The following is a 57,671-nucleotide window of genomic DNA, read 5'->3' on the forward strand; positions in this document are numbered from 1 at the left end:
TGAGAATTTATATTAAAAACTTTTGTATGTTCTGATCTACAGCGAACATGGTTGAATAAAACCATTACTCTAGCAGCTGCCTGATAGCGGTCATTTTTCCATAGATAAAAATAAGTGGGTTTGATGTAAATAACCCAATCGATTTTAAGCTCATTGACTGGCAAAAACATCGCCTGTTGCATAGTGCAAGCTTATGATTTATTTTACCTATTCGGGTCTATAATCAAGATTCTATCGATTGCTCTTAATAACGCCTAATAACAAAGTAATATCTTGCTGGAGATTTATATGAAAATTCTTTTATCCATCGCCTTTTTAGTTGCACTATCGTCCCTCACTTTACATGCTGCTGAAAAAGACCAAGACGGTCTAATGAACGATAAATTGTTTGCAAGCATGAAATTGCGCAACATTGGCCCTGCTTATATGTCAGGGCGTATTGCAGATATTGAAGTGGACTCAGAAAATCCATCCACTTGGTATGTAGCAGTAGGATCTGGTGGGGTATGGAAGACAGACAACGGCGGTATTACTTTCAAACCAATATTTGACTCTGAAGCTGTTTATTCAACCGGCGATGTCACCATAGACCCAAGTAACTCAAATATTATTTGGGTGGGTACGGGTGAAAATAATGGTGGTAGACACTTGAGCTTTGGCGATGGTGTTTATCGTTCCCTTGATGCCGGTAAAACATGGAAAAACATGGGTTTGAAAGAGTCTGAGCATATTTCTGATATTATTATTCACCCAACCGACTCCAATACTGTTTGGGTGTCTTCCCAAGGGCCCTTATGGTCTAAGGGCGGTCAGCGAGGGCTATTTAAAACGACTAACGGCGGTCAGACATGGGAAAATGTGTTAAAAATAGACGAATGGACAGGTGTCACTTCTTTAGTCATTGATTCAAGTAATCCAGACAAACTTTATGCAGCCACTTGGCAACGTCAAAGAACCTTACCAGCTTTTGTTGGCACGGGCAAAGGCTCAGCCATTCATACCACTGACGATGGCGGTAAAACATGGCGCAAGCTAAGTGAGGGGTTACCCACTACTGATATCGGTAAAATTGGTTTGGCTATTTCAGCCATTAATCCTGATGTTGTGTACGCAGGCATTGAATTAAATCAACGCAAAGGCGGTTTCTATCGCTCAGCCGACCAAGGTGCAAGTTGGACAAAAATGTCTGATGCCGTAGCAGGCGGAACAGGCCCCCATTATTACCAAGAAATTTTTGCTGACCCCCATCGTTTCGATCGTGTCTACATGGCGAGCAATTATACTCAATACAGTGACAATGGCGGCAAAACGTGGACGCCTATGAATGTTAAGAACAAACATGTTGATGATCATGCTATCGCATTTCATCCTACCAACAAAGACTTCCTGTTAGTAGGCAGCGACGGCGGTATTTATGAGACTCAAGACGGTATGGACAAATGGCGTTTTCTAGCCAATATGCCAATAACACAGTTTTATAAAATAGCGGTGGATGATAGCAAGCCGTTTTACTACGTATATGGCGGTACTCAAGATAATTCTTCACAGGGCGGGCCATCGCGCACAACAAAAACTCATGGAATAAAAAATAATGACTGGTTTTTAATTCTTGATTGGGATGGACATCAACCGGCAACTGAGCCAGGAAACCCAGACGTTGTTTACGGTCAGCGTCAGCAAGGTAACCTAGCGCGTTTTCATCGAAAAACAGGTGAGTATGTGTCTATTCAACCTCAAGAAAAACCGGGTGAACCAGCCGAACGCTATAACTGGGATGCGCCCATTTTAGTATCTAGTCACAATCCTCAACGTTTATATCATGCTTCTCAACGAGTATGGCGTTCTGATGATCGCGGAAATAGTTGGCAGGCTATTTCGGGTGATTTAACTAAAAATCAAAACAGAATGCATATGCCAGTGATGGATCGAACTTGGTCGGTTAACTCTGGCCTTGATTTATTAGCCATGTCTAACTTTAATACCATCGCCAACATTGCTGAGTCACCCCTAGATGAAAACATTTTGTATGCAGGCACTGACGACGGCTTGATTCAAGTAACCTCTGATGGCGGTAAAAAATGGACGACTTATGAAATTGACGATATACGAGGTATACCATCAACCGCTTATATAAATGATATCCGTGCTGATTTATTTGACAAAGATACCGTGTATGCAGCACTTGATAATCATAAGTTCGGTGACTATAAGCCTTACTTGATCAAAAGCACTAATCGCGGAAAATCCTGGAAATCAATCGCTTCAAACTTACCTGATAAGCACTTGGTTTGGCGCATAGTTCAAGATCATGTGAATAAAGATTTACTCTTCATTGGCACCGAGTTTGGTTTGTTTTTTACTGTTGATGGCGGTAACCAATGGATTGAACTAACAGGAGACGTGCCCACCATATCATTTAGAGATGTGCAAATTCAGCGCAGGGAAAATGATCTTGTGGCAGGTAGTTTCGGTCGCGGAATTTATATACTAGATGACTACTCTCCACTGCGAACAATTAGCAAAAAGAGTTTACAAAAAGAAGCGTTATTATTTACCTCTCGTGACGCGCTTTGGTACATTCCAGAAAGTTTGCATACCGACTCACATGGCGATTTTGAATATCGTGCTGAAAACCCAGAATTTGGCGCTACATTCACTTACTACCTGCGCGATGGTATTAAATCGTTAAAAGAACTTAGAGAAGAAAAAGAGGAACAGGCACAAGAAAAAGACAAGTTCCCCCTTTATCCTGCATGGGAAACTGTTGAAATTGAATTAAGAGAATCTGAACCCAGTGTGTATGTGATCATAAAAGATGCTAAGGGGAAAATTGTACGGAAGGTACATGCGGAAGCTAAAAAAGGACTTCATAGAGTAACTTGGGACTTACGGATGCCGTCAGCTAATGCGCTTGGCACTGGCCCTAGCTTCTTCGGTGATGTTGGGCCACTAGTCGCCCCAGGTACGTATACGGCGTTTTTATATACCACAGCAAATGGCACAACACGCGAATTGGCAGAATCAGTCAACTTTAATGTCAAACCACTGTTTGATGAAACAGTACCTGGCGGCGTTTCACCGCAGCAGCGCACGGCCTCATTGCTAGAGGTTGAGAGCCTTAGGCGCAAAGTATCAATGGCAAGAGGACAAGTCGATGACTTAAAATCTAAGTTAGGGTCGTTCCGGATAGCCCTCGACCGTTCCTTTGCGCCTACTACTGAACTAGAAACAAGCTATGAAGAACTTCGACAAGCGGTGTTTGCCGCGCAAGAAGCTCTTAATGGAAAAACAGCAAGTAGTGGTATGGGGGCAACACCAGCGACAATTTCGAGTAGGTTATTTATGATTGAACTTGCCCGAGCAAACACATGGGGCCTTACAGCAACTCAAAAAGAACAGATGCTTATTGTGCAAGATGCGCTTAATGTATTGTTGCCAAGATTAAACAATCTACGGGAACAAACATTTCCTGCTTTCAAGCAATCTTTACTTGATGCCGGTGCGCCTTGGATGCCAGAAGGCTTAATGAAAGAAATGTCAGATGAGCCTGTTGAAATAGACTAATCGACATGTTCGAGTAGTGTGAATAAGAAAAATAATTAGAATGAGTACGCAAATGCTGTTTAGGAAGGTTACCACTGGGGTGCCTTCTTAATTGCCCTTCCTTTGATTATCATGATAGGTACGGGCGTTTTGTTAATGCTTAAAAAGGAAGTTGAATGGATTCAACCTTCCAGTCAAAAAGGCGTTGAGCAAAACATTTTACCGATGGCCTCTATGGGGGGGACGGCCGCATTAAACGTTGAGTAAGCAGGCTTCAAAAGGTCTGGTACTTTGCAGCCGGTTACGGCTATATTAAAACAGATCCTGAAACAAGTTATTGAAGTTGTTTTACTCTAGTCAAAGCACGCTACTTAATAATTTTGATGATCTGCTTAAATTCTTTACTTTCGGCATCACCAATAAGCTCAAATAGAGCCATTTCAGTGCTGCTGAGTGTTAGCCCTTTGCTTTGCATTTTTAACAACGCGATTTGTTTGTTTGATTGTGTTCTTGAAGAAACGGCATCAGAAATTATTTCTACCTCAAAATTTTGCTGATGCAAATCCATTGCCGTTTGGTATACACAAACATGTGATTCAATCCCTGCAACTAATACTTGTTTTCTATCAGTCTTTTTTAGAGCCGTCATAAATTCATCATTTTTAGCGGCACTGAAAGTCGTTTTACTAATTGGTGTTAGATTAGTAAGTAAACTGGATATTTGGACAATAGTTTCGCCAATAGCACTAGGTGTTTGCTCCACCCAAATTATAGGTACATTAAGTATCTGCAGACTTTTTATAAGCTTTTGCATGTTGCTAAATAACGCTTGTTTATCATGAACTAAGCCGGCAAGGTTACCTTGCACATCAACTAATACAAATACTGTATCTTCTTTATTTAGCATACAAATTTATTCTTATTATTTTTTATTGGGTATTTAATCTATTACTTTTTTGACAATTGTTCAAATTTTGCCAGTTGTTCAGCAGTTGCAGGAAGTTGATGTTTATCTTTCCATTCGCTGTAAGGCATGCCGTACACTTGTTCTCTAGCTGTATCAATATCTATTGTTTCACCTAGTTTTTCAGCCTCAGTAACAGTCCATTTTGAAAAGCAATTGCGACAAAACCCGGCAAGATTCATTAGTTCTATATTTTGCACATCTTTGCGTGAATCTAAATGGGCTAATAAACGGCGAAATACCGCGGCTTCAATTTGCGTTTGTTTATCTATTGACATAAATTTTATACTTCTATTAGTTAAATGGTTAATGATGCATGCAAGCTTTCAGTTCCTAGTTCCTATCACTATTAATGTCTAATTCTTCAGAATCGATCACTTCTTTTGGTGCATCTTCATCGATCACATCTGGTTTTTCATGACGGCGAATTTGTACAATCATTCCCATATAAGGATGATCAAAATAATGAATTTCACCGCTGATCACCCTGCGGTTTTGTTTAAACGGGACCAATGCCTCAATAACTTTTTCATTATTATTTTTAGATTTGGCAATGACATTAAACTGGCTATTTATATATAGATAGTGATCTAAATGTACATTAAAGAAGCCATCAATTTGCCAATTTTGTTGGTGTTGTTTGGTATTGTTTTCTGCTGTCGTTAAACTTTCAACATCGAATAATGGTTGTATTTGCTGATTTTTAATCTGTTCAGTTAAAACATCTATTTGAATATCGTTTTGTTCAATATCGTTGATAATTTGTGCTAAGTGCTTTGTAACAATATCTTGTTTTTCTGCATCACTTAATTGTAAGTTTTCATCAAGTTCAATCACTTCAGTATTTTTTACTTTAGTTAATGCTTGGTTTTCTCCGGCCAAAAGCCGAACTGCTTTGGCAGCACGTCTATCTAACACTGCCTGGCGCCAGCCCATGTGCAATACCGGTTTAAAATGTTTAGAGTTACTGAGTGATTTTTTTATATGAGTCAGTTTTAAGCTGTTTTTGTTAAGTAGATAAGGCACATTGGCATACAAATCTTCATTAGCTGAAATAGTTTTTGGTATTTGATAAAACTCTTTGTCGATAGCATTTTCAAAAATATTAACGTCATTTTTTTTACACGCTAATGAAAGGTTTGCTAACTTTTTCTCAACTTCAGCTAAAGTTGTTTTGTTTTTTGTTTGCTCTGTAGCTTGGAAGCCTTCTTGCTCGAGATTATCAATGCTGTTGTTAACCGCAATAGTTTTAGGCGTGTTACACACATCTAACTGTTGCTCAAAATTTACTATGTTTTGTAAATAGTTGTTGAGTAAAGAAACATTGTTAGACGCTTTATCATTATTCAAGGCAACTTGCTGTTTAAAGTCTTCTTTATAAGATGATTTGTCGATAAGTTGCTCTAATAAAATTACCTCTATTTCGAACCATCGCTCAGCAGGCTTTTCAGTAGCATCAGTGTTTTTTAACTCTTTTGCTGGTTGTGCTATTGCATTATGACCGACTAAGCTGAACAACATTGAACTTAGCAATGCCAACTTGGCCAGTTTTGTAAATTTATGCTTTGTGATGCTGCTGTTTGTTCTAACTGTTGTCATTGCATTGTTTACTTGCATATTGGTCATTATTCCTTAGGCAATACTTTTGTTTAAACTGTCTATCATCTTGCTGATTAAGGTAAAGCGCGCTTGATTGTCTTCTGTTTTGATCGCAAATTTTAGTTTATTAGCGCCATCCATTTTGTATATTGATGGTTGTTGTTGGATCAAGCCTATTATAAGCATAGGATCAATTTTAGTGTTGCTATTAAATTCTATCGAACCACCATTTATACCTGCATCGACTCTAGCGATACCAATATCTTCTGCGCTTAAACGAAGTTTCGCAATGAAAAAAATGTGTTTGGTAGCTTGTGGTAACAGTCCAAAACGATCAATTAACTCAATTTGAATTTCATCTAATTCATGATTGTCCTTACAACTGGCTATACGTTTATAAAACGATAAACGCATACTGACATCATAGATGTAATCATCTGGGATTAATGCAGGCACTCGCAACTCAATTTCAGTCTGCTTAGCGGTTAAATCTTCTAATGATGGCTGTTTGCCTTCTTTTAACGCCGCAACTGCTTGATCTAGCATCTCCATGTATAAGCTAAAGCCAATACTTGCCATTTGCCCTGATTGATCTTCACCTAAAAGTTCACCTGCGCCACGAATTTCTAAATCATGGGTCGCTAACGCAAAACCTGCGCCTAAATCTTCTAACTGTGAAATAGCATCCAGTCGCTTAGCAGCATCTTTAGTCATGCGTTTAGGATGTGGTGTTAGTAAATAAGCATAAGCCTGATGGTGCGATCGACCTACACGGCCGCGTAATTGATGTAATTGCGCCAAACCTAAATGATCGGCTCTATCCATTATTATGGTGTTTGCTGTTGGAATATCTATACCGGTTTCAATAATGGTAGTACACACTAAAACATTATATCGTTGGTGATAGAAATCACTCATGATGCGCTCTAATTCACGTTCTCGCATTTGACCATGGGCAACAATAATTTTAGCTTCTGGCAGCAAGTCTTGAAGTTCTTGCGCCGTTTTTTCAATAGTTTGTACATTATTATGCAAGAAGTAAACTTGACCACCACGTAAAACTTCACGTAAAACTGATTCTCTGATCAATGCACTTTCACGTTCACGTACAAAGGTTTTAACAGCTAACCGTTTTGCTGGAGGTGTAGCAATTATTGATAAATCGCGCATTCCACCCATGGCCATATTCAATGTTCTTGGAATAGGGGTAGCGGTAAGGGTTAAAATATCAACATTAGAACGTAGTTTTTTAATTTTTTCTTTTTGTTTAACCCCAAAGCGGTGCTCTTCATCAACAATAAGTAAGCCTAAATCTTTAAACTTAATATCATCAGACAATAACTTATGAGTACCGATCAAAATGTCAATTTGGCCGGTAGCGATATTGGCAATAACTTCTTTTTGCTGTTTCGCGGTTTTAAAGCGAGAAAGTACTTCAATATTTACTGGCCAGTTAACAAACCTGTCTTTAAAGTTTTCATAATGTTGCTGAGCAAGTAAGGTTGTTGGTACTAATATAACAACTTGTTTTGAATCATTTGCAGCAATAAATGCTGCGCGCATAGCTACTTCTGTTTTACCAAAACCAACATCACCACAAACCAATCGATCCATGGTTTTGTGATCCAGCATGTCGGCAATAACATTGGTAATTGCATTTTGTTGATCTAATGTTTCTTCAAAGCCAAAGCTTTCGGCAAAACTTATATAATCTTCTTTATTTCGTTTAAAAGCATAACCATGACTTTGTGCTCGTTTAGCATAAATATCGAGTAAATCGGCGGCCACATCTTTAATTTTTTCAGCGGCTTTTTTCTTCGCTTTTGACCAAGAGTCTGTACCCAGCCTATGGATAGGGGTAGTGTCACTGTTGGAGCCCGAATAGCGAGAAATTAAATGTAATGAGGCAACAGGCACATAAAGTTTGGCATCATTAGCGTAACTGAGCATTAAAAACTCAGTGTTAATCCCCTGGTTTTCAAAAGTCTGTAAGCCTTGATAGCGACCGATACCGTGTTCGATATGCACTACAGGTTGATTTATTGACAGTTCAGTGAGGTTTTTAAATATCGCTTCGCTGTTGGTTTCTTGTTTTTTAGTTCTACGCCTTGCTTGCTTTACTCTGTCGGTGAATAAATCATCTTCAGTAATAATTGCAAAGTTTAGAGCTGCCTTGCTGTCTGCCTGAGAAACAATAAAACCGTGATTTAACGCATTAACTGTAATTGCAATTTGCAGCTCAGATGAAATAAAACTGCTTATATCATCAACGTTTTTAGGAGCTATTTTTTCACGGGAAAGTAATTCTAACAGTGTTTCTCTTCGGCCTTGGCTTTCGGCAACAAATAGTACTTGCTGGTTGTGTTCAGCAGCATCTTCTAAAAACTGACAAACCGCTTGCAAAGGCTTTTTAAGCTGATGATTAACAGCCACCTCTGGTAAAGCAGCTGTTGCATAATTAACATTACCCGCTTTGTCATTAAGCTTAATTGCTTGGCTTTCTTTATCCGCTACTTTTATATTAACTCGGTCGTGATGCTTTAACGTTGAAAACAATTGTTCTCGAGTCAAAAATAACTTTTCTGGTGGCAGTAAAGGCCTTAATGGATCGTAGCGTCTGTCTTCATAACGGTATTGCGCATCTAAATTGAATTGCTCAAGGTTTTTATCGATGTCACCATGAATTAATACTTGCGTATTTAGTGGTAAATAATCAAACAAGGTTTCAGTTTGCTCAAAAAATAGCGGTAAATAATATTCGATACCAGCGGGTAAAATATTTTTACTGACCTGATGATATACAGAGTCTTTATCGTTGTTTGCTTTTAAAATTTCACGGTATTGGTTTCTAAATAATTCTATTGCCGCTTTATCTGTTGGGAACTCATGAGCAGGTAATAACTCAATACTGGCAATGGTGTCTTTTGAGCGTTGATCTTCAACATCAAAGGTGCGAATACTGTCGATTTCATCATCGAAAAAATCTAACCGATATGGCGTGTTATTGCCCATTGGATATAGATCTAAAATAGCACCTCGGGCACTAAATTCGCCATGTTCAAGCACTTGTTCTACTGCTCGATAACCACTTGCTTCAAGCTCTGCACGCATTTTATGAAGATCTTTTTTATCTCCAGTTTTAATTAGTAAGCTGTTTGCCTCAATATATTGTTTAGGCGCTATGCGGTGTACTAATGTGTGGGCCGGAACAATGACAATGCCTTTGTTCATTCGTGATAAGCGATAAAGGGTTTGCAGCCTTTGCGAGATAATATCTTGATGTGGCGAAAAGCTATCGTATGGCAGAGTCTCCCAATCAGGGAATAAGCATATATCTAAATCTTGATCATTAATGCTGAGTAATTCATGTTCAAGTTTAAGCGCTGTTGCGGTATCTTCGGTAACTAATAACGTAAGACTTTTGGAGTTAGCCGCAGCAAAGTAAATTGCAATACTGGCACTTGAACCATGCAAGTTAGCCCACTGCTTTTTGTCTTTTAAATTGGCATCAACTTTACTTAAAGCTAATAAAGGCGAAAATATACTACTGGTTTGGCTCATTGTTTAGATATCGTTGTTGTTGGCTTGAATTACAAATACTGATTAACATCAGTTAGCGATTGATTTTAGACGTTTATACAGCCATTGTCATACTAAATTACATATTATTATCGTGTTCTACTTGTACTAAACTGTGCAAGCTTTTATCATTTACAGACATCTTCAAAAAAAATTATAAATATAAATGTTTCAACCGGTTAGTCTTTTTATCGGATACCGCTACAGTCGCAGTCAAAACCGTTCTGGTTTTGTATCTTTTATCACCTTTTTTTCTATCGCCGGTATTTTATTAGGCGTGGCAGCGTTGATCTCTGTAGCTTCAGTAATGAATGGCTTTGAAGGGCAATTAAAACAACGTATTTTAGGGTTAGTACCTCATGTAGTTGTACAGGCCAAACAGCAAAGTATTAATGATTGGCACGAACTTATTACAAAGCTTGAAGCACAGCCATTGGTAAAAGGCGCAACGCCTTATTTAGAAAGTGAATCATTTATTCAATCGCCAAGTAAATTACAAGGCGTTTTAATGCAGGGTATTTACCCCGAATATGAACAAAAATATTCTTTATTAGCTGAAAAAATGCAAGTAGGGCAGTTAACTGACTTGGTTCCTGGAAAGTACCAAATGGTCATGGGCGTCTCATTAGCTCGCAAGTTAGGTATTCGTATTGGTGATAAAATCAGGCTAGCTCTACCTAATAAAACTATTTTTACTCCGATGGGCAGGGTGCCGGTGCAACGCAAGTTTACCTTGGTTGGGGTCTTTCATGTTGGCTCGCAAGTTGATGATCATATGGTCATTATTCACGGTCAAGATGCCGCTCGTTTATTAAGAAAAGATAAAGACAGTGTTGATAACATCCGTTTATATCTTAATGATGCATTTGATGCTCAACCGCTAGCCAAAAAGCTAATGTTAAATAATGAGTTTGAGCACTTAAACTTTACTACCTGGGATAAAACTCAAGGTAATTTATTCGCAGCGGTGCGCATAGAAAAAAACATGATGTGGTTAATGTTGAGCTTAATTGTCGCTGTTGCCGCATTTAATATTGTTTCAGCACTGGTAATGGTAGTTATCGACAAGCAAGGTGAAATCGGTATATTGCAAACCTTGGGCTTAAAGCCGAAACAGGTATTACAAATATTTATCACCCAAGGCATGGTGAATGGTTTATGGGGCGTTACCCTAGGCTCTATCATTGGCGTAATCTTTACCTTAAACATAAACTCTGTATTGTCATTGTTTGGCGTTAATGTTTTAGGCTCAGGCTTTGTCATGCAAACCTTACCCATCGATTTACAATATCAACAAGTATTAATAATTATTCTATCGGCATTGGTGATGAGCTTCACTGCAACCTTATATCCGGCTTATAGAGCATCTAAAACACAACCCGCTGAGGTTTTACGAAATGAATAATGTGTTAGTGTGCCAGCAACTGGTTAAAGAATATCAGCAAGGGCCACAAACTACAGCAGTATTAACAGGTTTAGACTTAACCGTTAAAAAAGGCGAACTACTGGCTATAGTTGGTAGCTCAGGCTGCGGTAAAAGTACCTTCCTGCATTTGGCTGGAGCATTAGATACACCAACCTCTGGTAGTGTTGAAATTGATAATATTGATATCTATGGTTTGTCGGACTCAAAAAGAGCTGAGTTTAGAAATAAGCATTTAGGTTTTATTTATCAATTTCACCATTTAATGATGGAGTTTAGCGCCGAAGAAAATGTAGCTATGCCATTACTTATCCGTGGAGATAAACCCAAAGCCGCTCTGGCCGAAGCAAAAAATATGCTGGCGAAAGTAGGGCTTAGCCATAGAACGCATCATCGTCCATCAGAACTCTCTGGAGGTGAACGCCAACGTGTAGCTATTGCTCGAGCTTTGGTTACCAAACCTTCTTTAGTTTTAGCTGATGAGCCAACAGGTAATTTAGATTTTGATACTGCAGAACAAATATTTCAGTTAATTAAAGAGCTAAATCGCTCAGAAAATACTAGCTTTGTTGTTGTGACCCATGATTTGACCTTAGCTGGACGTATGGACAGACAATTAAAATTAGACCATGGAAAGTTACTTGATGTTTAAACCATTAAGTATTTTTATCGGCTTACGCTACGTTCGCTCTAATCGAACCAAAGGTTTTGCCTCATTTATATCCGCATCTTCGACCATAGGCATTGGCTTAGGTGTGATGGTGCTTATATTAGTGCTGTCTGCAATGAATGGCTTTGAACGTGAATTGGCTAAGCGTTTGTTATCGGTTGTTCCTCATGGTGAGTATATTGCGGTTACTAAACCTATCGACAACTGGCAACAACGAGTTACTCATTTAGAGTCGTTTGAACATGTACTTGGCGCTGCACCGGTAATTAAATTAGGTGGTTTATTACAAAAGGGTGAGCAACTTAAAGCGTTAGAAGTTCGAGCCGTAGATGTTGAACTTGAAACTAAAGTTTCAAAAATAACTGATTTTATCAGCGCTGGAAAATGGACCGATTTAACCGGGCAATCTTTAGTGATAGGTAAAGGTATTGCTAAAAAATTAAAGGTTAACGTTGGCGATACCGTACAACTTATTTTGCCGAGGCTTAATGGCGAACAAAGTAACAGTCAATTTGCTGCGCCGAAAAAACGTAATATGACTATCGCTGCTATTTTTGATTTTGGCGGCGCCATCGATGAAACCCTGGCATACATGCCGTTAAAGGTTGGTAGCGAAATCGCAGGTCTAGGGGATAATGTCCACGGCTTAAGAATAGCCGTAGATGATGTATTTCAGGCTCCTGTCATTGTGAGAGATATTGGTCAACAGCTTGATATTTATGTGTACATGAATGATTGGACGCGTACCCAAGGGCATGTTTTTAATGATATTCAGCTACTGCGTACGGTCATGTTTGTGGTGATGTTAATGGTTATTGCCGTCGCTAGTTTTAATATCGTCTCGAGTTTATTTATGGCGGTAAATGATAAAAAAGGTGATATTGCCATTTTAAAAACCATGGGTGCTAAGCCTAAAACTATTATGTTGAGCTTTGTTTATCAAGGTTTGGTAAATGGCGTTCTTGGCGCAGTAATAGGTGCGTTATTTGGTGTGTATTTATCACTAAACTTGACCGAAATCATTCGTAGTATTGAATCGATGTTGAATACCAAGTTTTTATCTGGCGATGTTTATTTTATCGACTTTTTGCCAACTGAGTTAGATATACGAGACGTTATTTTTACCGTTGTAGCGGCGTTAATATTAAGTTTGATTGCAACCTTGTATCCTGCTTGGCGTGCAACGAAAATAGATCCTGCACAGGTGTTAGGGCAGGGAGGGTAGGGAGTATAGGTATTAGGAACTAGGAATTAGGGGCTAGAAACTAGAAAGCTCCTGAAACTCATCACTCCCCGTATATCTGCACCTGCTTTTCTAGCTTAATGCTTATCTATGCTTACGTTTTTTCCAATTGCTTGCTACTGAGTAACGCCAAATGCCATTAATGGTAAAGTAACCAACTATAGAGAAAAATACTGCACAAACGGCACAACCTAATAGGAAAGGGCCAGCTACTGCTGACAAGCTAGTTGTTAGCCATTCTACACTTAACTCAAAAGCGAAATCTTGCGGCGGCACATTCATTATTACTGTGCCTAGTTTATAACATGCATAAAAAATTGGTGGGATCGTAATTGGGTTGCTAAGCCAAACCAGAGCAACCGAAAGTGGCAAGTTTGCATGAACCAATATTGCCATTCCTGCCGCCAACATCATTTGAAAAGGAACTGGAACAAAAGCAAAGAATAATCCAACAGCAAATGCTTTAGATACTGAACGACGATTAAGGTGCCATAAATTGGCATCATGCAACACATCACCAAATATTTGTAGGTGTTTATTGGTTTTGATGGTGTGATGATCGGGTAACCATCGTTTGATCATTTTCTTTGGCATAAGTTAAGTTAATCTTCTTGCTTATTTTTGTGCATGATATTTATATCAGTATAGGAAATTTAATAGCGACTATACTTGTTGTATTCAAATTACAGCGTTAATTATGGACAATTCACTATGGAACGGTGGTTGCTGTTATTTTTTATTGGTGCTTGCTGCGCGTTACTACTTGAGCAAGTACCGGCGTTATACTATCTATTATTGTTAGCGTTGTCTTGTTTTTGTGTCGCTATTCTTACCTGTTTTTATAAAAAGCTACTCCCAGTACTTGCTTGGCTTTTTGGCTTTGCTTATATCTTGTTCGCTGCAAGTGCTCATTTTTCATGGAGTGATAATAATAAATTAGATGCGAAGACCTTACATTTAAGCGAATTATTGATACAAGGCACAGTACAAACCTTGATCGTAGGTGGCAATGAAGATCTTCGTTTTAATGTTGAAATACAATCAATAAATTCACAACTGTTAAAACAGCCTTTTGGGGCTAGGATCACTTTTAAACAGGCAAACATAGTCCTTTCTCAAGGAGATATTGTGCAGTTGTTGGTTAAAGTAAAACCAGCCCATGGCTTTGCTAATCAAGGAAGCTTTTCTTATCAAAAATGGTTATTACAAAACCACCTTGTTGTTACTGGATATGTAAAAAAATCTTCCCTGAATATGGTGCTAGAAAAGTCAACAAGTGTGAGGCAAGCTCTTTACAATCAATTAAATAAAAATCTTAAACAAACGTTGAAGCCGTTAATTCTAGCCTTATCATTAGGTGATAAATCTCAAATTGATAACCCTATGTGGCAGGTGTTACAAACCACAGGTACTCAGCATTTAATGGCAATATCCGGTTTGCATTTGGGGCTTATAGCAGGGTTTGGTTTCACCTTGGCGAAGCTTATTATTTGGCTCTTGCCCAAACCATTACTATCACAACGTTATTTATACCTTTATCCGATGATTGTTAGTTTAGTTTTTGCCTGTATCTATTCATATCTGGCTGGATTTTCAATGCCAACAATTAGGGCATTAATTATGCTGCTATGGTTTTATGGACTAAGAATTTTTTGTATTAAGGTTACTATTATCAAGTGGCTGTTATTAAGTTTATGCACCATTATTTTAATAGACCCTTTTGCTATTTTCGATGCAAGTTTGTACTTATCTTTTAGCGCGGTATTGGTTATTTTATTTAGCTTTTGGCGTTGGGGGTATTTATTCGTAAACAGGCCTAAGTGGCAAAAAATGTTTTTGTCTTTATTGTTATTACAAATTGCTATCAGTTTATTGTTAATGCCACTGACATTATTGTTGTTTAATAAAGTTTCTATTGTTGCTCCTCTTGCTAACATTATCGTTGTACCTTGGTTGTCGTTCACCGCTATTCCTACTATTTTAATAGCGACGCTTACATTACCTATTATGCCTTCACTGGCTCTATGGTTATTTGATATTGCCAATTACTGTCTTGAACTTGGCATGGATTATCTTAGTTGGCTTGCTGCGTTCGAGTATTCTACCGTTTCATTTTCAACTCCTGTTCTCGTTATTATCTGTTTAACTCCCTTGACCATATTTTTGCAAACCTTGCGATTAATCCATCCCAAATGGGTGTTTATCTCATTATTGCCTACTTTGGTGAGTATAATTGGGGTTGAAATTGGTGTTCAGTATTGGCAAAAAAGTAATAAATACTGGTTGATGACGATATTTGATGTTGGCCATGGGGTAGCCGTGTTAATTGAAAGAAATGGCGAAGCCATTTTGTACGATACCGGTGCAGCTTATCCTAGTGGCTTTAATTTTGTTGAAGCTGTAATTAAGCCGTATTTACTAACGAACCGAATAGATAAAATTGATTTAGCTATTATAAGTCATCGTGATAATGATCATGCTGGCGGTTTACCTTTCTTGCAAAAATATAACCTAGTTAAATCTTTTTCGGTAAACTTTTCAGATTTAGAAAATAATATTCCTTGTACAGCCGGCAAGTTTATAAACTGGCAAGGGTTAACGTTAAAGGTGCTATCGCCTAATAATAAAGTAGGGACTCATAATGATGAGTCTTGTGTAATCGAGATAACCGATGGTAAATATAAAGTGCTATTGCCAGGAGATATATCTAATAAGGTCGAGTTGCAGCTGCTGCATAATGAACTATTGAGCAAGGTCGATGTGCTATTAGCGCCGCATCATGGTTCTAAAAGCTCTTCAAGTTTCAGCTTTGTACAATTTGTTCAGCCTAAATATGTGCTTTATAGCAGTGGTTTTTTAAATCGCTGGGATATGCCAGTCAAAGAGGTTGTTGAACGCTACCAACAAATTAGTGCTATAGAATTAAATACAAGTATTGTAGGAATGGTGCAATTTACGTTTACTAAACAGGGAATTACCTATAAAACTTATCGAGATAATTTGTTACCTTTTTGGCCTTGGCAATAATTTTTCGAATTAATAGGCTATTATAGTTGTATATCAGTGAATTAGCCTTATATATCAGGTAGAATACTTTCATAATAATTTAAAAATATGCAGCATATTTTGCATTAATTAAGAGACTTACATGCAAGAGCAAAAGGATGCCACTACCTGGCAGAATTTTAAACGACTTTTTAGTTATACCAAAGGTTTACGCTTCGGCTTGGCTGCCGCTATTGTAGGCATGTTAGGTTATGCTGGCATTGACACTTTAGTGTTTTCACAACTTCAGCCTCTCATTGATGACGGCTTAACAAATTCAAATCCCGATATCCTAAAGTATGCACCTATATTTGTTATTGTTGCCTTTGTAATTCGTGGTACCTCTCATTTTGTCGCAACATATTGCTTAGCTTGGATGGGTAATCATGTGGTGATGCGCTTAAGACAAAAACTATTTGAGCACATTGTTGCAATGCCGGTACCATTTCATGATAAAGAATCCACTGGTACATTAATTTCAAAAATTACCTACGATACTGAACAGTTATTAAAAGCAATCTCAAAAGCATTATTAACCTTAATTCGCGAAGGTGCATTTGTTATTGGCTTGATCGGTTTGATGTTTTATAACAGTTGGCAATTATCTTCAATTTTCTTACTTATAATCCCAATTGTGGCTTGCATTGTCGTTGTTGTTTCTAAACGTTTTAGAGCCGTAAGTAAACGCATTCAAAAGATGATGGGAATAGTTACTAGTGCAACGGAGCAAACTTTTAATGGCCACAAAGTTGTTCTGTCATTTGGTGGGCAAGAACGCGAATTTGAACGATTTGCGAAAATAAATAATCAAAATCGCCAGCAACGAATGAAAATGGTTGCAGCTAAAGCAACCAGTGTTCCTGTTATTCAAATCATTGCCTCATTTGCACTTGCTTTTGTGTTATATGCGGCTAGCCGAGAAGATTTTGTTGGTGAGTTATCACCGGGTACGTTTACCACAGTCGTCACGAGTATGATCATGATGCTAAGGCCGCTTAAACTATTAACAACAGTAAATAGCGAATTTCAACGAGGTATGGCTGCTGCGCAAAGTGTTTTTGATGTATTAGATCAAAAAGTAGAGCAAGACACCGGCACACTTGGGCTTGAAACTGCACAAGGTATAATTGAATTTGATGATGTTACTTTTAACTATCCAGGCAGTGAAAAACCCGCACTTAAAAATGTCAGTTTTAAGTTAGAACCTGGAAAAACGTTAGCCCTAGTTGGTCGCTCAGGTAGCGGTAAATCAACCCTTAGCTCTTTGTTGTTACGTTTTTACAATAGTAATCATGGCCAAGTGTTGATTGACGGTGAAAATATTCGTGATTACAAACTGAAAGACTTAAGAAATCAATTCGCATTTGTTTCCCAGCAGGTTGTGCTTTTTAACGATAGTGTGGCCAATAATATCGCTTACGGAAACCCACAAGCGAGTAGAGATGAAATCATTGCGGCAGCCAAAGCAGCCCATGTGATGGAATTTGTAGAAAACTTACCCGATGGTTTAGACACTAATATTGGTGATAATGGCTCTATGCTCAGTGGCGGACAACGTCAGCGCTTAGCTATTGCTCGAGCCTTATTATGCGATGCTCCTTTTTTAATACTCGACGAAGCTACCAGTGCTTTAGATACTGAATCTGAGCGTCACATACAAGATGCATTGAATGTTTTACAACAAAATCGAACTTGTGTTGTAATTGCCCATCGTTTATCCACCATAGAAAATGCCGATTCTATAATCGTAATGGACCAAGGGTGCTTGCTAGAGCAGGGCAATCATCAAGAATTGCTAGATAAAAACGGTGCCTACGCACAATTGCATGCATTTCAATTTGGTGAATAGGGGCTAATAAGTGCGTTTAATTGAACAGGCTTGGTATCACAATCACCCAATTAAATGGCTATTGCTGCCATTTAATGTGTTATTTTATTTGTTATCAGCCTTACGGCGCATTCTTTTTAATTTAGGCATTTTAAAGCAGCCATCACTGGATATTCCTGTTGTTATTGTTGGCAACATTGGTGTTGGCGGCAATGGTAAAACGCCAGTGGTTATTTACCTTATTGAACAACTAAAACAGCGCGGTTTAAAGGTTGGTGTCATTAGTAGAGGCTATGGCGGTGAAAAAAGAAATTCACCGTTGCTGTTAACCAATGAAACCACGGCAGAACAAGCCGGTGATGAACCCGTACTTATTTTTAAACGTTGCCAAGTACCTGTGGTAGTGAGTAGTGATAGAGTAGCCGCTGTTAACCTTTTAATTAGTCAAGGTTGTAATATGGTGATCAGCGATGACGGCTTGCAACATTATCGTTTAAAGCGTGATGTTGAGTTGGTGATCGTAGATGGTAAACGTCGCTTTGGTAATGGTTGGTTATTACCTGCTGGACCATTAAGAGAGGGGGTCTGGAGATTAAAAACCGTTGATAAAGTCATTATCAACAGCGGTCTTGCCGATGTAAATGAACAACATATGTCTTTAAAAGGCAATAAATTGGTTAATGTGCACGATGGTAGTGTTGTAGCCGTTGCTGATTTTATTGACCAACATGGTAAAGACAATGTTGTAAATGCCATGGCTGGAATTGGTAACCCTGAACGCTTTTTTATTAGCTTGCATGAGCTTGGATTCAGTCTTGGCCAAAAAATACCATTTGTTGATCATCATCACTTTTGCGAAACTGATTTTGGGCAATTTAGCTCAAATGCGCCGTTATTGATGACTGAAAAAGATGCAGTAAAGTGTTCGGGAATAGCCCCACAAAATAGCTGGTATTTACCAGTAGAAGCTCACTTTGATGATAATCAAGGTGAACAATTAATTGATTTAATAATAACGAGATGTAAAAACTATGGCTTTTGATAGTAACCTTATTGGCATTCTTGCCTGTCCTGTATGTAAAGGCAAACTTGATATTAATAAAGACAAATCTGAATTGATTTGTAAGTTTGACCATTTAGCCTATCCAATTGAAAAAGATATTCCTGTTTTGTTAGAAACTGAAGCTAGAAAATTATCTGAAGAAGAGCGTAGCTAATGAAATTTACCGTAGTAATACCGGCCCGTTTCCAATCAACACGACTGCCGGGGAAGGTCTTGGCTGACATTGATGGAAAACCAATGATCCAATGGGTTGCTGAAAAAGCATTAGCCTCTGGTGCTGAGCGGGTTATTATTGCTACTGACAATGATGAAGTAGAAACTGCTGTAAAAGCTTTTGGTGGTGAAGTATGTAAAACCCGAAGCGATCATCAATCAGGTACTGAACGATTAGCTGAAGTTGTCCAGCAGTATCAATTTAATGATGACGAAATCATTGTTAATGTTCAAGGTGATGAACCATTTATTCCAAGTCAAAACATTGCCCAAGTTGCCGCTAACTTAGCTGGACAAAATAAAGCTCGTATGTCGACTCTGGCTGTTAATATTGACTCAGTTGCAGAAGCACTAAATCCTAATGCTGTTAAAGTGTTATGTGATAAAGATGGTTATGCATTGTATTTTTCACGAGCGACCATTCCCTATGATCGTCAGCGCTTTTTAAATAATGATGATATTAAAGAAGTAGGGGACTTTTATTTGCGACACATTGGCATTTATGCCTACCGCGCTGGGTTTATTAAAGACTACGTACAATGGCCAACAAGTGCTTTAGAGAATATTGAGGCGCTGGAGCAACTGCGAGTGCTTTGGCAAGGTGAAAAAATCCACGTAGAAGTTGCACAGTCGCGCTTGCCCGTTGAAGGGGTTGATACGCCAGAAGACTTAGAAAAAGCACGCAGTTATGCAGCAAGCTTGTAAAATTAACAAATTATTTTCGGGATATCACGCCATTTACTGGTAAAGCTTGGCGATAAGAATTCACGTCGCATGTGCCACTTTTCTGCCCGACCTTCTGCAGCAAGTTTCACGGTGTCATTGCCATAACGATTATTAATACCATCATAACAATTCATTAGTTCAGGGTTGTTACCACTGATTGAAAACATATCATGTTGAGTAAACTCACTGCTAGTGAGTTCTATCGCGCCAACCCCACATCGGTAAAAATGAACATTTGGCATATAGATTTGATTAAATACCTGAGTAATAGCCAATGCAATGTTGATGGTATTGTCAGTTGCTACGGGAAAATCATATACAACAGATTTTTTGTAGTAATTATCGTCGTGTGGTGAACTTGCTGCGAAAATAAGTAAGCGTTTCACTAATGAATGCTGCTGCCTAACTTTACGTCCTACAATAGCGCCGTGAGTAATTAAAGCGGTTTTTAATGAATGGAATTCAGTTACTCGTTGACCAAAGCTTCGAGTAGAGTATATTTCCTTTTTGGGTTGCCTGACATCATCCCATGTTAAGCACGCCACACCGTTTAATTCGTTAATGGTACGCTCAACCATGACACTAAATTGTTGTCGCATTGTTTTAGGTGATCGGCTGGCTAGTTCCCAAGCAGTGTTAATACCAAGTACATTTAACCTTTTACCTAATCGTGAACCGATCCCCCATACATCAGTTACTGACATTCTTGATAATATTTCTTTACGTGATTTATCATCATTAATAACTGCAACTCCATTAAAGCCGGGTAATTTTTTAGCTGCATGATTAGCCGCCTTTGCTAAGGTTGGTGTTGTACCAAACCCCACACCAACGGGGAGACGTGTTTCCTGCCAGACGGTACGTCTTATTTCATCGCCGTATTGATGCCAATCTTTAATCAGGCTATTGTAATTTTTAAATTGTAGGAATGACTCATCGATAGAATAGACGTATTGGTTATCACAAAATCGTGCAATTACACTCATCATTTTGTCACTAAGATCAGCGTACAATTCATAGTTAGAAGAACGTATAACGACTTGGTGCTTAGCTAAAAAATGTTTGATTTGAAAGTAAGGTTTAAACTTTGGTACACCGAGTCTTCTGGCAATGGGGCAAACCGCACAAATGCAGCCGTCGTTATTGGTTAGTACTACAACAGGCTTATTTCTTATCGATGGGTCGAATACCTTTTCTGCTGAGGCGTAGTAAGAAACAGCATCAACTAAAGCATACATGAAGCTAGCTCTCGTACTTGCCGATGAAGCCGTATTGAGCGAGTTACAACCCCTTCAATTTGAAAATCATCATCTGGGTTTATTTGCACAGGTCTATGTAATTTAGATGCAGATAATAAACGTGCATTTGTTTTGTCTATGAACTTACAAGTAAAGCAACCGTTGTAATTGGCGACAATGACGTCTCCATCTTGAGGTGCCTCGGCGCGATCAACTAAAAGTAAATCACCATCAAAGATACCTGCTTCTATCATCGATTGACCTTTGGCTAAGCCAATAAAGGTTGCATCAGGGTTAGATATTAATAACTGATCTAAAGATAACCCTAGTTCTTTATACTCAGCCGCAGGAGATTCAAATCCTGAAATACCGGCTTCAATATAAATGGGAATAATTTTCATGAATACATACCAATGAAACTATACTGTTAATTTATACAGTATAGTTTCATTGGTAAATATTAGATAGATGGAAGGGGATAAAACTTATCATCTTTTTTGTTTATCACAAATATCACCTAGCATTTGTGACAAAAGCTAAGTTTAATTAGTTACTTCACCATAACTTAGGACACAAAAGGGGGGCTTAGCGTTTTGAGCCACTTTGCTTTTTCATCCTGATCACTTTTCGCGCAATGGCTAGTAACTCAGGTGAGATATCATCTGCGCCGTCTCTTATTAACTTACTAACATCACCAGATGAGAATAAAGAACCCCGCTCAGATTTTACGTCTAACGATCGAACAAAATCTTTTGTTTTTCCTGTGCTGCCAGTATCAATATACTTAAAAATAATTTGTTCGTTAATGCTTTGTGGCTCTTGCTTTAAGATGACTACTTCTTCGGCAAGTGCTTTTATATTTGCTTCTAATTGTTCAATTAGTTCGGCAATGTTGGTGTATGATTTCATTAAGTTCTAACTCTTGTAAGGGGAACTGGTATTACATCTATTGTAACGCTAATAAAGCAAAAAAGGAGCTAATTAGCTCCTTTTTATGTTCTAAAGTTCTTCGGCTATTTAATCGATAGAACGGAGAAGATCGTTTAGGCCAGTTTTACCTAATGTTTTAGCATCAACTTTTTTAACGATAATTGCTGCGTATAAGCTGTAAGTTCCACACTTAGACGGTAAGTTACCTGGAACAACTACAGAGCCAGCAGGAACACGACCATAGTGTACTTCGCCAGTTTCACGATCAAAAATCTTAGTAGATTGACCAATGAATACACCCATAGAAAGCACACATCCATCTTCAACAATTACACCTTCAACTACTTCAGAGCGTGCACCAATAAAACAGTTGTCGCCAATAATTGTTGGACCAGCTTGTAATGGCTCTAAAACACCACCAATGCCAACACCACCAGATAAGTGTACGTTTTTACCAATTTGTGCACATGAACCAACCGTTGCCCATGTATCAACCATAGTACCTTCATCAATGAAAGCGCCAATGTTTACAAATGATGGCATTACTACAACGTCTTTGCCAATGTAACTACCAGTACGAACTGATGCACCAGGAACAACACGAACGCCTTCTTTGGCAAAGCGAGCGGTGTCATAGTTTTTGTATTTCATTGGAACTTTATCGAAAAACTTACCATTACCAGCGCCGTCTTCAATAACTTCGTTTTCTAAAATGCGGAAAGATAATAAAACGGCTTTTTTAAGCCATTCGTTCACTACCCAGTCACCATTTACTTTTTCAGCAACACGGGCTTCACCAATGTTTAATAAGTGCAGAGCTGCAAAAACAGAGTTTTTAACTTCATCACTAACAGTACTTGGCGTAATGTCGGCACGGTTTTCAAATGCTAATTCAATGATTTCTTTTAACGTACTCATGGGTATTCCTAAAATGTTTTTATAAATATACCAAAATCACTTCAGCTCCAGTTCAATCCTGCATATTGAAGTGGCTTGGGTATATCGCTTGCATTAAGCTTTATTAGCTTATATTACAGAGCAGTGATTCTAACTGATTTTGTTCGGTTGATGAAAGAGGTAAATGATCTTTATTTGATACAATAAAGACATCTTCAGCTCGTTCACCAAACGTGGTTACTTTTGCCATGTGAACATTAAGCCCACATTGTTGAAATACATTGCCTATTTCAGCTAATAAACCAGGTCTATCAATAGCAACGATTTCGAGAGAGGTAATGTTTTTATTGTTATGCTCAATAAAGCCGACTCTTGTTGGAAAGGTAAATTGTTTAAATTTTTTCGGCAATGGAATTTTACGATATTCGATATTCTCATCTTGAGTAAGGTGATGGGTTATCGATGATTTGATGTTGTCAGCTAAATAGCTATCTTTTATCGGGTGACCTTTGCTATCAAGAATAACAAAAGTATTTAAAGTGAAGCCATCTTTTGAACTCAAAATTTTTGCATCATGAATTGACAGCTTTTTTAAGCCTAATAAAGAAACAATTGTGGAGAATATTTTACTCTTATCTTTTGTATAAACAAAAACCTCTGTACCACCTCGATAAGCTTTTTCGCTAATAAGTACTAGAGGTTTCGTTTTATCATGACTGATAATATGTCGGCAATGCCAGGCAATTTGTTGTGGCGAATAACGTAAAAAATAATCTGGTTTGAACGTTTTCCACAATGGTTTTATTACATCTTCGCTAATATCATTGGCATTAAGTAACTCTAGCGCTTCATGTTGGTTTTCTCTGATTTTGGTTCTGAGTTCAACCGGTTTTTCTAAGCCGCGCCTAAATGCTGCTTTAGTGGCAAAATAGAGTTCTTGTAAAAGGTTGGCTTTCCAACTATTCCACAAACTTTCATTTGTGGCTCGCATGTCGGCAACAGTTAAACAGTATAGATAATCAAGCTGAGCTTCATCGCGAACAATTTCACCAAATTCTTTTATTACCTCAGGATCAGAAATATCCTTGCGCTGAGCGGTAACTGACATAAGTAAATGTTGCTTAACTAACCAAGAAACTAAACGAGAATCATGATCTGAAAGTTGATGCAATTTACCAAACGCTAATGCATCAACAGCGCCTAAATCACTGTGACGACCACCTCTTCCTTTGGCAATATCGTGGAATATACCGGCAAGGTAGAGTAACTCAGGTTTACGAATTTGTTGTACTATTTTACTGCATAGCGGAAATTCATGATTATGTTCAGGTAAACTAAACCGGTATAAATTCTTAATGAGTCTATAGCTGTGTTCATCAACAGAATAAGCATGAAATAAATCAAACTGCATTTGTCCAACGATGCTTTGCCATTCAGGTAAATAACTGCCTAGTATTTCATGGCGATGCATTAAGTTAAACGCACGACCCATACCGTTTGGGTGTTTGATAAACTCCATAAATATACGACGACATTCTGCATAATCGTTTAAACCACCAATTAAGCGACGACGTGAATTACGTAATAAACGAATAGAGTCTGAGTGTATGCCTTTTACCTCAGGGTGTTTTGCTATCATTAAAAATAACATCATCATGGTTTTAGGACGCATGAACTTACGTTTGTTTTTAACTCTAATTAAATTACCAACTAGTGAAAAATGATCATCAAGTTCTATAATTTTATCAGTATCTTTAGCGCCAAGTATCCCTAGTTTAAAATGCTGCAATAACATTTCATTTACTTCATTTACTGAGTTTATAATTCGGAAGAAACGCTTCATCATTCGTTCTACAGCGGGCTTACCATCTTCACCAAAGCCCATCATTTGAGCAACAGCACCTTGATGATCGAACAGTAATCGGTTTTCACTACGGTTAGCAACTAGGTGTAAACAAAAACGCATTCGCCATAAGTAATCCTGACACTCGTCTAATTCAGAAAACTCATTTTCAGAAAGATACTTAAGAGAAACTAATTGTTCTAAGCTATCGGCTAAAAAATGCCGTTTGGCCACCCAGCTAATGGTTTGTATATCTCGTAAACCACCAGGGTTTGCTTTTAAATTTGGTTCAAGAGTATAAGCGGCGCCTTTATACTGCTGATGACGTTTTTTTTGTTCATCTCGTTTAGCTACGAAAAATTTATCTGAAGGCCAAAACTTTGCATTTTGTATATGTGGCTTTAATTGTTCTTCAAGTTGCGGGTTGCCACAAATTCGACGTGACTCTAATAAATTTGTAGCAATAGTAACATCAGCATTTGCCTGCTTTACACATTCTTGAACACTGCGCACACTATGGCCTATATCTAAACGGATATCCCAAAGTTCAGTAATAAACTTACCAATAAATTCTTCAACTTCAGTAGTGATTTTTTCTTTAGTTAGAATTAGAATGTCAACATCTGAATGAGGGTGTAGCTCTCCTCGGCCATAGCCACCAACGGCTATCAGAGTAATTTGATGCTCGTCTAAATGATGCTGGCACCAAACTTTCTGTAATACTTGATCAACAAAGTCAGCACGAGCGTGCACAAGTTCTGTTACTTCAATGATGGCAAATGAGTCAGTTAACCATTGATAAAATTGACTGCCTAAATCAACTAGCTCAGCTGTTGTAAGCATTGCAGCAGCAGGGGCTAATTTGCTAGTTAAGTGCGTTGGTATTATTGGATTATTTAACAATGCAGGTCTTCTTAATTTTTACTTTGTTGGTTTTAATGTCAGCAAAAGAATTGTGTCTGCTATTCCTGAAAAACGAAACGGCCAATAGTGGCCGTTTTATGTTTTACTAGTTATTCAATATTCTAGTGATATCTTTTTCTTCATCACGATGAGTTAATACTTCACAACCCGTTTTGGTTACTAGTATTGTATGTTCCCATTGAGCTGAGTTCTTTTCATCAGCGGTGTAAGCCGTCCAGCCATCATCAGGATCAAGCTTGGTGCCGCCTTTACCTGAATTGATCATTGGTTCGATAGTAAAAATCATGCCGGCTTGCATTTTACGGTTATCGGCATTTTTATAATGCAATATTTGCGGCTCTTCATGAAATACGTAACCAATACCATGGCCACAGAAATCTTTAACTATGCCATAACGACCCGATTTTTTGATGTACTTCTGGATTGTTGCGCCAATTTCTGAAAACTTTGTCCCAGGCTTAACTTTACGCATTGACGCATAAAGACTTTCTTGAGTGATTCGACACAAACGTCGATTTTCAGGGGTTACATCACCAATTAAAAACATTTTAGAAGTGTCGCCATGGTAATACTTTTTATCGGCTTCAGGTGTATCTTCAGGGTCTAAGCAAATTTTACAAGTGATATCAATATTGATGATATCGCCATTTTTTAAAGTTTGCTCTGAGGGAATACCGTGACACACTACGTGATTTACAGAAGTACAAATAGATTTGGGAAAACCACCGTCGCCATTTTGATCTGCACCATAATTTAAAGGCGCTGCCAAGGCACCGTTTTCAGCAGTAAATTTGGCGCAAATAGCATCAAGTTCATCGGTAGTAACACCTGCTTTTACAAATGGCTCTATCATATCAAGTGTGCGGGCTGCTAATTTTCCTGCAACACGCATTTTTTCAATTTCGTCCTGAGTTTTTATGGCAATACTCATTGTTTTCCTTAAAGGGCTGAAAGCGTTTATTTTTATTACGCTTATTTGCTATTTAATAATGGGGCAAATAATAACTTAAATTAAGAGCTTATGCTATATAGGATGTTAATGGAGCCACGATATAAGCAAGGAGGTCCCGACCTGCGTCGGGATGACGGCATATTTTTTCTCAGAGTGCACGCATAATTTATTAACTTACACCGCGTCACCCCGTTATGTAGTTGAACGGGACCTCCTGAAACGTATAGTGCATTATTACCGTATTTTCTCGTTTGAAGCGCACTTTTTACTTCCTTTTCTCCCGCAAAAGTGGTATAAAACGCCGCTCACTGAAAAAGTCATTTTACTTTGATGTGAAAAACGCTAAATTTTTAGCAATTTTGTAGCGAAATTATTCGCACAATTTAATATTAAACTCACATACATTCGGCAAACATATTCCGGGGTGCCTGTTACCAGCTTGATGGTAGCGATAGGTCGGAAATATGGAATGTATGAACGCTTAACCCCAGAGGAATTCAAAATGCCAAACGTATCAATGCGCGACATGCTTAAAGCCGGTGTTCACTTCGGTCACAAAACTCGTTACTGGAACCCAAAAATGAAATCATACATTTTTGGTGCTCGTGACAAAGTTCATATCATCAACTTAGAACAAACTGTTCCAATGTTTAACGAAGCGTTAAGCTTTTTAGAAGGTGTTTCTTCTAAAAAAGGTAAAGTTTTATTTGTTGGTACTAAGCGTGCTGCTAGCGATGCAGTTAAAGAAGCTGCACTTAAATCTGATCAATTCTACGTTAACCACAGATGGTTAGGTGGTATGTTGACTAACTGGAAAACAGTACGTCAATCTATCAAACGTCTTAAAGATTTAGAAAGCCAAAGCCAAGACGGTACTTTTGATGCTCTTACTAAGAAAGAAGCATTAATGCGTACTCGTGAAATGGAAAAGCTTGAGAAAAGCCTTGGTGGTATCAAAAACATGGGCGGTCTTCCTGATGCATTATTCATCATCGATGCTGATCATGAACACATTGCTATCAAAGAAGCTAACAACTTAGGTATCCCTGTAATTTCTGTTGTTGATACAAACTCAAACCCTGACGGTGTTGATTTTATCGTTCCTGGTAACGATGATGCAATCCGCGCAGTAAGCTTATACTTAGATTCAGCTGCTAACGCTGTAATCGAAGGTCGCGAAACTAACATCGCTGTAGCTGCTGAAAAAGACGGTTTTGTTGAAGCTGAATAATTAAATCTTTCGATTTAATATTTTCTTCTAAAGAGGTTCATTTGAGCCTCTTTCTAATTTATTACAGATATTTAAGGAATTAACTCATGGCAATTACTGCTAAACAAGTTAAAGAACTTCGTGATCGCACTGGCGCGGGCATGATGGATTGTAAAAAAGCTTTACAAGAAACTGATGGTGACATCGAACTTGCAATTGACAACATGCGTAAGTCTGGTCAAGCAAAAGCTGCTAAAAAAGCTGGTAACATTGCAGCTGAAGGCGCAATCATCATTAAAGATAACAATGGTGTTGCAGCATTAGTTGAAGTTAACTGTCAAACAGACTTCGTAGCTAAAGACGGTAACTTCTTAGCATTTGCTAACGAAGTAGCTGACGCAGCTGCAGCTAATAACGTTACTATCGAAGAGCTACAAGCTCAATTCGAAGAGAAGCGTATTGCTCTTGTAACTAAAATTGGTGAAAACATCAACGTTCGTCGTGTATCTTATGTTGAAGGTGCGAGCGCATCTTACATTCACGGTGGCACTATTGGTGTTGTTGTTGCAGGTACTGGTGACGCTGAGTCGTTAAAGCACATTGCAATGCACGTTGCTGCTTCTAAGCCTGAATACATCAATGCTGAAGATGTATCTGCTGAAGTTATTGCAAAAGAAAAAGACATTCAACTTGAAATCTTAAAAGCTGAAAATGAAGCTCTTGATGAAAAGAAGAAAAAGCCAATTGATTTACTTGAAAAAATAATCATTGGTCGTATGAAGAAATTTACTGGTGAAATTTCTTTAACTGGTCAAGCCTTTATCATGGAGCCAAAGAAAAATGTTGGCGCTATTTTAAAAGAGAAAGGTCTAACTGTTTCTGCATTTGTTCGTCTAGAAGTAGGTGAAGGTATTGCTAAGAAAGAAGAAGATTTTGCTGCTGAAGTTGAAGCACAAATCGCTGCTGCTAAGGCTGCTAACTAATTTATAGGTTTACCTTTAAACTACTAAGCAAGTTTTGCAACCAGTTACAAAGCTCTGTCATGAAAATGACAGAGCTTTGTTGTTTATAGCCTTTACTAAACCTCGTCTTGTATTGGAGTCGCTCAAGCACTCAAAACGTATTTTGAACCTGCATCTTGAATGATAACGGGTATATATGAGCTAAAAAATCTCCTAATAGATTTCTGCCGTTATTTATCAGTAGATAAAAAATTCAATTGGTATTAAAATAGCCCGATTCGATTAGGCATTGAATTACGGTTATTTTTTGGCCTAACACCCCATTTATCACAGGATTGTTTATTTTATGAGCGTCAACCCAAAAACAACATATCGTCGTATTTTATTAAAACTTAGTGGTGAAGCCTTAATGGGGGAGGAAGGCTTTGGAATTGATCCTAAAGTTCTTGATCGTATGGCTCAAGAAATCAAAGAACTGATTGAAATGGGCATACAAGTAGGCTTAGTTATCGGTGGCGGTAATTTATTCCGTGGTGCTGGTTTGGCTGAAGCAGGTATGAATCGTGTTGTGGGCGATCAAATGGGTATGCTTGCTACCGTTATGAATGGTTTAGCTATGCGTGATGCACTTCATCGTGCCTTTGTAAATGCACGTTTAATGTCAGCCATTGATTTAACCGGTGTTTGTGACAGCTATAACTGGGCAGAAGCAATTAGCTTATTAAAATCTGGTCGAGTTGTGATTTTCTCTGCTGGTACTGGTAACCCTTTCTTTACTACTGATTCTGCCGCATGTTTACGTGGTATTGAAATTGATGCTGATGCAGTATTTAAAGGTACTAAAGTAGATGGTATATACTCTGCTGATCCTGTTACAAATCCTGATGCAGAACTATACTCTCACTTAACTTATGACGAGATTTTAGATAAAGAATTAAAAGTGATGGATTTAGCTGCATTTACTCTAGCTCGCGATCACTCTATGCCAATTCGTGTATTTAACATGAATAAAGAAGGTGCTTTAAAATCAATTATTATGGGCGGCACTGAAGGTACAGTGATTGATCATAGAGAAAATTTTAGTAAATAATTAGGGGCTGTTGAAAGATCATCAGACCGTAGAATAAAAATTTATTTATAGAGCGCAATATAAAAAACTAATTGCTTTCTATAGCAAAAACTTAAAGTAAAAAGGAACTACATTTTGATTAACGAAATTAAACAAGATGCTAAAACTCGTATGGGTAAAAGTGTTGAAGCATTAAAAGGCCAATTAAATAAAATTAGAACAGGTCGTGCTCATACTTCATTATTAGATAATATTACTGTTGAGTATTACGGTGTTGACTCTCCGTTAAGTCAAGTAGGTAGTGTTTCTACTCCTGATGCTCGTACTATTGCCATTTCAGTGTTTGATAAAACAATGATTGGTGCAGTTGAAAAGGCTATTTTAAAGTCTGACTTAGGTTTAAACCCATCATCACAAGGCACGCTAATTCGTATCCCATTACCTCCGCTTACTGAAGAACGTCGTCGTGATTTAGTGAAAGTTGTTGGTGGTGAAATTGAAGGTGGTAAAGTTGCTATTCGTAACATCCGTCGTGATGCAAATTCAGACATTAAATCTTTAAATAAAGAAAAAGAAATCAGTGATGACGAGTCACGTCAAGCTGAAGATGATATTCAAAAAATTACTAATGAATATATCAAGCAAGCCGATGACTTAGCTGCAGCTAAAGAAAAAGAATTAATGGAAATTTAATTCATAAACAATTAAATTATCTATTATTAAAGCCGTAACTCTATATGTTCTTTTAGAATATTTACCGTTTACGGCATTTTTATAAAATGGAACTTATGTGACTACTATTGAGCATAAAAATAATAGTGAACAAATGCCTTTGCCACAACATGTGGCAATTATCATGGATGGCAATGGTCGCTGGGCTCAGTTACAAGGTAAAGGCCGGGTGACAGGGCACCGCGCTGGAGTACAATCGGTACGTGATTGCGTGAGTGGCGCTAGAGAACTAGGTGTAAAAGCACTAACCCTTTTTGCTTTTAGCAGTGAAAATTGGCTAAGACCTCAAGAGGAAGTTAGTGTATTAATGGACTTGTTTATGTTTGTTTTAACCCGAGAGGTGAAAAAACTGCATAAAAACAATATTCGTTTTCAAATGATTGGCGATAAATCTCGTTTTTCAAAAAAATTACAACAAAAAATAGTTGATGCAGAGCAGCTAACTAAAAATAATGATGCACTGGTTTTATCTGTCGCCGCTAATTATGGTGGACGCTGGGATATTAGCCAAGCAACACAAAAAATCGCTCAACTCGCTGTTAATGGCGACATCAATGTAGCTGATATTGATGAGCATATGCTTAATCAATATATAAATTTATCGCATTTACCTGATCTTGATTTATTGATCAGAACCGGTGGAGATTATCGTATCAGTAACTTCTTGCTTTGGCAGGCGGCTTACAGCGAATTTTTCTTTACTGATATGTTATGGCCCGACTTTAACAAGGAAGCGTTTAAAGACGCGCTAGCGTCGTTTTCAAATAGAGAGCGACGTTTTGGAAAAACCGGTGAACAGGTAAAAGCACAATAATATCGATATTATCAATAACTCTTTGTTAATTTAGCGTCAGCTATTTGATTAAATCGATATCAGATTAAAAGGATTCACGTTTGTTAAAACAACGTATTTTAACGGCTTTAATTTTGGTTCCGTTAGCCATTGCCGCAATCTTCTTTTTGTCACTGCCAAACTTGGCAGCTGCCTTACTTGTTGTGCTATCTATTGGTGCATGGGAGTGGGGGCCTTTAATGGGCTTTGATACTAAAACTCGTCGCACTGCTTTTGTTAGTGCCGTAGCGTTATGTATTATTGGTTTATGGGTAGTGATACCACCACAAGAGTTATGGACACTTGATGGCAGGATTAATCCTATGGCGTTAAACGTATTATACGTTTCAGCTGTTTGGTGGTTATTGACTATCTTTATGATCTTTAAATATCCACGTTACTCTTCTTTTTGGACTTCTCATCGCAGCATTCGCGGTTTGTTTGGCATATTAACGCTTGCCCCTACTTGGTTGGCTTTTTTAATACTTAGATCAAATGGCCAGCTTATGGATGAATTTCATGGCACATATTTACTGTTGTTGTTGTTCGCATTTGTTTGGTGTGCCGATATAGGCGCATACTTTGCCGGAAAACGATTTGGTAAAAATAAACTTATGCCCAATGTTAGTCCTGGTAAAACCATTGAAGGGGTTGTGGGTGGTAATATTGCTGCGGCTTTGGTTGCGCTAATAACAGGACTTATCTTTTCTTGGACAAGCCAACAAATTATGTTGGCGATTGCCTTAGCGCTATTGATCAGCGTTGTTTCTGTTGTGGGCGATTTAACTGAAAGCATGTTGAAACGACAAGCTGGTGTTAAAGATAGCGGTTCTATATTGCCTGGACACGGCGGTATTTTAGACAGGATTGATAGTTTAACGGCAACGGCTCCTGTGTTTGCTTTATGTTTCGTTTTATTCGGCTGGTAGGCAATTATTAACATGCAAAACTTATGTGTGTTGGGGGCAACGGGCTCGATAGGTCTTAGTACCTTAGACGTTGTTAAAAGACATCCAGATAAATACAACGTAGTTAGCTTAAGTGCGAATACTCGTGTTGATGAAATGCATATGCTATGTGTTGAATTTAAACCAACAACTGTCGTTATGGTTGATGAATTATCTGCCGAGCAATTAAAGCTTAAGTTACTGCAAGATGATATTCATAGTATTGAAGTTTTAACTGGTCATAATGCCTTGTCTGATCTTGCCAGTAGCGCGAGTATTGATGTGGTTATGGCTGCAATTGTTGGTGCAAGTGGCCTGTTGCCCACATTAGCTGCTGTTAAAGCCGATAAAAAAGTTTTGCTTGCCAATAAAGAAGCACTGGTAACCTCTGGTCAGATATTCATCGATGCTCTGAAGAGCTCTAACGCTCAGTTATTGCCAATTGATAGCGAACACAATGCTATCTTTCAATGTTTACCAATCAATATACAAAATAATATTGGCATGGCAGAAATAGCCGACTCTGGTATCAGCAAAATTTTGCTCACCGGCTCTGGCGGTCCTTTTAGAACTCTTCCCCTTGAAAAATTTTCTAATATCACTCCACAGCAAGCTTGTGCCCATCCAAACTGGGATATGGGCCGTAAAATATCAGTAGATTCTGCCACTATGATGAACAAAGGTTTAGAATTTATTGAAGCTAAATGGTTGTTTAATCTTGAGCCTGAAGACATTCAGGTTGTATTACATCCACAAAGTACAATTCATTCAATGGTGCAATACAAAGATGGTAGTGTACTTGCTCAAATGGGCAATCCTGATATGCGCACTCCAATTGCTCATGCGTTAGCATTTCCACAAAGAATTGAATCAGGTGTAGAACCTTTTGATTTTTTTAACTGTAAAAGTTTTGAATTTGAGCAAGCTGACTTTGAACGTTATCCAAATCTAAAGCTCGCAATAAATGCATGTAAAGCAGGACAAGGCGCTTGTACAGCGTTGAATGCTGCGAATGAAGTTGCTGTTGATGCATTTTTAAATAATGATATTACTTTTAATGATATTGCTAGTGTAAATAAAACGGTGATGGATAAGTTTATTGATACAAAAATTCAAACTATTGATGATGTCATTGAATTAGATAATAAAGCTCGAACTGCAGCATACCAACAAGTGATAAACCTTAAGGGAAATAGTTAATATGTTTGAGTTTTTATGGAACTTAGGTTCATTCATTGTTGCTTTAGGTTTGTTAGTAACTGTTCATGAATACGGCCATTTTTGGGTGGCACGTAAATGTGGCGTACGCGTTGAAAAGTTTTCTATTGGTTTTGGTAAAACACTATGGCGAAAATTTGATAAGCAAGGTACAGAATATGTCATTGCCCTAATACCTCTGGGCGGTTATGTAAAAATGCTAGATGAACGAATCGATGATGTAAGCGAAGAAGACAAGCAGTTTGCTTTCAATCAAAAAAGTGTTTACCAGCGCATAGCAATCGTTGCTGCGGGGCCAATAGCTAACTTTTTATTTGCTATCGTTGCCTTTTATTTGATGTTTTTAATAGGAATGACATCGCTCAAACCTATTATTGGCGATATTACCCAGGGCTCTATCGCGGAGCAGGGAGAGGTAAAAGCAAATACCCAAATAATGGCAATCAACGGTCAGGAAACCCCAGATTGGCAAGCCGTTAATATGGCACTTGTTGGCAAAATTGGCGAGGCTGAGATCAATCTTTCAACTCGTGCTCTAGATTCAACTTATGTTAGTAATCAAAAGCTTAATACAGTTGATTGGCAATTTGAGCCTAGTAAAACATCAGCAATGCACAGTCTTGGTATCGAGCCGTTTTTACCTAAAACGTCAACAATAGTTGCATTACTTGCTGAAGGTGAAGCCGGTGAAAAATCGGGGCTAATTATTGGTGATGAAATTATCTCAGCAAATGACGTTGATTTGTATGGTAATTGGCAGGCTTTTGTTGATATTATTCAACAAAATTCGAACCGCTTGGTTACACTCATCGTTGTTCGAAGTGGAGATTTGAAAAAAATTGATATGCTGGTGGGAACTCGTCAGCATACTGATGGTCGTAATGTTGGGTATATTGGTGTTTCACCAAAAGTTGACCCTTGGCCAGAGAGTCATAAATTGGAAATCTCATATGGCCCAATTGCGGCCATGGGGAAAGCTGTAGACAGTACATGGAATTTAATTGTCTTAAGTTTTGACATGATAGGTAAGTTAATTACTGGTCATGTAAGTGTAGATAATTTGAGTGGGCCGATCTCTATAGCTCAAGGGGCAGGAAGTAGTGCTGGTATTGGACTTGTTTACTTTTTAAGCTTTTTAGCCTTAATTAGTATTAATTTGGGCATAATTAATCTTTTACCACTACCAATACTTGATGGCGGACACTTACTTTATTATGTTATAGAGCTTTTAACCGGAAAGCCTGTATCAGAAAAAATACAAGAAGTTGGATTTAAAATTGGAGCACTGATTTTATTATCGTTAATGAGCATAGCAATTATTAACGATTTTTCCCGGCTCTAAATAAGCGACAACAACAATGATTGTTGCAAAAAATATTAGAAAAGTTGACTAACCACATGATAATAAAAAAACTTGCCTTAGCAGTGTTATTAGGCAGCATCGGAATCAATGCGCAAGCAGCCGATGAGTTTGTAGTAGATGATATTCAAATAAAAGGTCTTCAGCGTGTTGCACTTGGTGCTGCACTGACTCATATCCCTATTAGTGTGGGTGATGAATTGACAGATTTTCGAATTTCTCAATCAATAAAGTCGCTATACGCATCTGGTCACTTTCATAACATCAAAGCCTTTCGTGATGGTAATAAACTGCTTTTTCGCGTTAAAGAACGTGAAACTATCAGTGATATTACCTTCGAAGGTAACGATGATATTAAAGACGAGCAATTACAGGAAAGCCTTGATGGCAGTAATATCCGTATTGGTGAAACACTAGATCGCTCAGTTCTTACGGGAATAGAGTCGGGTTTAGAAGACTTTTATCATGGTGTAGGTAAGTATAATGCACAAGTAAACACTAAAATCACCCATTTACCACGTAATCGAATTAACCTTACTTTTGAGTTTGAAGAAGGTGATGCTGCAGCTATTGAGCAAATTAATATAGTTGGTAATGAAATATTTAGTGATGCGCTATTATTAGATAAAGTAGAATTGACCTTTGATTCGCCATGGTGGGATTTTATGGCACAAGATCGTTACCAGAAACAAACCCTGCAAGGGGATATGGAAACGATTGAGAGTCATTATCTTGACCGAGGTTACTTAAGATATAACGTTGATTCTACGCAAGTGTCAATGACGCCAAATAAAGAAGGCGTATATATTACTTTGAACGTGACTGAAGGTGAGCAATACACCGTTAGCGAAGTTGAATTTATTGGTGATATGGCCGGTTATGAAAAAACCATTGAAGCAATATCTCCGTTAAGAACTGAAGAGCTTTATAACGGTGCTGAAGTTACATACACAGAAGACTTAATTAGTAAGTTTTTAGGAAGATTTGGTTACGCTTACCCGAAAGTAAAAACAATTCCTGAAATTAACGATGAAGATAAAACTGTTAAGCTTATTGTTTCTGTAGATCCTGGTAAACGTGTTTATGTAAATCGCTTAAACTTTGCCGGTAATGATGTTACTTCTGAAGAAGTTCTACGACGTGAAATGCGTCAAATGGAAGGTGCTTGGTTATCAAATAACTGGTTAGAAGCTTCAAAAATGCGTGTTCAACGTTTACCATACTTTGAAACCGTAGAGTTTGAAACGACTCAGCTTCCAGGTGAAGAAGATCTTGTTGATGTCGACTTTACTGTTAAAGAGCAACCTTCAGGTTCATTTACTGCGGGTGTAGGTTATGGCTCATATTCTGGTTTAAGCTTAAATGCCGGTATCCAACAGAATAACTTCTTAGGTACAGGCAACCGTTTAGCATTTCAAGTAAATACGATGAAGTATTCACAAAGTGCTAATTTATCTTACACTAATCCATATTTTACTATTGATGCAATCTCGCTTGGTGGTAATGTTTTCTACAGTGAATTTGATGCAGGTAAAGCAAACTTAGTTAACTATAACAATACCACCTATGGTGTTGGTATAAACATGGGCTTTCCAATTAACGAATATGTGCGTTTGAATCTTGGTGTTGGCTACAAAAACTCTGATATTTCTAATTTACAAACTTACGAGCAAATTAAAGAGTTTTATGAAGTGTTCAAGGATCCGAACGATCCGGATAAAAAGTTAAACTTTGAAACTTACGACATTAACGCGACGTTATCTAGAGTAACTTTAAACCGTGGTACATTCCCTACCTCTGGTTCATCACAAATATTGTCAGGTAAGATCACAACGCCAGAGTCATCAGACGTACAATTTTTCAAAATTAAATATGATTCCAAGTATTACTTCCCGTTAACTCGAGATCATAAGTGGTCTTTATTAACTCGTTTTGAAGCCGGTTATGGTAATGGTTATGGAGATATCCGCGGTAATGATCAATTATTACCATTTTGGGAAAACTTTAGAGCGGGTGGTTCAGATACCTTACGTGGTTTTGAAAACAACACCGTAGGCCCTCGTGCAATTTACCGTTATCCTAGTCAAAGTCCTGGTATTCCAGGGGATAACCCAGAGGTTAGCCCTCCAGATCAAGACGCAATTGTCGTCTCTGACAGATCTGTTGGTGGTAATGCAATTGCAATTGCCGGTGTTGAACTAATTGTACCTACACCATTTTTAGACGAAAGTTATAGTAACAGCGTACGAACAAGTTTGTTTGTTGATGCTGGTAATGTGTGGGATACTGAATTTAGTCGTTCAGATTATTCAGCACTGAACCCTATAGAGTTTGAAAAAATAGAAGATTACTCAGACCCGATGCGTATTCGTACCTCGGCAGGTTTATCTATTCAATGGCTATCACCGATGGGACCAATGGTATTTAACTTTGCCAAACGTCTTGAAAGTGAAGATGGCGATGACACCGAATTCTTTAGTTTTAATATTGGTAAAACCTTTTAAAGCTATTGTTTTAATATACTAACAATTAAAAGGCGGATAAAACGCCTAAGAAAAGATTTTCATTTAGGAGAAAAAAAATTGAAAACATTAATTAAATCAGTTGCTTTTACAGCGGCAGCAGCGAGCATGTTATTTGCTGGTACTTCTTTAGCAGCAGATCAGAAAATTGCTACTGTAAACGTACAGCAAGTAATTGGTCAATTACCACAAATGGCTGATATCCAACAAAAGATCACTGCTGAATTTAAAGAGCAGATTGACGGTCTTAAAAAAATGGAAGGCGACATCAAATATAAAATTGAAAAACGTCAACGTGATGAAGCAATTTTAAGCAAGAAAGAGATAGAAGCATTAGAAGCAGAAATTACTGCTTTGCGCCAAGAATACGCTGGTAAAGCACAACCTTTACAACAAGCACTTAAACGTCGTGAACAAGAAGAGCAACAAAAAATCTTATTGTTAGTTAAAGACGCAGTAGATTCTGTTGCTGAAAAAGAAGGTTACGACCTTGTTATTCAACAGTCGGCTGTAGCATTTGCTAAGCCAGATTTTGATATTTCAGCTAAAGTTGTAGAACAAGCATCAAAAACTAAGTAATTGTTATTATGATCACATTAGGCGAATTGGCTGATAAACTAGGTGGGGTAGTAAAAGGTGATGACAATTGTCAAATTTCATCACTATCAACACTTACTGAAGCCGGAAGTGGGCAAATTGCTTTTTTAGCTAATGCCAAATACCGCCCTCATTTAGAAACAACTAAAGCAAGCGCTGTAATTCTTTCTGAAGCTAACGCTAAATATTGTCAAACCAATGCTCTCGTGCTGAGTAACCCTTATTTGGGGTTCGCTCTGGTTGCGCAGCTACTTGATACTACGCCAAAAGCTGCAAACGAAATTGCTAAATCTGCGGATATATCTGCAGATGCAACTTTGGGCGAAGGTGTCTGTATCGGCGCTAATGCGGTTATTGAAAGCGGTGTAACGTTAGGTGATAACGTTATAATTGGTGCCAATTGTTTTATCGGTAAAGATGTAATTATAAAAAGTGGCAGCCAGCTTTGGTCTAATGTCAGTATTTATCATCGTGTTGAAATTGGCCATAACTGTTTAATTCAAGCTAATACCGTTATCGGTAGTGATGGTTTTGGATATGCAAACGATCAAGGTCGATGGGTTAAAATACCTCAGTTAGGCTCTGTTATTGTTGGTGACAATGTAGAAATTGGTGCATGTACTACAATTGATCGTGGTGCGCTAGAAAATACCATTATTGAAGCAAATGTTATTCTTGATAACCAAATCCAAATTGCCCATAACGTGCAAATAGGATCGGGTACTGCTATGGCTGCTTGCAGTGTTATTGCAGGCAGTACAATTATAGGTAAAAACTGTACTATCGCTGGTTTAGTGGGAATAAACGGTCATATAACAGTAGCCGATGGCTGTGTTTTCACTGGCATGACCATGGTTACCAAATCGGTTAAAGAGGGTGGTGTTTATTCTTCAGGCATACCATCATTACCAAATAAAGAATGGCGTAAAAATGCCTCTCGTTATAAACACTTAGATGACATGTATAAAAAAATGGCTGAACTTGAAAAAGCCATTATTGATCTAAATAATAAATAAAAGTAATCGTTCATAATTAATTACGATTTACTTAATAATGAGTGCAATGCACTCATTGTTCATTTAAAGGAAATAGCTTTGGACAACACGAACAACGTAATTTCGGTTGAAGAAATTCAAACATTAATCCCACATCGTTATCCATTTTTATTAATTGATCGCGTTCTTGATTTTGTCCCAGGTAAATCTATTCATGCGATAAAAAATGTATCAGTTAACGAGCCTGTTTTTCAAGGCCACTTCCCCGACTTTAAAATTTTTCCTGGCGTAATGATCCTAGAAGCTATGGCACAAGCAGGTGGAGTCTTAGGGTTTAAATCCGTTGAAGGTAAAGATGGCGAAATGTTTTTATACGCTTCTGTAGATAATGCGAGATTTAAAAGCCCTGTAACGCCAGGCGATACTATGCATATACATGTAGAACTTGTTAAAGAGCGTCGTGGTATGTGGAAATTTTCGGCGCGTGCAGAAGTCGACGGCAAAGTTGTTTGTAGTGCCGATTTAATGTGTGCGAGAAAAGGTGTATAACAACGTGATTCATCCTCAAGCGATAATAGAACCCGGTGCCAAATTAGGCAGAAATGTGCGAGTAGGTCCATGGACTTACATTGGCAATGATGTTGAAATTGGTGATGACTGTATTATTTATTCACATGTAGTTATTAAAGGGCCGACTAAAATTGGCTCAGGAAATAATATTTTTCAATACTCTTCTATTGGTGAAGACTGTCAAGATAAAAAATATGCGGGTGAGCCAACTCGTTTAGAAATTGGCAATAATAACGTTTTTCGTGAGAGCTGTACGATTCATCGCGGCACTATCCAGGATGAGTCTGTAACAATTATTGGTGACGATAATTTATTTATGGCTGGTGCTCACGTTGCTCATGATTGTGTTATTGGTAGCCATGGTATCTTTGCTAACCAAGTGTGTTTAGCTGGGCACTGTCATGTTGGCGATTGGGTTATTTTTGGTGGCATGTCAGGAGCTCATCAATTTAGTCATATCGGCTCACATTGCTTCGTTGGTGGCGGCGGTATCGTGATTAAAGATATTCCTCCATATGTGATGGTTGCCGGTCATCCAGCATCTGTATTTGGTTTAAACAGTGAAGGTTTAAAACGTCGTGGCTTTGACAAAGACGTTATTTTGCAAGTGAAAAGAGCCTATAAAGAAGTGTATCGCAAGAATAAAACTATTAGCGAAGCAACCTCTGCTTTAGCTGAGTCTGCTAGCACTTGCCAAGAAGTTAAAGACTTTGTCGATTTTATCAATAACTCTAGCCGTGGCATTATTCGCTAGGGATACCTTTAGGGATGCCCTTGAATAAACAAGCACCTACCTTTGCAATTATTGTTGGCGAGCACTCTGGGGATACCTTAGGTGCTGGCTTAATTAGCGAATTAAAAAAACATTACCCTGATGCCAAGTTTATTGGTATTGGCGGTCCTAAAATGCTCAAACTCGGCTTTGAAAGCTTATATGCTATGGAAGAGCTCGCGGTTATGGGCATTGTTGAAGTTCTTGGCCGGTTGCGCCGCTTACTACATGTTAGAAAATCTATTGTTAATTATTTTGGCGAGCATAAGCCAGATGTTTTTATTGGCATAGATGCCCCCGATTTTAATTTAACCGTTGAACAACGATTAAAAGCTCAAGGTATAAAAACCGTACATTATGTCAGCCCATCTGTTTGGGCATGGCGAGAGAAGCGTATATTCAAAATTGATAAAGCCACCGATATGGTGTTGTCTTTATTACCTTTTGAAAAAGACTTTTATGATAAGCACAATGTTGCTTGTACTTTTGTTGGTCATCCATTAGCCGATGACATTCCAATGCACAGTGATAAACTTAGCGCTAGAGAAAAGCTTGGCTTAACAACAGATGAAAAATATTTAGCGATAATGCCGGGCTCGCGCGGCAGTGAATTATCGATCTTATTACCCGACTTTTTAGCAACTGCAAAACTCATCAAACAACAGCACAATGATTTGCAATTTATTGCACCTGTGATTAATGACATTCGTGAGCAGCAGTTTAAACAAATACAACAAGAGCATGCACCAGAGCTTGATATCAAAATCATAAATAACGACACTCAAACAGTAATGGCGAGTGCTGATTGTTTACTGACTGCGTCTGGCACTGTCACTTTAGAAGCAGCATTAATTAAGAGGCCTATGGTAGTTGCTTATAAGTTTAACTGGCTAACTGCCGTTATTGGTCGCATTATGGTTAAAATTAAATGGTTTTCATTGCCTAATTTACTCGCCAATAAAACATTGATACCCGAATTGTTACAAGAACAAGTAACACCTGAAAATTTAGCCCAGCATGTTGAGCCATTATTATATCAAGATCAAAGCCAGTTGCTTAGCGAGTTTACTAATATTCATAATGTACTAAAACAAAATGCCAGTGAAAAAGCCGCGGCAGCGGTAATGGCATTACTAAAGTAATTGTACGGCTAAATAAAAAGAAAAATAACAGGCTGGAAATGCCGGAGAAATAACAGAATGACTGATGATTTTATAAGGCCTGTGGCAAACTTTATTGCCGGCGTCGATGAAGTAGGCAGAGGACCACTTGTTGGCGCAGTTGTAACCGCCGCTGTTATTCTAGACCCGAATAATCCTATTGTTGGTTTAACTGATTCTAAAAAACTTTCCGACAAAAAACGCCAAGCGTTGTCCATCGAAATAAAAGAAAAAGCACTAGCATGGTGCTTAGGCCGAAGTGAACCTGAAGAAATTGATCAAATTAATATTTTACAAGCGACTATGGTTGCCATGCAACGTGCAGTCGCGGGTCTTAATGTGCAAGCAGACTATGTATTGGTTGATGGTAATCGCTGTCCAGATTTTGGTCTACCTTGCCAAGCTGTGATTAAAGGTGATTTAAAAGTGGCAGAAATTAGTGCGGCTTCAATTATTGCCAAAGTTGCTCGTGATGACGAAATGTTAGCACTCGATAAGCTTTATCCAGAATACGGTTTTGCCAGCCATAAAGGTTATCCAACCAAAGCTCATCTTGAAAAAATTAATGCATTAGGTGTACTAAACAACTACCGTAAAAGTTTCAAGCCAGTAGCCAAAATTTTAGCGGAGCAAAATTAATCAGATGACCGATCCTAAATTTGTTCACTTGCGCGTACACAGTGATTTTTCAATGTCTGATGGCTTAAATAAAGTTAAGCCAATTATTGCAAGAGCTGAAGAACTAAAAATGCCAGCGGTTGCGTTAACTGATCAAACAAATATTTGTGGTTTAGTTAAATATTACCATGCAGCTCATGGCGCAGGCATGAAACCTATTATAGGTACAGATTTTTGGGTGAAAAGTGACGAGCTTGAAGATGAGCTTTTTCGTTTAGTTGTTATAGCGTCTGATAACAAAGGTTATAAAAACCTTACTGAACTTATTTCAAATGCTTATTTACGTGGCCATATTCAAGGTCGCGCTGTTCTGGATAAACAATGGCTTGTAGAATATAGCGAAGGGCTTATTTTACTCTCTGGTGGTCGGGAAGGTGACATAGGTAAAGCACTATTAAAAGGCAAGGTTGAACTTGTTGATCAAATGGTGAACTTTTATCAACAATACTTTGCAGATAGATTCTATCTCGAACTTATTCGAACTGGTCGAGAAGATGAAGAAGCATATCTGCACTTAGCCGTTGAACTTGCACAGCAAAAACAACTTCCTGTTGTAGCTACCAATGAAGTTGTTTTCTTATCTTCAGAATTATTTGACGCCCATGAAATTCGTGTTGCGATCCATGATGGGTTTACACTAGATGATAAAAGACGTCCAAAGAAATATAGCCCTGAACAATACTTGCGCAGTGAGCAAGAGATGCTTGAGCTATTTAGCGATATTCCTGAGGCTCTGGCTAACTCAGTTGAAATAGCAAAGCGCTGTAATGTTACTGTTACATTAGGTGAGTATGTTCTACCTGACTTTCCCACTGAAGGGCTATCTATTGAAGACTTCTTGGTTAAAGTTTCTGAAGAGGGCTTGCAAGAACGCTTAGAGTTTCTATTTGATAAAGACTCGCCTGAATTTGAAGAGTTACGTAAGCCATATGACGAACGTTTAAAAATTGAGCTTGAAGTAATTAATAACATGGGTTTCCCAGGTTACTTCCTAATTGTTATGGAATTTATTCAATGGAGTAAAGATAACAATATTCCTGTTGGCCCTGGACGTGGTTCAGGTGCAGGTTCATTAGTGGCTTATGCACAAAAAATCACGGACCTTGACCCACTAGAATATGACTTACTTTTTGAGCGCTTTCTTAACCCCGAACGTGTTTCAATGCCTGATTTCGATGTCGATTTTTGTATGGATAGACGAGATGAAGTAATTGATCATACTGCTGAGTTGTATGGCCGTGATGCGGTTTCGCAAATTATAACCTTTGGTACAATGGCGGCAAAAGCGGTTATACGTGATGTTGGTCGTGTACTTGGGCACCCTTATGGTTTTGTTGACAGAATTTCAAAACTGATCCCGCCGACACCTGGCATGACCTTAGCTAAAGCATTCGAAGAAGAGCCTAAATTACCAGAAGTTTACGCGCAAGATAATGAGGTTAAAGATCTTATCGATATGTGTCGTATTCTTGAAGGTACAACACGAAATGCCGGTAAGCATGCTGGTGGTGTTGTTATCTCGCCGACAACGATCACCGATTTTGCACCGCTTTATTGTGATGATGAAGGCAATAACCCGGTTACACAATTTGATAAAAATGATGTTGAAGATGCCGGCTTAGTTAAATTTGACTTCCTAGGTTTACGTACTTTAACTATTTTGCAATGGGCTATTGAAATGGCCGATGAAAAATTGCTCAAGTTGGGTAAAGAACCTATCGATATTGCCGCGATCCCATTAGATGATAGAGCATCATTCAATACGTTGCTTGCTGCGAAAACCACAGCAGTATTCCAGCTTGAATCATCGGGCATGAAATCGCTGATTGAAAAGCTAAAACCAGATACCTTTGAAGATATTATCGCATTAGTGGCCTTATTTAGACCCGGGCCACTTGATTCAGGCATGGTTGATAACTTTATCGAGCGTAAGCATGGTCGTGAAGAAGTTTCATACCCAGATGCAAAATGGCAGCACGAATCATTAAAAGAAATTCTTGAACCAACCTATGGGATTATTTTATATCAAGAGCAGGTAATGCAAATTGCCCAGGTACTTGCGGGTTATTCATTAGGTGGCGCTGATATGTTACGTCGTGCCATGGGTAAGAAAAAGCCAGAAGAAATGGCAAAACAGCGTTCAACCTTTGAAAAAGGAGCAATTGATAACGGTGTTGATGGTGAGTTAGCGATGAAAATCTTTGACTTGGTGGAAAAGTTCGCCGGTTATGGTTTTAACAAATCTCACTCAGCTGCCTATGCGCTTGTTTCGTATCAAACGTTATGGATGAAGGCGCATTTTCCTGCACCGTTTATGGCGGCGGTAATGTCGGCTGATATGGATAACACAGAGAAAATAGTTACCCTTGTAGATGAGTGTAGCAATATGGAATTAACGCTACTTCCTCCTGACGTTAACTCTGGTTTATATAAATTTACCGTTAATGAAAATAATGAAATTGTATATGGTATCGGTGCGGTAAAAGGGGTTGGTGAAGGCCCAATTGAAGCAATTATTGCAGCCAGAGAAGAGGGCGGTCCTTTCATTGATTTGTTTGATTTTTGTGCGCGCTTAGATTTAAAGAAAACCAACAAACGCGTGCTTGAGCGATTAATTAAATCTGGAGCTATGGATAACTTAGGTCCTCATCGCGCAGCGATGTTTGCATCATTACCAGAAGCGATTAAAGCGGCAGATCAACATGCGAAAGCTCAAGCCATTGGCCAAGATGACTTATTTGGCTTAATAAACGTTGAAGAAGAAGAAACCAGGCAAACGTATAAGGAAATAGCACCTTGGAGAGAGGAGGTTTGGCTTGACGGTGAGCGTGAAACTCTAGGTTTATACTTAACCGGTCATCCTATTGATAGATATTTGGATGAAATTAAAAAATATGGCTCTACCCGGTTAGTTAATTTACAGCCCGGAGCGAAAGATAAAATATCGACAGCTACCGGTTTAGTACTTGGTGTGCGAGTTTTGGTAAATAAACGGAACCGCCGCTGGGCACTTGTGACCTTAGATGATAAAAGTGCTCGTATTGATGCGCGATTGTTCCCTGACGACTATGATCGCTTCGAAGAAATACTGCAAAAAGATGAAATTTTAGTCTGTAAAGGACAGGTCAGCTTTGATGATTACTCCGGAGGGCTTACAATGACCGCCCGGGAAATCATGACGATTAGTGAAGCTCGTGAAAACAACATTAAATCTTTAGATCTAAATGTGTTAAGAAGCCAGTTGACCCCGCAATTCATGACAGATTTTACTAAGATACTTACCCCTTATAAGGAAGGTATCTGCCCGGTTAAAATGTTTTACCAGCGCGATGAAGCTAAGGCTACTATCGAGTTAGGAACACAATGGCGAGTGTCACCCGACGATACATTAATACATGAATTAAAAGTGTTATTAGGTGAAGAAAACATCTCGTTAGAGTTTTAAATTATTCAATGGACTTTGTATAAAGTATCCGAAAAACTTTATACAGACTAAGATATATAGTAACATTGCCGTTTTTCGAGCCTTGTTACTTGCTAAAAAAATTAGCATTACAATTATTAGGTAGATTATATGTCACTCAATTTTTTAGATTTTGAGCAACCAATTGCAGAATTAGAAGCAAAAATTGAAGAACTTCAATTGGTTAACCAAGGTCAAGATTTAAACTTAGACTTAGAAGCTGAAATTGCTCAACTTCGTACTAAAAGTGAAGAGAAAACTAAAAAGGTTTTTTCTGATTTAGACCCATGGCAAGTTTGTCGTATTGCCCGTCATCCTGGTCGTCCTTATACACAAGACTATATAGATCTTATGTTTACTGACTTTAACGAACTAGCAGGCGATAGAGCTTATGCAAATGATGAAGCACTTATTTGTGGTACAGCGCGTTTAGATGGTAAGCCAGTAGTTGTTATTGGTCATCAAAAAGGCCGCGGTACGAAAGAAAAAGTTCGTCGAAACTTCGCTATGCCACGTCCTGAAGGTTACCGTAAAGCTTTACGTATAATGGAAATGGCTGAGCGTTTTAACATGCCAATCATTACATTCATTGACACCCCAGGTGCATACCCGGGTATAGGTGCTGAAGAGCGTGGTCAATCTGAAGCTATCGCTCGTAACCTAAAAGTAATGGCGCGTTTAACTGTTCCTATTGTTTGTACCGTAATTGGTGAAGGTGGATCAGGCGGTGCATTAGCAATTGGTGTTGGTGATAAAGTTAATATGCTTGAATACTCGACATATTCTGTAATTTCTCCTGAAGGTTGTGCATCAATTTTATGGAAAACAGCTGAAAAAGCATCTACTGCAGCAGAGGCAATGGGTGTAACAGCACCACGTATTAAAGAGTTAGGTTTAATTGATGATATCGTTAATGAACCGCTAGGCGGAGCTCATCGTGACTTTGACATGATGGCAAATAGCTTAAAGCAAAAAATTAAAGCAGATCTGGTTAGCCTCGAAGGCCAAAAAGGTGATGAGTTAATTGAAAGCCGCTACCAGCGTTTAATGACTTTCGGTTATTGTTAATAGATCTGCTACGCATTTCTATATAAAAAAGAGTGATTAATCACTCTTTTTTTTTACTATAAAAAGAAATAAGTTCAGGAAATAGGATTAGCTCTCGGATTTGAAACGATCTAAAATCCCGATTGTTCAACAACACAAGGTCTTCGTGTCTCGTTTTTAGTCTCTCGATTTTCTCGTTTCTCGCTTCTAAGATTTATGATATCGTTACCACATGACTGACACACCGTTAAATCCACTTTGCCAACAAGTACTTAGCTTTTTATCTAAAGATGAATTTGCTAATAAACCTGTGGTTCTTGCCTATAGTGGCGGAGTAGATTCACAGGTTTTATTACATTGCTTAACGCAAATTAAAGAATTTTTAATTGCACCTGTACACGCAGTGCATGTGAATCACGGTTTAAGTGAAAATGCTACTGCATGGCAGGAGTTTACCAAGCAGCAAGCAGAGCAGTTAGGTGTACCATATGTAGCTGTTGAAGTTGTGATTAATAAACAAAACCAGCAAAGCCTAGAAGCATTAGCCCGAGATGTTCGTTATCAGGCAATTACCGATAACAGTGCTATTAATAGCATAGTATTAACAGCTCATCATCAAGACGACCAATTAGAAACATTGCTGCTTGCATTAAAGCGCGGCTCAGGTATTCAAGGCCTATCTGCAATGCAAGATGTTCGCTCCTTCAGTGGCAACCGAGTAATCGCTCGGCCATTTCTCTCGATAAGCAGAAAGCAAATTGAACAATATGCAGATGCCTTTAATTTAAAATGGATCGAAGATGAATCGAATATAAACCAAGAGTTCGACCGTAACTTTTTAAGGCAAAGTGTCATTCCTTTGCTTGAACAACGTTGGCCGCAAATAAAAAAAACCGCCAGTCGGAGTGCAAAACACTGCCAACAGGCACAAGTATTAGTTGAACAAATGGCTGAGACAGATATAAAGCATTGTCAAACAGCAGCAGATTCATTAAATATCGATTTACTAAAGGAATTAAGTAAACAAAGATTAATTAATGTTTTACGATTTTTTATCAAATTAAACAACAAATTAGCACCTTCAGAAAAACAAATTGAAGAAGTAATAAAAACTTGTTTTAGCGCAAAGGAAGATAAAAACCCTGAAGTTAGAGTAGGGAACTATTATTTACGTCGCTTTAAACAAGAATTATTTATTACTGAAGTTTTCAGTGATATTTCAGCGTGGCAAAAACAATTTACTATCGCTGAATTATTAAAAGAAAAAGTTGTCTCACTACCAGATAATTTAGGTAGGCTATACTTTAGTTCAAATAATCAGCATGAAAATAGCCAAAAAAACCGATTCTTCTTGGCTTATAGCGATGGAGAAGAGAAACTAAAGGTAGCGTTTAAACATAGTAACCCTAAGTGTTTTCCGGATTTTAGACAGCAACGTCGAGAATTAAAGAAAGTACTTCAAGAACTAAACGTGCCAACATGGCAAAGAAAACGATTACCATTAATTTATATTAACGAACAACTCGCAGCCGTATTACCTTTGTTTATCGATAAAGATTTTACCGCTAATACTAAGAAAAAATGCTTAAGTATTACTTGGCATAAAGATAAATAGAGAAGGTTGATAGTGAGCACATCATTATTTCAAAAAATCCAAAAAGTAAGTCTAGTAAATCAAATTATCGTGGCGATCATACTCGGTTGTATTTTAGCTGTTTTAGCGCCTGATACAGCCAAATCATTTTCGTTATTAGGTAGCTTGTTTGTCAATGGTTTAAAAGCCGTAGCACCTATCTTAGTGTTTGTGTTGGTCGTGTCATCAATTGCTAATCAAAAGATGGACAGTGATGCCGAATTAAAACCTATTATTGGCCTTTATCTTGTAGGTACCTTAAGTGCTGCTTTTGTTGCAGTAACAATGAGCTTTCTCTTTCCTACCTCGCTAACCCTCGATCTAGCTGGAGCTGTTGCAACACCGCCACAAGGGTTAAATGAAGTTCTTACTACATTAGCTTTTAAAATTGTAGATAATCCAATTAATGCCATTGCAACGGGTAACTTTATTGGTATTTTAGCCTGGGGTTTAGGTTTAGGTTTTGCATTAAAACGAGTCAATGATTCAACTAAATTGATGGTTCACGACATTGCTGAAGGCGTTTCAGCGATTGTCCGCGTAGTTATCAGACTAGCACCGTTAGGGATCTTTGGTTTAGTTGCCAATACTATTGCAACTACAGGTTTTACTGCGCTTGCTGAATACTCACAATTATTATTGGTATTGATTGGCTCAATGCTAATTATGGCATTAGTAGTTAATCCAATAATTGTTTTTGCAGTTACTCGTAAAAATCCGTATCCCCTTGTTTTTACTTGTTTACGTGGTTCAGGTATTACCGCTTTTTTCACCCGTAGTTCGGCGGCTAATATCCCTGTAAATATGCGCCTATGTAAGCAACTTGATTTGCATGAAGATACTTATTCGGTATCAATTCCTTTAGGTGCGACCATAAATATGGCCGGTGCTGCAATAACCATTACAGTATTAAGCTTAGCGGCGGCTCATACCTTAGGTATTGAGATAGACTTAGCTAGTGCTTTATTACTTAGCGTAGTAGCCTCCGTATCTGCTTGTGGTGCATCTGGTGTGGCCGGTGGCTCTTTATTACTAATTCCACTAGCTTGTGGCTTATTTGGCATAAATAATGACGTGGCCATGCAGGTGGTTGCAATAGGTTTTATTATTGGTGTTATTCAAGACTCTGCTGAAACAGCACTAAATAGCTCAACCGACGTAGTGTTTACTGCAGCGGCTTCGCACCACATTACCAAAAATTTATAATTATTTAATCCTAGAGGCGAAAAGTAACTATGCTTTTCGTTTCTAGCTTCTCGCTTCTTATTGAGTTATCCACTCAGCTTGTGGATAACTTTGTGCATTACCGTTATATAAAAGATCCCATCCCAATTAAACCGTGATCTGACAATCGCTGGTCAATTAATAAACATTATAGATAGCTGTATAAAAAGCCACTTTAAAAGGCATAAAAATCACACCGCTGAGTATTAAGAATGACTGTTTTGAAGAGCTTACAAAGCCTGTTAAATATGTTATTCTAGCGCCAATTTTTTTATGCTTTGAAACCCATAAGGGTTCTATCTATACAATGAAACATCTACATATGCTTCTTGCTGCCATTAGTGTGGCGCTTTTTACTTTTCGTTTTGCCCTATTGATGACCAATCCTGAAAAGCTAAAGAGTAAGTGGTTGAAAATAAGCCCGCATGTTATCGACACATTTCTTTTTGTATTTGGGATAATTATGATGATTCAATACTCCTTATACCCTGGACAGGTAGATTGGATGACTGAAAAGTTAGTTGCTGTTGCAGCTTACATCTTTACTGGCTATTACACTTTAAAGTTAGCTCGTAATAAAACTATGCAAGTTATTGGTTATCTTGGTGCTATGGGGTGGGTGGTATTAATTGCTCGAATAGCGATGACTAAACAAAACTTTTTATTTTAATTCGATTGTAACGATCCTAATTTTAACTGCTTAACAGATAATCGTTGGGCATGAGTAATATTTAAACTTGATGAAAGATTTATTATTGTCTGAGTTAAACTCAGACCACATTAACGCAATGCAAGCCATTAACCTTATTGAAAAAAGCTTATTGGCTTTAGATGAAACTGCTATTGCAACAAATATGGCAGATATAAATGAGTTCGTTCAACTTTTTCAATCAGAGATTGAAAATATAGACGATGCATTAGACCGAGCTGAGCATTTGCTGAACCTAATTTTTGTTGAGCAGCTATTTGTTGATCATTCACGTCCTCATTGGCCTATTAACACTCATCAGCTTAATGAAGGAATGGCTTTTCGTTCGATGGCACCAGCGTTAAAAAATTTACTGCTGCTACATATTATTCGTTGCTGTGGCTTTCAAATTGATGCGGTTTATGTACCCAATGATGTCATGTTGCGTATTGTTTGTGATGAAGACTATGCCATAATATTTAATTGTTTAGATGGCACACCAATTAACTGGTATGAGCTTGATCAACGATTGAATAATGACGAAAATCCAAATGAACATGTCACGTTAGAAGCCATTAGTGATAAAAATTTAATTGTTCAATACTTAATATCTTTGAAAAATTCATTAATTAGAGAGCAAAAATTTTCTGAAGCATTACAATGTGTTGAGTTAATATTAGCTTTGAATCCAAATGATCCGTATCATCGACGTGATAGAGGTTTTTTATTGCAACAACTTGATTGCTTTAAAGTTGCATTTGATGACTATCAATACTTTGTTGAGCGTTGTCCTAAAGATCCACAAGCTAAAATATTACAAATGCAATTAGACATGTTCAGCAGTGTAGATACTGTTATTCATTAAAAAACGACCAGAGGTTGTCCTGAATTCAATGCGTTAGTATTGCCCTAAATTTATTTCAGGGTCTAATCAGGATCTAGCCGTTGTTTTGATTGCTAACAAAAACAACCCTCAGTAGAAGGGTTACTATAATTTTCATTTTCGGAGAAGATATGCATAATCAAGCGTTAATCACTAACGATGCTTCAGTCCTTGGTTTATTGGCCATTTTACTTGGTTTAGTTTTTTATACTGCTAATAGTAGCAATCCTAAATGGCAACGATTCTATACCTACGTTCCAGCGGTTTTATTATGTTATTTTTTACCTTCTTTACTAAATACCTTCGGCGTTATTAGTGGTGAAGAGTCAAATTTATATTTTGTTGCATCACGTTACTTATTGCCAACCTGTTTAGTGTTACTTACGTTAAGTGTTGATTTAAAAGCTATTTCAGGCTTAGGTAAAAAAGCAGTAATCATGTTCTTTACCGGTACTTTAGGTATTGTGCTAGGTGGTCCGATAGCATTATTGATAGTGGCGAGTTTTGCTCCAGATGTATTAGGTGTTGATGGCCCTGAAGCGGTATGGCGTGGTTTAACTACTGTCGCAGGTAGTTGGATTGGCGGCGGTGCTAACCAAGCTGCAATGAAGGAAATTTACGGCGCTGGTGATAAAATTTTCTCAGCTATGATCACTGTAGATGTCATTGTTGCAAATATTTGGATGGCAGTTTTATTAGTGATGGCCTCTAATGCAAAACAAATTGATGAAAAAGCAGGCGCAGACACGTCAGCGATTACACGTTTAAAAGAGCGCGTAGAAAATTTTCATGCCGAGCACTCTCGTAATCCTGCTCTTCATGATTTAATGATTATTTTAGCAATAGGCTTCGGTGTAACAGGTTTCGCTCATATCTTTGCTGATGCCATTACGCCTTATATGGTTACTAACTTTCCAGAACTAGACAAATTATCATTCCACAGTAAATTTTTCTGGATGATAGTATTTGCTACTACCGTTGGCATTATTTTATCTTTTACCCGTTTACGTAAACTCGAAGGCGTAGGTGCCAGTAAAGTGGGCTCGGTCATGTTATATATCCTAATTGCCTCAATTGGTATGAAAATGGACGTTACCATGATTGTTGAAGCACCGATTTATTTCGTTATAGGTGCTATTTGGATGATAATACATGCTAGTTTGATGTTATTTGTGGCTAAACTGATAAAAGCACCACTGTTTTATATGGCCGTAGGTAGTCAGGCTAACGTTGGTGGCGCCGCATCTGCTCCTATTGTTGCATCAGCTTTCCATCCTTCTTTAGCTCCGGTAGGTGTTTTATTAGCTGTTTTAGGCTATACAGTAGGTACATACATGGCTTGGTTATGTGGCCAAATTTTACAAGTTGTTTCTTAATAAGGATTTCTCATGGGTTTACAAACGATAGATTTTGCCAACGTAAGTGTTGCTAACGACAAGCCATTTGTATTGTTTGGCGGTATGAATGTACTGGAATCACGAGATATGGCAATGAAAATTGCTGAGCACTATGTTGAAGTAACGACTAAGCTCGGTATTCCTTATGTATTTAAGGCCTCTTTTGATAAAGCAAACCGCTCGTCAGTTAATTCTTATCGAGGTCCTGGCATGGATGCTGGTTTAAAGATTTTTGAAGAGATCAAGTCTACCTTCAATGTGCCAATTATTACTGATGTGCATGAAACCTACCAAGCACAACCTGTAGCTGAAGTAGTCGATGTTATTCAGCTTCCTGCATTTTTAGCTCGTCAAACTGACTTAGTCGTTGCTATGGCAAAAACCGGTGCTGTAGTAAATGTTAAAAAACCACAGTTCTTAGCCGCTCATGAAATGCGCCATATCATCAATAAGTTCAGCGAAGCAGGTAATGAAAACGTAATCTTATGTGAGCGCGGTAGTTGCTATGGTTATAACAACTTAGTTGTTGATATGCTCGCAATGGATGAGATGACAAAAATGGCCCCTGTTATTTTTGATGCAACCCATGCATTACAAAAACCCGGCGGCCGAAGTGATTCTGCTGATGGCCGTCGCGCTCAAGCTGCACAGTTAGCTCGTAGTGGTATGGCATTAGGTATTGCCGGCTTGTTCATCGAAGCGCATGAAGACCCTGACAAAGCGCTTTGTGATGGTCCTTGTGCATTACCACTTCATGCATTAGAAAATTATTTATTACAAATGAAAGCCGTTGATGATTTAGTGAAATCTTTTCCTCCCTTAATCATTGATTAGTATTATTTTAATTAGGCAGCGTAGCTGCCTAATTAAAATAAATGTTTACTTTATAAACAAATACCTATAAAGTTGCGTCGTTAACTATTCCCATCTTGTTTATTTAACCAATTATCATTTGATAATTATTGTTATGCCTTTCCCTTTCACAGTCAGTCATCACGCAAAACACAAAGCTTAATCGTTGTCTGAGTTATCGATCCTATAATACCAAGTTGGTATAAATCGATACATACTGTTGGTTATACATTTTATAAATTATAATCGTCGTTTTTTATAGCAAATTTTTAGCTATAACAATTACTACCAAGTTCAAACAATAAAAAGCTTTTTATACTAATGCGCAATTACTCCGAAAAGTAGTGCGCAAAATTAAAAGAGTTTTATTATGTCATATACATATAATGGTACGATTTATTCAATTAAATCACCGATACAATCAATTTCTGTCAATAAACACAACATTGTGGTGACAGATCAAAAGAGTTCGCAGTTATTGAAGTTTAATAATGTGGATGATACAAAATGTTTTTTGGCGTGGGTTATTCGCGCTTAATTAATGCTTTTAGTTAAAGAGTACCTTCTTTGGAAGGTTTCTCTGAACTGAAAGAACAAAAAAGCGCCGATATAAGGCGCTTTTTTTTTAATTCATGGAAGAATTAACTTAGAATTGCCATGGATGGCTCGAATTCTGTAATTCATGGAAGAATTAACTTAGAATTGCCATGGGTGGCTTAAATTCTGTACTAGTCTATACCGAATTAATCAGCAATCAACTCTTGATACTCTTCGTTATTATCAAGTTCGTGTTCAACTTCAAGATCAATTTGCTCTTCGTTAAGTTGAGTCATTGCAGCTATTTCAACATTTTGCTCTTCGTTCATCTCTAAACGCATTGCTTCTAAGTTGTCTTCTACGCTAATTGCAGCGATTCGAATTTGTTGTGCCTGAGCGTGACTAACAGCACTATCTTCATTGGCAGCAGCGGCATTAAAAGCAAAAAATGGTAATAAAGCAGCAGTTGCGATAGCGATAATTGTATTTGTGTTCTTTTTCATGACTTAAGCCTCGTGATTAATATGGTGCTATTTAACCAGTGCAACATAAATTTAACAAGTAATGGATTGTTTACTAATGTAATAGTTTGTAACCTATGGATAAATATAGATTTATTTTATGTGTAAGTTAGAGTTAATTGCATTTTAGCTGATGGCTTAACTAGCGAAACTTTATTGGCTGATTTATAATCGCATTAGAAAATGTAATGAATAATAAGATAGCTTAACTTATGCCTAATCGACTTCCCCCCCTTAACGCTCTTAAAGCTTTTGAAGCATCGGCGCGACTATTAAGCTTTACCAAAGCATCCACTGAATTATTTGTTACTCAAGCAGCCGTTTCTCACCAAATAAAATCTTTAGAGTCGCATCTTGGGTTAAAATTATTTATGCGTAAAAATAGATCTTTGTTGCTTACAGAGGAAGGTCAATCTTACTTTTTAGACATAAAAGATATCTTTGTCTCCCTACACGAAGCCACACAAAAATTATTGGCAAAAAGTGAGAAGGGCGCAATCACAGTTTCCATTCAACCAAGTTTGGCAATTCAATGGTTAGTTCCACGCTTAACTGATTTTAATAAACATAATCCTGATATTGATGTTCGAATAAAAGCCGTTGATAACGATGATAATACTCTAACCAATGATGTTGATATTGCATTTTATTATGGTCGAGGTTCGTGGCCTAATGTGGTGGCTGATAAAATATTAACTGAATATTTAATTCCGGTATGTTCGCCAACACTATTAACTAGTGATAAGCCAATCATCAAAGCAGTAGATTTGAAAAATCATACTTTATTACATGATTCATCGAGAAAAGATTGGAAGCGTTGGTTTAAAAGTATAAATACTCAAACCAGCAACCTTAATCAAGGACCTATCTTTAGCCACTCAGCATTGGTTATGCAAGCTGCAATTCATGGCCAGGGTGTTGCGTTAATGAATAATATTTTGGCAAAACCTGATATTGAGGCTGGGCGTTTAGTTGCCCCGTTTTCCCAAGTGTTGGTGAATCAAGATGCCTTTTATATTGTTTGTAGAGATGAACAGCTTGATATTGGCAGAATCAGTCAATTTCGTCAGTGGGTGTTAAACACAATTGCAGTTGAAGAAGATGATATTAATAGCGGAGAGTTAAATTGATGGCAATAACAGATGATTTATCAATCCAACAAAATTTTGTTGATGGCGCTATCGCAACCTTGATATTTGCTCATGGTGCAGGGGCAAATATGGATAGCGTTTTTATGACTGAATTTACTCAGTTGTTAAACGAACGACATATAAACGTAATTCGTTTTAACTTTCCTTATATGCAACAGCGCTTAATAGATGGTAAACGTCGACCACCAAGTAAAATGGATGTTTTAAAGGAAAGTTATATTAATCGTATTAAGCAGCACTCACCTGAATTGCCTTTGTTTATTGGCGGGAAATCTATGGGTTCAAGAGTGGCCGCTATGGTTGCCGATGAAGATAAAGTGAGTGGTGTTATTTGTATTGGTTATCCTTTTCATCCGCAAAAAAAACCTGAAAAATTGCGCCTGGAACCTCTACAAAATACCGACAGACCAGTAGTGATTGTGCAAGGTGACCGAGATGCATTAGGTAATAAAACCGAAATTAATGATTATGGCTTGGCGAACAATATTCATGTTTATTTTGTTGAAGATGGCGATCATGATTTAAAACCTCGGGTTAAGTCTGGTTTTACGCACTTACAACATAAAATAACCGCGGCCAATCTAATTAAATCCTTTATTGAGGAACAAAGTAAATGTTAATGAGTATTTTATCGACGTTTTCTGGCATAATAGCCGCCGCTTGTGTTTTGATGGCCGCTTGGTTGTCTCATTCTGGGGATAAGCTATCCTTACAGCAAGTAAGCAATTTAGAAACAGCATTACTTTTTGCATTTATTCACAGCATTGCAATTTTTATTGCTGTGCTTTTATTTAACCAAACTAAACATAAACTTTGCCAATATGCGGCATGTTTGTTTGGTTTTGGTTTATTAAGCTTTTGTGGCTTAATTATTTTAAAAACATTTTTACCTATAGGCATGCTATCTAAATTGACCCCGATGGGCGGGATCGCATTTGCTTTAGGTTGGATAGTACTTGGTTTTGCTGGCTCAAAATGTCGTACTTCATCATAGGAAATAAAAATTAATGACTGTAATAGTCCTTTATTGTCGACCAGGTTTTGAGAAAGAATGTGGCGCTGAAATTCAAGAAAAAGCTGCATGGAATGAAGTTTATGGATACATCAAAGTATGCAAAAACCAAGGCTTGGTTTATTTCCATCTACATGAGAGTGCAGATGCTGACAAGTTGATTCAAAAGCTGCCATTAGCTCGTTTGATTTTTGCTCGCCAATGGTTTGCTACGCTTGGTGAAGAAATAGAATTACCAGCATTTAATCGCGTTGAAGCAATAAGTGAAGCATTAGGAACAGACTTTCATTATGAAGAAATTCGAATGGAAACACCTGATACTAATGATGGCAAAGAGTTGTCTAAATTTATCCGAAAACTATCGGTGCCACTTAGACAAAATCTACGTAAATCAGGTTTGCTTGCTGCAAAAGAGCAGGGCAATGACTCACGCGGCGCAGCAATTTTACACGCATTGTTTATGTCAGGACAGCAAGTGCAATTGGGTTATTCCTACGTATCAAACTCGTCAGAGCATGTGATGGGTATACATAGATTAAAATTTCCAGGTGCATCACCAAGTCGCTCTACATTAAAACTTGATGAAGCATTTTTATATTTTATTCCTAAAGAAGATCATGAAACACGTCTCGCTGGAGGCTTAAATGCCGTTGATTTAGGCTCTGCGCCTGGTGGCTGGACGTATCAACTGGTTCGTCGTGGCATGATGGTTAAAGCTATCGATAACGGGCCTATGGATGATGACTTAATGCAAACAGGGCAGGTTAAGCATTATCAGCAAGATGGTTTTAAATGGCGCCCACGTAAAAAGAATAATTACTGGTTAGTGTGTGACATGATTGAAAATCCAACAAAGGTAGCTAAATTAATGGCTGATTGGGTTGTTGAAGGTGACTGTAAAGAAGCAATGTTCAATTTGAAATTACCGCCATCTGCAGGTCGTTACCAGCTAGTAATGA

At 38.0% G+C, this 57,671-nt stretch carries 48 protein-coding genes (1 of these 48 running past the window's edge); 36 read left to right on the forward strand and 12 right to left on the reverse strand.

All coding sequences use genetic code 11. The annotated features are described in order from the left end of the window. Positions 1-288 precede the first annotated feature (288 nt). Entirely contained in the window at positions 289-3,564 is a 3,276-nt protein-coding gene (locus RGQ13_RS06725; RefSeq protein ID WP_348392790.1) for a VPS10 domain-containing protein, read from the forward strand. A gap of 346 nt (positions 3,565-3,910) precedes the next feature. Here the strand turns inward: RGQ13_RS06725 and RGQ13_RS06730 are convergent, their stop codons facing one another. The 4 genes from RGQ13_RS06730 to mfd are packed head-to-tail and all read right to left on the reverse strand — an operon-like array spanning position 3,911 to position 9,667. Further along, a complete protein-coding gene (locus RGQ13_RS06730; protein ID WP_348392791.1) occupies positions 3,911-4,450 on the reverse strand; it encodes an isochorismatase family protein in 540 nt (179 codons plus the stop codon). A 41-nt stretch (positions 4,451-4,491) separates the two neighbouring features. After that, positions 4,492-4,785, reverse strand: a complete 294-nt coding sequence (locus RGQ13_RS06735) for a DUF1244 domain-containing protein (protein WP_348392792.1) — start codon at positions 4,783-4,785, stop codon at positions 4,492-4,494. Between the two features lie 55 nt (positions 4,786-4,840). Continuing rightward, positions 4,841-6,124 (reverse strand): CsiV family protein, encoded by a 1,284-nt coding sequence (locus RGQ13_RS06740; protein ID WP_348392793.1) that lies wholly within the window; start codon positions 6,122-6,124, stop codon positions 4,841-4,843. A gap of 15 nt (positions 6,125-6,139) precedes the next feature. Beyond that, entirely contained in the window at positions 6,140-9,667 is a 3,528-nt protein-coding gene (mfd, locus tag RGQ13_RS06745) for a transcription-repair coupling factor (RefSeq protein WP_348392794.1), read from the reverse strand. 184 nt (positions 9,668-9,851) lie between these two features. Here mfd and RGQ13_RS06750 point away from each other — a divergent pair, with 184 nt between their 5' ends. From RGQ13_RS06750 to lolE, 3 genes are read left to right on the forward strand one after another with little or no spacing between them, the layout of a single operon-like run. Further along, positions 9,852-11,090 (forward strand): lipoprotein-releasing ABC transporter permease subunit, encoded by a 1,239-nt coding sequence (locus tag RGQ13_RS06750; protein WP_348392795.1) that lies wholly within the window; start codon positions 9,852-9,854, stop codon positions 11,088-11,090. Then, on the forward strand, positions 11,083-11,760 hold the full coding sequence (lolD, locus tag RGQ13_RS06755) for a lipoprotein-releasing ABC transporter ATP-binding protein LolD (protein WP_348392796.1): 678 nt from the start codon (positions 11,083-11,085) through the stop codon (positions 11,758-11,760). Before RGQ13_RS06750 ends, lolD begins: the two co-directional genes overlap by 8 nt. Next, entirely contained in the window at positions 11,753-13,003 is a 1,251-nt protein-coding gene (lolE, locus tag RGQ13_RS06760; RefSeq protein WP_348392797.1) for a lipoprotein-releasing ABC transporter permease subunit LolE, read from the forward strand. Before lolD ends, lolE begins: the two co-directional genes overlap by 8 nt. 102 nt (positions 13,004-13,105) lie before the next feature. Here lolE and RGQ13_RS06765 read toward each other — a convergent pair whose 3' ends face one another. Next, on the reverse strand, positions 13,106-13,615 hold the full coding sequence (locus RGQ13_RS06765; protein ID WP_348392798.1) for a DUF2062 domain-containing protein: 510 nt from the start codon (positions 13,613-13,615) through the stop codon (positions 13,106-13,108). A gap of 117 nt (positions 13,616-13,732) precedes the next feature. Here RGQ13_RS06765 and RGQ13_RS06770 point away from each other — a divergent pair, with 117 nt between their 5' ends. The 5 genes from RGQ13_RS06770 to kdsB all read left to right on the forward strand — a co-directional run bounded on the left by RGQ13_RS06770 (position 13,733) and on the right by kdsB (position 19,875). Further along, entirely contained in the window at positions 13,733-16,048 is a 2,316-nt protein-coding gene (locus RGQ13_RS06770) for a DNA internalization-related competence protein ComEC/Rec2 (RefSeq protein ID WP_348392799.1), read from the forward strand. A 121-nt stretch (positions 16,049-16,169) separates the two neighbouring features. Next, positions 16,170-17,915 carry a lipid A export permease/ATP-binding protein MsbA gene (gene msbA, locus RGQ13_RS06775; RefSeq protein WP_348392800.1) on the forward strand — a complete coding sequence of 582 codons (1,746 nt, stop codon included), beginning with the start codon at positions 16,170-16,172 and terminating at the stop codon, positions 17,913-17,915. A 10-nt stretch (positions 17,916-17,925) separates the two neighbouring features. Then, on the forward strand, positions 17,926-18,936 hold the full coding sequence (gene lpxK / locus RGQ13_RS06780; protein ID WP_348392801.1) for a tetraacyldisaccharide 4'-kinase: 1,011 nt from the start codon (positions 17,926-17,928) through the stop codon (positions 18,934-18,936). Next, positions 18,926-19,111 (forward strand): Trm112 family protein, encoded by a 186-nt coding sequence (locus RGQ13_RS06785; protein ID WP_348386407.1) that lies wholly within the window; start codon positions 18,926-18,928, stop codon positions 19,109-19,111. Before lpxK ends, RGQ13_RS06785 begins: the two co-directional genes overlap by 11 nt. Further along, positions 19,111-19,875 carry a 3-deoxy-manno-octulosonate cytidylyltransferase gene (gene kdsB, locus RGQ13_RS06790; protein WP_348392802.1) on the forward strand — a complete coding sequence of 255 codons (765 nt, stop codon included), beginning with the start codon at positions 19,111-19,113 and terminating at the stop codon, positions 19,873-19,875. The genes RGQ13_RS06785 and kdsB overlap by 1 nt, the downstream gene beginning before the upstream one ends. 2 nt (positions 19,876-19,877) lie before the next feature. Here the strand turns inward: kdsB and RGQ13_RS06795 are convergent, their stop codons facing one another. From RGQ13_RS06795 to map, 6 genes are all read right to left on the reverse strand, one after another. Beyond that, the gene (locus RGQ13_RS06795) at positions 19,878-21,134 is read right to left on the reverse strand and encodes a Y-family DNA polymerase (protein ID WP_348392803.1); all 1,257 of its coding nucleotides are present in this window, start codon (positions 21,132-21,134) and stop codon (positions 19,878-19,880) included. Continuing rightward, a complete protein-coding gene (locus RGQ13_RS06800) occupies positions 21,122-21,535 on the reverse strand; it encodes a LexA family protein (protein WP_348392804.1) in 414 nt (137 codons plus the stop codon). The genes RGQ13_RS06795 and RGQ13_RS06800 overlap by 13 nt, the downstream gene beginning before the upstream one ends. A gap of 184 nt (positions 21,536-21,719) precedes the next feature. Next, positions 21,720-22,043, reverse strand: coding sequence for a hypothetical protein (locus tag RGQ13_RS06805; RefSeq protein WP_348392805.1), 324 nt, complete (start codon positions 22,041-22,043; stop codon positions 21,720-21,722). A gap of 108 nt (positions 22,044-22,151) precedes the next feature. After that, positions 22,152-22,982, reverse strand: a complete 831-nt coding sequence (gene dapD, locus RGQ13_RS06810) for a 2,3,4,5-tetrahydropyridine-2,6-dicarboxylate N-succinyltransferase (protein WP_348392806.1) — start codon at positions 22,980-22,982, stop codon at positions 22,152-22,154. A gap of 103 nt (positions 22,983-23,085) precedes the next feature. Further along, a complete protein-coding gene (gene glnD / locus RGQ13_RS06815) occupies positions 23,086-25,707 on the reverse strand; it encodes a [protein-PII] uridylyltransferase (protein ID WP_348392807.1) in 2,622 nt (873 codons plus the stop codon). Positions 25,708-25,813: 106 nt separating this feature from the next. Beyond that, positions 25,814-26,659 (reverse strand): type I methionyl aminopeptidase, encoded by an 846-nt coding sequence (gene map, locus RGQ13_RS06820; RefSeq protein WP_348392808.1) that lies wholly within the window; start codon positions 26,657-26,659, stop codon positions 25,814-25,816. 523 nt (positions 26,660-27,182) lie between these two features. Here map and rpsB point away from each other — a divergent pair. The 23 genes from rpsB (at position 27,183) to kdsA (ending at position 53,473) form a co-directional block, all read left to right on the forward strand. Continuing rightward, on the forward strand, positions 27,183-27,911 hold the full coding sequence (rpsB, locus tag RGQ13_RS06825) for a 30S ribosomal protein S2 (RefSeq protein WP_348392809.1): 729 nt from the start codon (positions 27,183-27,185) through the stop codon (positions 27,909-27,911). An 86-nt stretch (positions 27,912-27,997) separates the two neighbouring features. Continuing rightward, positions 27,998-28,873 carry a translation elongation factor Ts gene (tsf, locus tag RGQ13_RS06830; protein WP_348392810.1) on the forward strand — a complete coding sequence of 292 codons (876 nt, stop codon included), beginning with the start codon at positions 27,998-28,000 and terminating at the stop codon, positions 28,871-28,873. Between the two features lie 325 nt (positions 28,874-29,198). Next, entirely contained in the window at positions 29,199-29,942 is a 744-nt protein-coding gene (gene pyrH / locus RGQ13_RS06835) for a UMP kinase (protein ID WP_348392811.1), read from the forward strand. Between the two features lie 114 nt (positions 29,943-30,056). Continuing rightward, complete coding sequence (gene frr / locus RGQ13_RS06840; RefSeq protein ID WP_348392812.1) at positions 30,057-30,614, forward strand: ribosome recycling factor; 558 nt, start codon at positions 30,057-30,059, stop codon at positions 30,612-30,614. 106 nt (positions 30,615-30,720) lie between these two features. Next, complete coding sequence (locus RGQ13_RS06845; protein WP_405054193.1) at positions 30,721-31,467, forward strand: isoprenyl transferase; 747 nt, start codon at positions 30,721-30,723, stop codon at positions 31,465-31,467. A gap of 80 nt (positions 31,468-31,547) precedes the next feature. Beyond that, positions 31,548-32,414 carry a CDP-archaeol synthase gene (locus RGQ13_RS06850; RefSeq protein ID WP_348392813.1) on the forward strand — a complete coding sequence of 289 codons (867 nt, stop codon included), beginning with the start codon at positions 31,548-31,550 and terminating at the stop codon, positions 32,412-32,414. 12 nt (positions 32,415-32,426) lie between these two features. Next, positions 32,427-33,632 carry a 1-deoxy-D-xylulose-5-phosphate reductoisomerase gene (ispC, locus tag RGQ13_RS06855; RefSeq protein ID WP_348392814.1) on the forward strand — a complete coding sequence of 402 codons (1,206 nt, stop codon included), beginning with the start codon at positions 32,427-32,429 and terminating at the stop codon, positions 33,630-33,632. A gap of 1 nt (position 33,633) precedes the next feature. Continuing rightward, on the forward strand, positions 33,634-34,992 hold the full coding sequence (rseP, locus tag RGQ13_RS06860; RefSeq protein WP_348392815.1) for a sigma E protease regulator RseP: 1,359 nt from the start codon (positions 33,634-33,636) through the stop codon (positions 34,990-34,992). A 56-nt stretch (positions 34,993-35,048) separates the two neighbouring features. Continuing rightward, positions 35,049-37,514: an outer membrane protein assembly factor BamA gene (gene bamA, locus RGQ13_RS06865; protein ID WP_348392816.1), complete on the forward strand. Its 2,466-nt coding sequence runs from the start codon at positions 35,049-35,051 to the stop codon at positions 37,512-37,514. Positions 37,515-37,592: 78 nt separating this feature from the next. After that, complete coding sequence (locus RGQ13_RS06870; protein ID WP_348392817.1) at positions 37,593-38,111, forward strand: OmpH family outer membrane protein; 519 nt, start codon at positions 37,593-37,595, stop codon at positions 38,109-38,111. Positions 38,112-38,119: 8 nt separating this feature from the next. Next, positions 38,120-39,145 carry a UDP-3-O-(3-hydroxymyristoyl)glucosamine N-acyltransferase gene (lpxD, locus tag RGQ13_RS06875; protein WP_405054174.1) on the forward strand — a complete coding sequence of 342 codons (1,026 nt, stop codon included), beginning with the start codon at positions 38,120-38,122 and terminating at the stop codon, positions 39,143-39,145. 78 nt (positions 39,146-39,223) lie between these two features. Beyond that, a complete protein-coding gene (gene fabZ, locus RGQ13_RS06880) occupies positions 39,224-39,673 on the forward strand; it encodes a 3-hydroxyacyl-ACP dehydratase FabZ (RefSeq protein ID WP_348392818.1) in 450 nt (149 codons plus the stop codon). A gap of 4 nt (positions 39,674-39,677) precedes the next feature. Beyond that, positions 39,678-40,448 (forward strand): acyl-ACP--UDP-N-acetylglucosamine O-acyltransferase, encoded by a 771-nt coding sequence (gene lpxA / locus RGQ13_RS06885; protein WP_348392819.1) that lies wholly within the window; start codon positions 39,678-39,680, stop codon positions 40,446-40,448. A 20-nt stretch (positions 40,449-40,468) separates the two neighbouring features. Next, positions 40,469-41,608 (forward strand): lipid-A-disaccharide synthase, encoded by a 1,140-nt coding sequence (lpxB, locus tag RGQ13_RS06890; RefSeq protein WP_348392820.1) that lies wholly within the window; start codon positions 40,469-40,471, stop codon positions 41,606-41,608. 57 nt (positions 41,609-41,665) lie between these two features. Beyond that, positions 41,666-42,265 carry a ribonuclease HII gene (rnhB, locus tag RGQ13_RS06895; RefSeq protein ID WP_348392821.1) on the forward strand — a complete coding sequence of 200 codons (600 nt, stop codon included), beginning with the start codon at positions 41,666-41,668 and terminating at the stop codon, positions 42,263-42,265. Between the two features lie 4 nt (positions 42,266-42,269). After that, entirely contained in the window at positions 42,270-45,749 is a 3,480-nt protein-coding gene (gene dnaE, locus RGQ13_RS06900) for a DNA polymerase III subunit alpha (RefSeq protein ID WP_348392822.1), read from the forward strand. A gap of 129 nt (positions 45,750-45,878) precedes the next feature. After that, positions 45,879-46,835, forward strand: coding sequence for an acetyl-CoA carboxylase carboxyl transferase subunit alpha (accA, locus tag RGQ13_RS06905; RefSeq protein WP_348392823.1), 957 nt, complete (start codon positions 45,879-45,881; stop codon positions 46,833-46,835). Between the two features lie 211 nt (positions 46,836-47,046). Beyond that, complete coding sequence (gene tilS, locus RGQ13_RS06910) at positions 47,047-48,429, forward strand: tRNA lysidine(34) synthetase TilS (protein WP_348392824.1); 1,383 nt, start codon at positions 47,047-47,049, stop codon at positions 48,427-48,429. Between the two features lie 6 nt (positions 48,430-48,435). Continuing rightward, positions 48,436-49,653: a serine/threonine transporter SstT gene (sstT, locus tag RGQ13_RS06915; protein ID WP_348392825.1), complete on the forward strand. Its 1,218-nt coding sequence runs from the start codon at positions 48,436-48,438 to the stop codon at positions 49,651-49,653. A 325-nt stretch (positions 49,654-49,978) separates the two neighbouring features. After that, entirely contained in the window at positions 49,979-50,341 is a 363-nt protein-coding gene (locus RGQ13_RS06920; protein WP_348392826.1) for a SirB2 family protein, read from the forward strand. 85 nt (positions 50,342-50,426) lie between these two features. Then, positions 50,427-51,224: a tetratricopeptide repeat protein gene (locus RGQ13_RS06925; RefSeq protein ID WP_348392827.1), complete on the forward strand. Its 798-nt coding sequence runs from the start codon at positions 50,427-50,429 to the stop codon at positions 51,222-51,224. Positions 51,225-51,373: 149 nt separating this feature from the next. Continuing rightward, entirely contained in the window at positions 51,374-52,618 is a 1,245-nt protein-coding gene (locus RGQ13_RS06930) for a DUF819 family protein (RefSeq protein WP_348392828.1), read from the forward strand. 12 nt (positions 52,619-52,630) lie between these two features. Next, entirely contained in the window at positions 52,631-53,473 is an 843-nt protein-coding gene (gene kdsA / locus RGQ13_RS06935) for a 3-deoxy-8-phosphooctulonate synthase (RefSeq protein WP_348392829.1), read from the forward strand. A 761-nt stretch (positions 53,474-54,234) separates the two neighbouring features. Here kdsA and RGQ13_RS06940 read toward each other — a convergent pair. Further along, a complete protein-coding gene (locus tag RGQ13_RS06940; RefSeq protein ID WP_348392830.1) occupies positions 54,235-54,531 on the reverse strand; it encodes a hypothetical protein in 297 nt (98 codons plus the stop codon). 230 nt (positions 54,532-54,761) lie between these two features. Here RGQ13_RS06940 and RGQ13_RS06945 point away from each other — a divergent pair, with 230 nt between their 5' ends. The 4 genes in view from RGQ13_RS06945 to rlmM are tightly spaced (at most 13 nt apart) and all read left to right on the forward strand, a layout consistent with a single transcriptional unit that may run on beyond the window. Then, positions 54,762-55,679 carry a transcriptional regulator GcvA gene (locus tag RGQ13_RS06945; RefSeq protein WP_348392831.1) on the forward strand — a complete coding sequence of 306 codons (918 nt, stop codon included), beginning with the start codon at positions 54,762-54,764 and terminating at the stop codon, positions 55,677-55,679. Next, the gene (locus RGQ13_RS06950; protein ID WP_348392832.1) at positions 55,679-56,320 is read left to right on the forward strand and encodes an alpha/beta family hydrolase; all 642 of its coding nucleotides are present in this window, start codon (positions 55,679-55,681) and stop codon (positions 56,318-56,320) included. The genes RGQ13_RS06945 and RGQ13_RS06950 overlap by 1 nt, the downstream gene beginning before the upstream one ends. Next, complete coding sequence (locus tag RGQ13_RS06955; protein ID WP_348392833.1) at positions 56,320-56,694, forward strand: DUF423 domain-containing protein; 375 nt, start codon at positions 56,320-56,322, stop codon at positions 56,692-56,694. Before RGQ13_RS06950 ends, RGQ13_RS06955 begins: the two co-directional genes overlap by 1 nt. Before the next feature lie 13 nt (positions 56,695-56,707). Continuing rightward, positions 56,708-57,671, forward strand: the 5' portion of a protein-coding gene (rlmM, locus tag RGQ13_RS06960) for a 23S rRNA (cytidine(2498)-2'-O)-methyltransferase RlmM (RefSeq protein ID WP_348392834.1). 125 nt of this gene lie beyond the right edge of the window; only the first 964 of its 1,089 coding nucleotides appear in the window; the start codon lies at positions 56,708-56,710; its stop codon lies beyond the right edge, outside the window.

Origin of the sequence: Thalassotalea psychrophila, from assembly GCF_031583595.1 — a bacterium.
GTDB classification, from domain to species: Bacteria; Pseudomonadota; Gammaproteobacteria; order Enterobacterales; family Alteromonadaceae; genus Thalassotalea_A; species Thalassotalea_A psychrophila.

Bases quoted from the DNA above. Each gene is read 5' to 3' on its own strand.
- rseP (WP_348392815.1), top strand. From the start codon at position 33,634: ATGTTTGAGTTTTTATGGAACTTAGGTTCATTCATTGTTGCTTTAGGT.
- kdsB (WP_348392802.1), top strand. From the start codon at position 19,111: ATGAAATTTACCGTAGTAATACCGGCCCGTTTCCAATCAACACGACTG.
- RGQ13_RS06945 (WP_348392831.1), top strand. From the start codon at position 54,762: ATGCCTAATCGACTTCCCCCCCTTAACGCTCTTAAAGCTTTTGAAGCA.
- dapD (WP_348392806.1), bottom strand. From the start codon at position 22,982: ATGAGTACGTTAAAAGAAATCATTGAATTAGCATTTGAAAACCGTGCC.
- RGQ13_RS06930 (WP_348392828.1), top strand. From the start codon at position 51,374: ATGCATAATCAAGCGTTAATCACTAACGATGCTTCAGTCCTTGGTTTA.
- rnhB (WP_348392821.1), top strand. From the start codon at position 41,666: ATGACTGATGATTTTATAAGGCCTGTGGCAAACTTTATTGCCGGCGTC.
- RGQ13_RS06765 (WP_348392798.1), bottom strand. From the start codon at position 13,615: ATGCCAAAGAAAATGATCAAACGATGGTTACCCGATCATCACACCATC.
- lolD (WP_348392796.1), top strand. From the start codon at position 11,083: ATGAATAATGTGTTAGTGTGCCAGCAACTGGTTAAAGAATATCAGCAA.
- dnaE (WP_348392822.1), top strand. From the start codon at position 42,270: ATGACCGATCCTAAATTTGTTCACTTGCGCGTACACAGTGATTTTTCA.
- tilS (WP_348392824.1), top strand. From the start codon at position 47,047: ATGACTGACACACCGTTAAATCCACTTTGCCAACAAGTACTTAGCTTT.
- RGQ13_RS06800 (WP_348392804.1), bottom strand. From the start codon at position 21,535: ATGAAAATTATTCCCATTTATATTGAAGCCGGTATTTCAGGATTTGAA.
- mfd (WP_348392794.1), bottom strand. From the start codon at position 9,667: ATGAGCCAAACCAGTAGTATATTTTCGCCTTTATTAGCTTTAAGTAAA.
- ispC (WP_348392814.1), top strand. From the start codon at position 32,427: ATGCAAAACTTATGTGTGTTGGGGGCAACGGGCTCGATAGGTCTTAGT.
- msbA (WP_348392800.1), top strand. From the start codon at position 16,170: ATGCAAGAGCAAAAGGATGCCACTACCTGGCAGAATTTTAAACGACTT.
- RGQ13_RS06740 (WP_348392793.1), bottom strand. From the start codon at position 6,124: ATGCAAGTAAACAATGCAATGACAACAGTTAGAACAAACAGCAGCATC.
- RGQ13_RS06770 (WP_348392799.1), top strand. From the start codon at position 13,733: ATGGAACGGTGGTTGCTGTTATTTTTTATTGGTGCTTGCTGCGCGTTA.
- lpxD (WP_405054174.1), top strand. From the start codon at position 38,120: ATGATCACATTAGGCGAATTGGCTGATAAACTAGGTGGGGTAGTAAAA.
- map (WP_348392808.1), bottom strand. From the start codon at position 26,659: ATGAGTATTGCCATAAAAACTCAGGACGAAATTGAAAAAATGCGTGTT.
- RGQ13_RS06735 (WP_348392792.1), bottom strand. From the start codon at position 4,785: ATGTCAATAGATAAACAAACGCAAATTGAAGCCGCGGTATTTCGCCGT.
- RGQ13_RS06750 (WP_348392795.1), top strand. From the start codon at position 9,852: ATGTTTCAACCGGTTAGTCTTTTTATCGGATACCGCTACAGTCGCAGT.
- pyrH (WP_348392811.1), top strand. From the start codon at position 29,199: ATGAGCGTCAACCCAAAAACAACATATCGTCGTATTTTATTAAAACTT.
- RGQ13_RS06805 (WP_348392805.1), bottom strand. From the start codon at position 22,043: ATGAAATCATACACCAACATTGCCGAACTAATTGAACAATTAGAAGCA.
- kdsA (WP_348392829.1), top strand. From the start codon at position 52,631: ATGGGTTTACAAACGATAGATTTTGCCAACGTAAGTGTTGCTAACGAC.
- RGQ13_RS06730 (WP_348392791.1), bottom strand. From the start codon at position 4,450: ATGCTAAATAAAGAAGATACAGTATTTGTATTAGTTGATGTGCAAGGT.
- lolE (WP_348392797.1), top strand. From the start codon at position 11,753: ATGTTTAAACCATTAAGTATTTTTATCGGCTTACGCTACGTTCGCTCT.
- tsf (WP_348392810.1), top strand. From the start codon at position 27,998: ATGGCAATTACTGCTAAACAAGTTAAAGAACTTCGTGATCGCACTGGC.
- RGQ13_RS06725 (WP_348392790.1), top strand. From the start codon at position 289: ATGAAAATTCTTTTATCCATCGCCTTTTTAGTTGCACTATCGTCCCTC.
- accA (WP_348392823.1), top strand. From the start codon at position 45,879: ATGTCACTCAATTTTTTAGATTTTGAGCAACCAATTGCAGAATTAGAA.
- RGQ13_RS06920 (WP_348392826.1), top strand. From the start codon at position 49,979: ATGAAACATCTACATATGCTTCTTGCTGCCATTAGTGTGGCGCTTTTT.
- RGQ13_RS06940 (WP_348392830.1), bottom strand. From the start codon at position 54,531: ATGAAAAAGAACACAAATACAATTATCGCTATCGCAACTGCTGCTTTA.
- bamA (WP_348392816.1), top strand. From the start codon at position 35,049: ATGATAATAAAAAAACTTGCCTTAGCAGTGTTATTAGGCAGCATCGGA.
- RGQ13_RS06795 (WP_348392803.1), bottom strand. From the start codon at position 21,134: ATGTATGCTTTAGTTGATGCTGTTTCTTACTACGCCTCAGCAGAAAAG.
- rpsB (WP_348392809.1), top strand. From the start codon at position 27,183: ATGCCAAACGTATCAATGCGCGACATGCTTAAAGCCGGTGTTCACTTC.
- RGQ13_RS06785 (WP_348386407.1), top strand. From the start codon at position 18,926: ATGGCTTTTGATAGTAACCTTATTGGCATTCTTGCCTGTCCTGTATGT.
- RGQ13_RS06950 (WP_348392832.1), top strand. From the start codon at position 55,679: ATGGCAATAACAGATGATTTATCAATCCAACAAAATTTTGTTGATGGC.
- RGQ13_RS06955 (WP_348392833.1), top strand. From the start codon at position 56,320: ATGAGTATTTTATCGACGTTTTCTGGCATAATAGCCGCCGCTTGTGTT.